59 protein-coding genes and 2 riboswitches (2 of these 61 running past the window's edge) are annotated in these 55,694 nt (G+C 55.7%); of the genes, 31 read left to right on the forward strand and 28 right to left on the reverse strand.

The window, feature by feature from the left end:
• A protein-coding gene (locus Q0746_RS12440) for an alpha/beta fold hydrolase (protein WP_298260711.1) crosses the window boundary here: on the forward strand, nt 1-267 show its end. The gene continues 540 nt to the left of window position 1, outside the view; only the last 267 of its 807 coding nucleotides appear in the window; the start codon falls outside the window, past its left edge; it ends in the stop codon at nt 265-267.
• A gap of 4 nt (nt 268-271) precedes the next feature.
• Here the strand turns inward: Q0746_RS12440 and Q0746_RS12445 are convergent, their stop codons facing one another.
• The 3 genes from Q0746_RS12445 to Q0746_RS12455 are packed head-to-tail and all read right to left on the reverse strand — an operon-like array spanning nt 272 to nt 2,090.
• A complete protein-coding gene (locus Q0746_RS12445) occupies nt 272-1,345 on the reverse strand; it encodes a 5-(carboxyamino)imidazole ribonucleotide synthase (RefSeq protein ID WP_298260713.1) in 1,074 nt (357 codons plus the stop codon).
• Nucleotides 1,338-1,832, reverse strand: a complete 495-nt coding sequence (gene purE / locus Q0746_RS12450) for a 5-(carboxyamino)imidazole ribonucleotide mutase (RefSeq protein WP_298260715.1) — start codon at nt 1,830-1,832, stop codon at nt 1,338-1,340. The genes Q0746_RS12445 and purE overlap by 8 nt, the downstream gene beginning before the upstream one ends.
• Before the next feature lie 57 nt (nt 1,833-1,889).
• Nucleotides 1,890-2,090, reverse strand: a complete 201-nt coding sequence (locus tag Q0746_RS12455; RefSeq protein WP_298261273.1) for a DUF465 domain-containing protein — start codon at nt 2,088-2,090, stop codon at nt 1,890-1,892.
• A gap of 188 nt (nt 2,091-2,278) precedes the next feature.
• On the opposite strand from Q0746_RS12455, the gene Q0746_RS12460 reads away from it, so the two are divergent.
• Genes Q0746_RS12460 through Q0746_RS12470 form a run of 3 tightly spaced genes read left to right on the forward strand, consistent with a single transcriptional unit; the run spans nt 2,279 to nt 3,796 of the window.
• Entirely contained in the window at nt 2,279-2,689 is a 411-nt protein-coding gene (locus Q0746_RS12460) for an Hsp20 family protein (RefSeq protein WP_298260717.1), read from the forward strand.
• Between the two features lie 4 nt (nt 2,690-2,693).
• Nucleotides 2,694-2,924, forward strand: a complete 231-nt coding sequence (locus Q0746_RS12465) for a DUF1150 family protein (protein ID WP_298260719.1) — start codon at nt 2,694-2,696, stop codon at nt 2,922-2,924.
• Entirely contained in the window at nt 2,921-3,796 is an 876-nt protein-coding gene (locus Q0746_RS12470) for a PhzF family phenazine biosynthesis protein (protein ID WP_298260721.1), read from the forward strand. Before Q0746_RS12465 ends, Q0746_RS12470 begins: the two co-directional genes overlap by 4 nt.
• Here Q0746_RS12470 and Q0746_RS12475 read toward each other — a convergent pair.
• The 3 genes from Q0746_RS12475 to trxB all read right to left on the reverse strand — a co-directional run bounded on the left by Q0746_RS12475 (nt 3,793) and on the right by trxB (nt 7,653).
• Nucleotides 3,793-4,341, reverse strand: a complete 549-nt coding sequence (locus tag Q0746_RS12475; protein ID WP_298260723.1) for a pyridoxamine 5'-phosphate oxidase family protein — start codon at nt 4,339-4,341, stop codon at nt 3,793-3,795. The two genes, Q0746_RS12470 and Q0746_RS12475, sit on opposite strands and share 4 nt — an antisense overlap.
• Before the next feature lie 111 nt (nt 4,342-4,452).
• The gene (locus tag Q0746_RS12480) at nt 4,453-6,513 is read right to left on the reverse strand and encodes a bifunctional sulfate adenylyltransferase/adenylylsulfate kinase (protein ID WP_298260725.1); all 2,061 of its coding nucleotides are present in this window, start codon (nt 6,511-6,513) and stop codon (nt 4,453-4,455) included.
• Between the two features lie 198 nt (nt 6,514-6,711).
• A complete protein-coding gene (gene trxB, locus Q0746_RS12485; protein ID WP_298260727.1) occupies nt 6,712-7,653 on the reverse strand; it encodes a thioredoxin-disulfide reductase in 942 nt (313 codons plus the stop codon).
• Between the two features lie 172 nt (nt 7,654-7,825).
• On the opposite strand from trxB, the gene Q0746_RS12490 reads away from it, so the two are divergent.
• Nucleotides 7,826-8,326: an Lrp/AsnC family transcriptional regulator gene (locus Q0746_RS12490; RefSeq protein WP_298260729.1), complete on the forward strand. Its 501-nt coding sequence runs from the start codon at nt 7,826-7,828 to the stop codon at nt 8,324-8,326.
• Here the strand turns inward: Q0746_RS12490 and Q0746_RS12495 are convergent.
• Complete coding sequence (locus Q0746_RS12495; protein WP_298260731.1) at nt 8,323-9,111, reverse strand: Hint domain-containing protein; 789 nt, start codon at nt 9,109-9,111, stop codon at nt 8,323-8,325. The two genes, Q0746_RS12490 and Q0746_RS12495, sit on opposite strands and share 4 nt — an antisense overlap.
• Nucleotides 9,112-9,433: 322 nt before the next feature.
• Here Q0746_RS12495 and Q0746_RS12500 point away from each other — a divergent pair, with 322 nt between their 5' ends.
• Both Q0746_RS12500 and Q0746_RS12505 read left to right on the forward strand, forming a co-directional pair.
• Entirely contained in the window at nt 9,434-10,168 is a 735-nt protein-coding gene (locus tag Q0746_RS12500) for a sulfotransferase (protein ID WP_298260733.1), read from the forward strand.
• A 62-nt stretch (nt 10,169-10,230) separates the two neighbouring features.
• Nucleotides 10,231-11,898, forward strand: a complete 1,668-nt coding sequence (locus Q0746_RS12505) for a tetratricopeptide repeat-containing sulfotransferase family protein (RefSeq protein WP_298260735.1) — start codon at nt 10,231-10,233, stop codon at nt 11,896-11,898.
• Between the two features lie 63 nt (nt 11,899-11,961).
• Here the strand turns inward: Q0746_RS12505 and Q0746_RS12510 are convergent, their stop codons facing one another.
• The 4 genes from Q0746_RS12510 to lgt form a co-directional block, all read right to left on the reverse strand.
• Nucleotides 11,962-12,159, reverse strand: coding sequence for a hypothetical protein (locus tag Q0746_RS12510; RefSeq protein WP_298260737.1), 198 nt, complete (start codon nt 12,157-12,159; stop codon nt 11,962-11,964).
• 328 nt (nt 12,160-12,487) lie between these two features.
• Nucleotides 12,488-13,240 (reverse strand): peptidoglycan editing factor PgeF, encoded by a 753-nt coding sequence (pgeF, locus tag Q0746_RS12515; RefSeq protein ID WP_298260739.1) that lies wholly within the window; start codon nt 13,238-13,240, stop codon nt 12,488-12,490.
• The gene (locus Q0746_RS12520; RefSeq protein WP_298260741.1) at nt 13,237-14,298 is read right to left on the reverse strand and encodes an SAM-dependent methyltransferase; all 1,062 of its coding nucleotides are present in this window, start codon (nt 14,296-14,298) and stop codon (nt 13,237-13,239) included. The genes pgeF and Q0746_RS12520 overlap by 4 nt, the downstream gene beginning before the upstream one ends.
• Nucleotides 14,295-15,179 (reverse strand): prolipoprotein diacylglyceryl transferase, encoded by an 885-nt coding sequence (gene lgt, locus Q0746_RS12525; protein WP_298260743.1) that lies wholly within the window; start codon nt 15,177-15,179, stop codon nt 14,295-14,297. The genes Q0746_RS12520 and lgt overlap by 4 nt, the downstream gene beginning before the upstream one ends.
• Nucleotides 15,180-15,271: 92 nt before the next feature.
• Between lgt and Q0746_RS12530 the strand changes: the two genes are divergently transcribed.
• Complete coding sequence (locus tag Q0746_RS12530) at nt 15,272-15,535, forward strand: accessory factor UbiK family protein (RefSeq protein WP_298260745.1); 264 nt, start codon at nt 15,272-15,274, stop codon at nt 15,533-15,535.
• Between the two features lie 62 nt (nt 15,536-15,597).
• On the opposite strand, the gene Q0746_RS12535 is transcribed toward Q0746_RS12530, so the two are convergent.
• Nucleotides 15,598-16,758, reverse strand: a complete 1,161-nt coding sequence (locus tag Q0746_RS12535) for an iron-containing alcohol dehydrogenase (RefSeq protein WP_298260747.1) — start codon at nt 16,756-16,758, stop codon at nt 15,598-15,600.
• Nucleotides 16,759-16,880: 122 nt separating this feature from the next.
• On the opposite strand from Q0746_RS12535, the gene Q0746_RS12540 reads away from it, so the two are divergent.
• The 3 genes from Q0746_RS12540 to Q0746_RS12550 are packed head-to-tail and all read left to right on the forward strand — an operon-like array spanning nt 16,881 to nt 20,552.
• Complete coding sequence (locus Q0746_RS12540) at nt 16,881-17,669, forward strand: transporter substrate-binding domain-containing protein (protein WP_298260749.1); 789 nt, start codon at nt 16,881-16,883, stop codon at nt 17,667-17,669.
• Nucleotides 17,670-17,676: 7 nt separating this feature from the next.
• Nucleotides 17,677-18,474: an amino acid ABC transporter permease gene (locus Q0746_RS12545; protein WP_298260751.1), complete on the forward strand. Its 798-nt coding sequence runs from the start codon at nt 17,677-17,679 to the stop codon at nt 18,472-18,474.
• Between the two features lie 50 nt (nt 18,475-18,524).
• A complete protein-coding gene (locus Q0746_RS12550) occupies nt 18,525-20,552 on the forward strand; it encodes a M3 family metallopeptidase (RefSeq protein WP_298260753.1) in 2,028 nt (675 codons plus the stop codon).
• A 90-nt stretch (nt 20,553-20,642) separates the two neighbouring features.
• On the opposite strand, the gene Q0746_RS12555 is transcribed toward Q0746_RS12550, so the two are convergent.
• The 4 genes from Q0746_RS12555 to Q0746_RS12570 form a co-directional block, all read right to left on the reverse strand.
• Nucleotides 20,643-21,104, reverse strand: a complete 462-nt coding sequence (locus Q0746_RS12555) for an SH3 domain-containing protein (protein ID WP_298261275.1) — start codon at nt 21,102-21,104, stop codon at nt 20,643-20,645.
• Between the two features lie 226 nt (nt 21,105-21,330).
• Nucleotides 21,331-22,041, reverse strand: coding sequence for a hypothetical protein (locus Q0746_RS12560; RefSeq protein WP_298260755.1), 711 nt, complete (start codon nt 22,039-22,041; stop codon nt 21,331-21,333).
• A 76-nt stretch (nt 22,042-22,117) separates the two neighbouring features.
• Entirely contained in the window at nt 22,118-24,148 is a 2,031-nt protein-coding gene (gene paaZ / locus Q0746_RS12565) for a phenylacetic acid degradation bifunctional protein PaaZ (protein ID WP_298260757.1), read from the reverse strand.
• A 4-nt stretch (nt 24,149-24,152) separates the two neighbouring features.
• On the reverse strand, nt 24,153-26,168 hold the full coding sequence (locus tag Q0746_RS12570; protein WP_298260759.1) for an FAD-dependent oxidoreductase: 2,016 nt from the start codon (nt 26,166-26,168) through the stop codon (nt 24,153-24,155).
• A gap of 105 nt (nt 26,169-26,273) precedes the next feature.
• Between Q0746_RS12570 and paaG the strand changes: the two genes are divergently transcribed.
• From paaG to Q0746_RS12605, 7 genes are all read left to right on the forward strand, one after another.
• Nucleotides 26,274-27,059, forward strand: coding sequence for a 2-(1,2-epoxy-1,2-dihydrophenyl)acetyl-CoA isomerase PaaG (gene paaG / locus Q0746_RS12575; protein WP_298260761.1), 786 nt, complete (start codon nt 26,274-26,276; stop codon nt 27,057-27,059).
• Nucleotides 27,060-27,061: 2 nt separating this feature from the next.
• Nucleotides 27,062-27,487: a hydroxyphenylacetyl-CoA thioesterase PaaI gene (gene paaI / locus Q0746_RS12580; protein ID WP_298260763.1), complete on the forward strand. Its 426-nt coding sequence runs from the start codon at nt 27,062-27,064 to the stop codon at nt 27,485-27,487.
• Nucleotides 27,488-27,490: 3 nt separating this feature from the next.
• On the forward strand, nt 27,491-28,801 hold the full coding sequence (paaK, locus tag Q0746_RS12585; protein ID WP_298260765.1) for a phenylacetate--CoA ligase PaaK: 1,311 nt from the start codon (nt 27,491-27,493) through the stop codon (nt 28,799-28,801).
• Nucleotides 28,802-28,805: 4 nt separating this feature from the next.
• Nucleotides 28,806-29,402 carry a TetR/AcrR family transcriptional regulator gene (locus Q0746_RS12590; RefSeq protein WP_298260767.1) on the forward strand — a complete coding sequence of 199 codons (597 nt, stop codon included), beginning with the start codon at nt 28,806-28,808 and terminating at the stop codon, nt 29,400-29,402.
• 106 nt (nt 29,403-29,508) lie between these two features.
• A complete protein-coding gene (locus tag Q0746_RS12595) occupies nt 29,509-30,525 on the forward strand; it encodes a TRAP transporter substrate-binding protein (RefSeq protein WP_298260769.1) in 1,017 nt (338 codons plus the stop codon).
• A complete protein-coding gene (locus Q0746_RS12600; protein ID WP_298260771.1) occupies nt 30,526-31,026 on the forward strand; it encodes a TRAP transporter small permease in 501 nt (166 codons plus the stop codon). It begins immediately after the preceding gene.
• A complete protein-coding gene (locus Q0746_RS12605; protein ID WP_298260773.1) occupies nt 31,023-32,357 on the forward strand; it encodes a TRAP transporter large permease in 1,335 nt (444 codons plus the stop codon). The genes Q0746_RS12600 and Q0746_RS12605 overlap by 4 nt, the downstream gene beginning before the upstream one ends.
• Nucleotides 32,358-32,487: 130 nt before the next feature.
• On the opposite strand, the gene Q0746_RS12610 is transcribed toward Q0746_RS12605, so the two are convergent.
• The 7 genes from Q0746_RS12610 to Q0746_RS12640 form a co-directional block, all read right to left on the reverse strand.
• Complete coding sequence (locus tag Q0746_RS12610) at nt 32,488-33,558, reverse strand: ferredoxin--NADP reductase (RefSeq protein WP_298260775.1); 1,071 nt, start codon at nt 33,556-33,558, stop codon at nt 32,488-32,490.
• Nucleotides 33,559-33,568: 10 nt separating this feature from the next.
• A complete protein-coding gene (gene paaD, locus Q0746_RS12615) occupies nt 33,569-34,039 on the reverse strand; it encodes a 1,2-phenylacetyl-CoA epoxidase subunit PaaD (RefSeq protein ID WP_298260777.1) in 471 nt (156 codons plus the stop codon).
• Nucleotides 34,040-34,792: a 1,2-phenylacetyl-CoA epoxidase subunit PaaC gene (paaC, locus tag Q0746_RS12620; protein WP_298260779.1), complete on the reverse strand. Its 753-nt coding sequence runs from the start codon at nt 34,790-34,792 to the stop codon at nt 34,040-34,042.
• Nucleotides 34,792-35,076, reverse strand: a complete 285-nt coding sequence (paaB, locus tag Q0746_RS12625) for a 1,2-phenylacetyl-CoA epoxidase subunit PaaB (RefSeq protein WP_298260781.1) — start codon at nt 35,074-35,076, stop codon at nt 34,792-34,794. The genes paaC and paaB overlap by 1 nt, the downstream gene beginning before the upstream one ends.
• 4 nt (nt 35,077-35,080) lie before the next feature.
• Nucleotides 35,081-36,058 carry a 1,2-phenylacetyl-CoA epoxidase subunit PaaA gene (gene paaA / locus Q0746_RS12630; protein WP_298260783.1) on the reverse strand — a complete coding sequence of 326 codons (978 nt, stop codon included), beginning with the start codon at nt 36,056-36,058 and terminating at the stop codon, nt 35,081-35,083.
• 10 nt (nt 36,059-36,068) lie between these two features.
• Nucleotides 36,069-37,265: a 3-oxoadipyl-CoA thiolase gene (pcaF, locus tag Q0746_RS12635; RefSeq protein WP_298260785.1), complete on the reverse strand. Its 1,197-nt coding sequence runs from the start codon at nt 37,263-37,265 to the stop codon at nt 36,069-36,071.
• A gap of 218 nt (nt 37,266-37,483) precedes the next feature.
• Complete coding sequence (locus Q0746_RS12640) at nt 37,484-38,092, reverse strand: TetR/AcrR family transcriptional regulator (protein WP_298260787.1); 609 nt, start codon at nt 38,090-38,092, stop codon at nt 37,484-37,486.
• Between the two features lie 83 nt (nt 38,093-38,175).
• Between Q0746_RS12640 and Q0746_RS12645 the strand changes: the two genes are divergently transcribed.
• The 6 genes from Q0746_RS12645 to Q0746_RS12670 all read left to right on the forward strand — a co-directional run bounded on the left by Q0746_RS12645 (nt 38,176) and on the right by Q0746_RS12670 (nt 42,708).
• Entirely contained in the window at nt 38,176-38,955 is a 780-nt protein-coding gene (locus Q0746_RS12645; RefSeq protein WP_298260789.1) for an HD domain-containing protein, read from the forward strand.
• Nucleotides 38,955-40,208, forward strand: coding sequence for a multidrug effflux MFS transporter (locus Q0746_RS12650; RefSeq protein ID WP_298260791.1), 1,254 nt, complete (start codon nt 38,955-38,957; stop codon nt 40,206-40,208). The genes Q0746_RS12645 and Q0746_RS12650 overlap by 1 nt, the downstream gene beginning before the upstream one ends.
• A complete protein-coding gene (locus tag Q0746_RS12655; protein ID WP_298260793.1) occupies nt 40,208-40,507 on the forward strand; it encodes a DUF3817 domain-containing protein in 300 nt (99 codons plus the stop codon). The genes Q0746_RS12650 and Q0746_RS12655 overlap by 1 nt, the downstream gene beginning before the upstream one ends.
• Complete coding sequence (locus tag Q0746_RS12660; protein WP_298260795.1) at nt 40,497-40,895, forward strand: CopD family protein; 399 nt, start codon at nt 40,497-40,499, stop codon at nt 40,893-40,895. The genes Q0746_RS12655 and Q0746_RS12660 overlap by 11 nt, the downstream gene beginning before the upstream one ends.
• A 271-nt stretch (nt 40,896-41,166) precedes the next feature.
• A complete protein-coding gene (locus Q0746_RS12665; RefSeq protein WP_298260797.1) occupies nt 41,167-41,742 on the forward strand; it encodes a TetR/AcrR family transcriptional regulator in 576 nt (191 codons plus the stop codon).
• A gap of 42 nt (nt 41,743-41,784) precedes the next feature.
• Complete coding sequence (locus Q0746_RS12670; protein ID WP_298260799.1) at nt 41,785-42,708, forward strand: hypothetical protein; 924 nt, start codon at nt 41,785-41,787, stop codon at nt 42,706-42,708.
• 162 nt (nt 42,709-42,870) lie between these two features.
• Here the strand turns inward: Q0746_RS12670 and Q0746_RS12675 are convergent, their stop codons facing one another.
• Entirely contained in the window at nt 42,871-43,698 is an 828-nt protein-coding gene (locus Q0746_RS12675) for a 3-keto-5-aminohexanoate cleavage protein (protein ID WP_298260801.1), read from the reverse strand.
• A 412-nt stretch (nt 43,699-44,110) separates the two neighbouring features.
• Between Q0746_RS12675 and Q0746_RS12680 the strand changes: the two genes are divergently transcribed.
• Nucleotides 44,111-44,590, forward strand: a complete 480-nt coding sequence (locus tag Q0746_RS12680) for a GNAT family N-acetyltransferase (protein WP_298260803.1) — start codon at nt 44,111-44,113, stop codon at nt 44,588-44,590.
• Between the two features lie 69 nt (nt 44,591-44,659).
• On the opposite strand, the gene Q0746_RS12685 is transcribed toward Q0746_RS12680, so the two are convergent.
• The 4 genes from Q0746_RS12685 to Q0746_RS12700 are packed head-to-tail and all read right to left on the reverse strand — an operon-like array spanning nt 44,660 to nt 49,819.
• Nucleotides 44,660-46,348, reverse strand: coding sequence for an ABC transporter ATP-binding protein (locus Q0746_RS12685; RefSeq protein WP_298260805.1), 1,689 nt, complete (start codon nt 46,346-46,348; stop codon nt 44,660-44,662).
• Entirely contained in the window at nt 46,349-47,242 is an 894-nt protein-coding gene (locus tag Q0746_RS12690; RefSeq protein WP_298260806.1) for an ABC transporter permease, read from the reverse strand.
• Nucleotides 47,243-47,250: 8 nt separating this feature from the next.
• On the reverse strand, nt 47,251-48,225 hold the full coding sequence (locus Q0746_RS12695; RefSeq protein ID WP_298260808.1) for an ABC transporter permease: 975 nt from the start codon (nt 48,223-48,225) through the stop codon (nt 47,251-47,253).
• Between the two features lie 22 nt (nt 48,226-48,247).
• On the reverse strand, nt 48,248-49,819 hold the full coding sequence (locus tag Q0746_RS12700) for an ABC transporter substrate-binding protein (protein ID WP_298260811.1): 1,572 nt from the start codon (nt 49,817-49,819) through the stop codon (nt 48,248-48,250).
• 273 nt (nt 49,820-50,092) lie between these two features.
• A riboswitch (TPP riboswitch) is annotated at nt 50,093-50,213 on the forward strand.
• A gap of 106 nt (nt 50,214-50,319) precedes the next feature.
• On the opposite strand from Q0746_RS12700, the gene thiC reads away from it, so the two are divergent.
• From thiC to Q0746_RS12730, 6 genes are read left to right on the forward strand one after another with little or no spacing between them, the layout of a single operon-like run.
• On the forward strand, nt 50,320-52,119 hold the full coding sequence (thiC, locus tag Q0746_RS12705) for a phosphomethylpyrimidine synthase ThiC (protein ID WP_298260813.1): 1,800 nt from the start codon (nt 50,320-50,322) through the stop codon (nt 52,117-52,119).
• A complete protein-coding gene (locus tag Q0746_RS12710; protein WP_298260815.1) occupies nt 52,116-53,090 on the forward strand; it encodes an FAD-dependent oxidoreductase in 975 nt (324 codons plus the stop codon). Before thiC ends, Q0746_RS12710 begins: the two co-directional genes overlap by 4 nt.
• Entirely contained in the window at nt 53,053-53,250 is a 198-nt protein-coding gene (gene thiS / locus Q0746_RS12715) for a sulfur carrier protein ThiS (protein WP_298260817.1), read from the forward strand. Before Q0746_RS12710 ends, thiS begins: the two co-directional genes overlap by 38 nt.
• A gap of 1 nt (nt 53,251) precedes the next feature.
• The gene (locus Q0746_RS12720; protein WP_298260819.1) at nt 53,252-54,019 is read left to right on the forward strand and encodes a thiazole synthase; all 768 of its coding nucleotides are present in this window, start codon (nt 53,252-53,254) and stop codon (nt 54,017-54,019) included.
• A complete protein-coding gene (locus Q0746_RS12725) occupies nt 54,019-54,612 on the forward strand; it encodes a thiamine phosphate synthase (protein WP_298260821.1) in 594 nt (197 codons plus the stop codon). Before Q0746_RS12720 ends, Q0746_RS12725 begins: the two co-directional genes overlap by 1 nt.
• Nucleotides 54,609-55,586, forward strand: coding sequence for a ThiF family adenylyltransferase (locus Q0746_RS12730; protein ID WP_298260823.1), 978 nt, complete (start codon nt 54,609-54,611; stop codon nt 55,584-55,586). The genes Q0746_RS12725 and Q0746_RS12730 overlap by 4 nt, the downstream gene beginning before the upstream one ends.
• A gap of 30 nt (nt 55,587-55,616) precedes the next feature.
• Nucleotides 55,617-55,694, forward strand: a riboswitch (TPP riboswitch); it runs 12 nt beyond the window's last position.

The raw sequence follows: 55,694 nt of genomic DNA on the forward strand, positions 1-55,694 counted from the left end.
GGGAAAGTCTCGGTAGAGCGAACCAAAGTGGACGGGATGACTGACCACCTGGCGCTACCGGTGACCCATACCTTCATGATGAACGCCCCCTTGGTCGTAGCGCAGACCATGGAGTTTTTAGAGCAAGGCGCATTCGACCACGAACTGACATTGACGGAGGTCGCGGCTCAAGTCGCCGATGTCGCAGGGGAGGCGGTCTCGGAGGCCGCAGCCGAAGTCAGTGAAGCGGTCGGAGAAACTGTCGAGCAAGCTCTAAGCAGCGACTGACGGATCAGCCCTTTGGGGTGATCCGGTTCAGGTGCCCCATTTTTCGGCCTGCTTTGGCGTCCAGTTTGCCATACAGATGCAGGGCCACGTTTGGCTCGGTTGCAAGAGAAGGCACCTTGTCCATATCCGCCCCGATCAGATTTTCCATGACTACGTTTGAATGGCGGCTGCCATCCCCCAGCGGCCAACCTGCGACTGCGCGGATGTGTTGCTCAAATTGGTCGATCACACAGCCGTTCTGGGTCCAGTGACCTGAATTATGCACGCGTGGCGCGATCTCGTTGACGATAAGGCCCGCCGGAGTCACGAAAAGCTCTACGCCCAGCACGCCGATGTAATCCAGCGCATTGAGAACGCGGCCAGCCATCAGTACCGCGTCCAACCCAAGTGACGCGGGAATGGCGGCGGGAACCGTGGTGGTGTCGAGAATGCCGTCGCGGTGAACGTTCTGACCTGGGTCAAAACAGGCAACTTGGCCGTCTGCCGAACGCGCAGCGATGATCGAAATCTCGCAGGTGAAATCGACGAAGCCTTCAAGCACGGCCTTCGCCCCGTCCATGGCGTTGAACGCGGCTTCGGCGTCGCTGGCTTGGCGCAGGCGAGCTTGCCCTTTGCCGTCGTATCCCAACGTGCGTGTCTTTAGGATGGAGGGCGCGCCGACTTCGGCGACAGCTTTGTGCATGTCCTCCAAGGTTTCAACCGGTGCAAACGGGGCCACAGACAGACCAAGGTCTTGCAAAAAGGCCTTCTCGTTCATGCGGTCTTGGCTGATGGTTAAGGCGCGGCGGTTCGGCCGGACGTCCCGCAGAGTTTCCAGCAAGTCCAAGGCCGAGGCAGGAATATTCTCGAATTCATAGGTGATAACATCGACGCTTTCGCCGAACGCGCGCAGGGCAGAAGTGTCGTCATAAGACGCTTGGATATGGCGGTCTGCAACATGAGAGGCAGGGCAGTTCGCGCTTGGCTCAAACACGCAAGTCTTGAACCCCAGTCGAGAGGCGGCAACAGACAGCATACGCCCCAATTGGCCGCCCCCCAGAATGCCGATGGTCGCATTGGTTGGCAGCGGATTAGACATCTGTGGGCTCCTGCGGGATCGAAGCCGCGAGGTCGGCGCGCCATGTGTCCAGTCGCACAGCCAATTCCGCGTCTTGCAACGCCAAGATGCCTGCCGCCATGAGGCCCGCATTGGCCGCACCAGCGGCACCGATTGCCATGGTCGCAACAGGGAAACCCTTCGGCATCTGCACGATCGAGTAGAGGCTATCGACGCCGGACAAAGCTTTGGTTTGAACCGGCACGCCAACTACAGGCACGCGGGTTTTGGAGGCCATCATTCCAGGCAGATGGGCCGCGCCGCCTGCACCGGCGATAATCACCTGAAGCCCGCGATCTGCAGCGGTTTTGCCGTAGTCCCAAAGGCGATCTGGGGTGCGATGGGCGGATACGATCTTGGCCTCATAGGCAATGCCAAGAGCGTCGAGAATATCGGCGGCTTCTTTCATCGTGGGCCAGTCGGACTGGCTGCCCATAATAATACCTACGGGGACAGATGGATTGCTCATGATAGGGCCGCTTTCAGGATACTGAATTGAAGTCGTCCTTATAGCGGCTCGGAACGATCACGCAATAATATCTGGGACAAGCTGGTCTTCAAGGGCGGTAATACGGTCCTTGAGGGACAGTTTTTGCTTTTTCAGGCGACGTAAGGTCAGCTGATCAGGCGCGGCCTTCTCTTGCAAGGCGGCGATGGCTTCGTCCAAATCACGGTGCTCGCGCTTGAGGACTTCAAGCTTGACGCGAAGAACATCGTTCTTGGACATGTTTTCAGATGACTTCACGGGGATAGGCTCTTTCCTGCGGGTGGCTGTAATGTGGGGGGGCGAATGCGTTCTGTCTAGTGATTCACTGATCTTGCCCTTGATTCATTTCTCCTCACCCCCCATTTTCTAAGGACGGCTGCCTTCGGGGGCCAAATTTGCAAAGTCGCTAGAACCAACAGGACTGTGCCATGACAAAACTTACCTTGGGGTCACACCCCTTCTTGCTGGGGTTCGACCAGTTGGAGCGATTGGTGGAACGCACCGCCAAATCCGAAAACGGGTATCCGCCGTTTAACATCGAACAATCCGCCAAGAACGCGTATCGCATCACGCTGGCCGTGGCCGGTTTTGGTGAAGACGACTTGTCGATAACGGTCGAGGATCGCCAGCTGATCGTGCGCGGCAAGCAAGCCGATCCTGATGAGGACCGTATATTCTTGCATCGTGGCATCGCTGCGCGCCAATTCCAAAAGGCCTTCGTGCTGGCGGACGGGGTGGAAGTTGCAGGGGCGGAAACCGAAAACGGCTTGCTGCATGTCGACCTGAGGCGCGCGGTGCCCGATACGATTGTGCAAACAATTAAGATCAACAAAGGATAAACTCATGGACACACCTGTAGATCTGAAAACCTTGGGCGGGGACGCCCGTATCGCCTATGTCCGCGCCGTTGATGCAACTGAGTTGCCAGAAGACCTGCGCCAAGAATTGGGCGGCATTGATCAGCTTTATGCGGTGCATGGGGCCGACGGGGAGCGGCTGGCTTTGGTGAAGGACCGAGAAATGGCTTTCATGCTGGCGCGCCAAAATGACTATGCACCTGTGACAGTACATTGAGCGGGTTCGCATTTGACTGGGTTGATGCCTTTACGAATGACGCATTCGGGGGCAACGGCTGCGCGGTGGTGTATGACGATGGGAACCTGCCCGTTGAGACATGTTTGAAGTTCACAAAAGAGACCGGTCTGGTGGAATGCACCTTCATTGGCCCTTCGGATGTGGCCGACATGAAAGTACGCTATTTCTTCCCCACACATGAAATACCCTTCGCAGGGCATCCGACGATCGCTTCGGTGCATTCGGCCTTGTCGCGCGGGCTGATTTCGGGGCCGAATCTGACATTGGAGACCGGCGCTGGGATCATCGCTGTTGAGGTTTCTGACGACGGCTGGATCACAATGACCCAAAACGCACCAATCTTTGGAGATGAGGTGCCGGCTGAGAAAGTAGCCAGATGCGTTGGGTTGACCAAAGAGGATATCGTGGGGCAGCCGCAGATCGTGTCGACTGGGTTGCCATTCGTGATCACGGTCTTGCGCGATCATGATGCGCTGAGGCGTGCCCAGATCGATGTCGCGGAACTCAGGGAATTTCAAAAGACCGTGCGGCTAGATGGCGCTCCGGTCATGGAGCCCTATCTGGTGGCTTTAGGTGGGGCAACTGATGCGGGGGCCACATTTGGCCGCCTTTTGCTATTGCCGCCTAGCCCCGCAGAGGATCCGTTTACGGGGTCGGCCACCGGCTGTGCTGCGGCGTATTTGTGGCGTCATGGGATGATCGAGGCCCCGAATTACATTGCGCAGCAAGGCCATGATATGGGGCGGCCAGGCAATGCGCGCGTCGAGCTATTAGGCCCACGCGACGCGATTGCGGGCGTGAAAGTCTCCGGTCAGGGGCGCATTGTGATGTCAGGCGAGATGCGGCCCTAGTCTTCAAAAAGGCCGGTGTCGAAGCCATCAATTGTGGTGGTATTCTTCTTGCGCCAGTAAGCGTCCACGCCCTCAGGGCCCATATCGGCGTAATATGGCAGCAGCTCATCGTCGACGCGATCTTCTTGAAACGGCATCAGGGGGACACCTGTGCCGCATGAGGTCTGAAGACGGTCAATTTTGAATTCGAAAATTTGCCGTGACCCTGCCATTTCGGGAAATGCTTCGGCCGCTGCATCCCACTGTGCATCACGCGGATGCAAGGTGTTGACCGTGCCGTACAGCCGCAGAATTAGGGCGTCGCCCTCAAAGGCACAAAACATCAATGTCATGCGGTTTTGGCGCTGCACATGCCCCGCGGTTTCATTGCCGCTGCCCGTAAGGTTGAGCCACATAATGCGGGTGTCGTCCAAGATGCGCAGGCTGTCAGCCCCTTTGGGCGATAGATTAACAGTGCCAGTTTCTGCGGCCGTCGCAACAAAGAAGACTTTTTGTCGTTCGATGAAGCTGCGCAGACTGCCGTTGAGCTTGGTTCCATGTGCCATAGGTGATGCTCCTGTCTGCATGAGAACGTAAGTGGAACATTTAATTGGGTCAACAAAAAAGGCCTTCCCGTTGAAGGAAGGCCTTACTGTCGTTCTTTTTTGGGGAGGTGATTAGCCTTTGATCAGGCCCATCGACTCCAGTTTCAAAATCACCTGATGTGCGCAGTTGTCGACTTCAACATTCTCGGTTTCGACCGACAGCTCTGGGTTCTCGGGGACGTCATAGGGATCAGAAATCCCTGTGAATTCTTTGATCTTTCCTTCCCGAGCAAGCTTGTAGAGGCCCTTGCGGTCGCGACGCTCGCATTCCTCGATGCTGGTCGCAACATGGACTTCGATGAAGGCCCCAAAGGCTTCGATGTCCTCGCGTACTGCGCGACGCGTGGTGGCGTAGGGGGCAATCGGTGCACAGATGGCGATGCCACCGTTTTTGGTGATCTCGGAAGCCACGTAGCCGATACGACGGATGTTGAGGTCGCGGTGCTCTTTTGAGAAGCCCAGCTCGGAGCTGAGATTCTTACGCACGATGTCACCATCCAGCAAAGTAACCGGACGCCCGCCCATTTCCATCAATTTCACCATCAAGGCGTTCGCAATTGTGGATTTGCCAGAGCCGGAAAAACCAGTGAAGAACACCGTAAAGCCTTGGTTTGCACGCGGAGGACGTGACTTGCGCAGTTCTGTGACCACTTGCGGGAAGGAGAACCATTCAGGGATTTCCAAGCCTTCGGCCAAACGGCGGCGCAACTCGGTGCCAGAAATATTCAGGACAGTAACGTTTTCGCGGTCTTTGATCTCATCCGCGGGTTCGTATTGGGCCCGCTCTTGCACATAGACCATGTGCTTGAAGTCGACCATTTCGATGCCCATTTCTTCTTGGTGCTCGCGGAACAAATCCTGTGCATCATACGGCCCGTAGAAGTCCTCTCCCGCAGAGTTGGAGCCAGGGCCGGCATGATCACGACCCACGATGAAGTGCGTGCAGCCGTGGTTCTTACGGATCAGGCCGTGCCAAACAGCCTCGCGTGGGCCTGCCATGCGCATGGCCAAGTTTAACAGGCTCATGGACGTGGTGGAGGAGGGGTATTGGTCCAACACCGCCTCGTAGCAGCGCACCCGTGTGAAGTGATCGATGTCGCCCGGTTTGGTCATGCCCACAACTGGGTGGATCAATAGGTTGGCCTGCGCTTCTTTGGCGGCGCGGAACGTCAGTTCTTGGTGCGCGCGGTGCAATGGGTTGCGGGTCTGGAAGGCCACAACTTTGCGCCAGCCCATTTTGCGGAAGTAGGCGCGCATCTCGTTTGGTGTGTCGCGACGGGCGCGGAAATCATAATGCACCGGCTGCTGAATGCCGGTAATCGGGCCGCCAAGGTAGATTTTGCCCGCTTGGTTGTGCAGGTAGTTCACCGCAGGGTGGGCGGTGTCATCCGCGCCGAAGACTTTTTCAGCCTCAAGGGCTTTGTTCGGCTCCCATTTGTCGGTCACAGACATCATCGCCAAAATCACGCCTTCTTGGTCGCGCAAGGCAATGTCTTGGCCGACTTCGATGGACTGTGCGAATTCGTCACCCACGTCCAAGGTGATTGGCATTGGCCAAAGCTCACCCGTGGTCAGGCGCATGGTTTCAACGACGCTGTCGTAGTCGGCCTCGGACAGGAACCCTTTGAGGGGGTTGAAGCCGCCGTTCATCAACAGTTCTAGGTCGCAGATTTGGCGTGGGGTCAGGTCCCAAGATGTCAGTTCTGCGGCTTCCAGCTTCATTTTCTGGGCGCTGTCGTATGACACATAGAGTTCTGGGATTGGCGTTAAGGCGTTGTTCATTAGTCTTGTCCTGTCACTGAGTGGGGAGAGGCTTGCGTGAGTGCCGGTTAATTCGGCGTGAAGAGCGTCGTATTCTTCGAACTTTCGTTTGAGAAACGCGTTGGTGAGTTGGTTTTTTGTGGAGCCGCCGCGCGCCGTTAAGGCGTATTCAAAGCGTTGGCGTTTGTCTGGCCCTGCGCGGTTGCTGATCTTGACCAAACCGGCCTCGGTCGCCGCGCGCAAAAGGGAGTTGAGCCGCCCAAGCGACACCCCCAAAGCGGTGGCGGTCGCCCGTTGCGACGCCTCTGGCGTCAGATCCAGCTGGCGCAAAAGCCGGAAAAGCAGGTCTTCATTGTCCAAAGCGGGTTTCATCGGCGAGGTCGTATTTTTGGTTCAGGTGTGTTCACGGGTGAACGCATCGCAGATTTCACGACAAAAACAAGAGGGGATTTGCGGGGAAAGCAATGCAGCATTTGTCGAAGCAAAATAGCCACAGTCAAAAAGAGCGCCTGCCGATGTCTCGGAGGCGCTCTTGAAACCATGTGGTGCAGGCCGAAGGATTTCGGTGGATTAGTCTTCTTCGGACAAGAAGCGCTCGGCCTCAAGTGCTGCCATACAGCCCATGCCAGCACTTGTGACGGCTTGCCGATACTTGTGATCGGTCAAATCGCCAGCAGCAAAAATACCTGGGATTGAGGTTTCAGTGCTGTCGGGTTTGGTCACTACATATCCGCCCATATGAGTTTCCAGCACGTCTTTGACCAACTCGTTTGAAGGGGCGTGGCCAATGGCCACGAAGACGCCTTTGCACGGGATATCGGTGATTTCGCCGGTTTTCGTGTGCTTTACCTTAATCCCCTCGACGCTGAGAGGGGCCTCGGTGCCTGTGACTTCGACCAGCTCGTGGAACCACAAAGGCTCAATCTTCGGGTTCTTTTCCAAGCGATCGATGAGGATCTTCTCGGCCCGCAACTCATCGCGGCGATGGACCAATGTCACCTTGGAGGCGAACTTAGTCAGGAACAGCGCTTCCTCAACGGCTGTGTTGCCCCCACCGATGACGACGATTTCTTGGTTCCGGTAGAAGAAACCGTCGCATGTGGCACATGCGGACACGCCGAAGCCTTTGAATTTCTCTTCGGTCTCCAGACCCAACCATTTGGCGCGCGCGCCGGTGGCCAAAATCACCGCGTCGGCGGTGTAGATGGTGCCGCTGTCGCCTTTCGCCTTGAACGGGCGGGATGTGGTGTCGAGGTCAGTGATAATATCGCCGATAATCTCGCAGCCCATGGCCTTTGCATGATCTTGCATGCGCACCATCAAGTCTGGGCCTTGCACCTCGGTGTCACCCGGCCAGTTTTCAACTTCGGTGGTGGTGGTCAATTGGCCGCCAGGCTCGATGCCTTGCACCAAGATCGGGTCGAGCAAGGCCCGCGAGGCGTAGACGCCAGCGGTATACCCTGCGGGGCCCGAGCCGATGATCAAAACTTTGGTGTGGCGCGTGTCTGACATAGCGGATTCCCATCGGCGATTTTTGAAGTCCGACACATATAATTGCGCTGTGGCCCAAGCGAAAGGGGGCAGCGAACAATTTGCAGATCATTTGAAATATTGCGCAAGCTTGAAATATTATTGCGCATTAGGTGCCTCTGGCGTAAGACGTTTGGAAGTTAAGGAGTCCGCAATGGCCATGTCAAAACTCGACGAGATCGACCGCAAAATTCTTTCTGAGTTACAAACTGACGGGCGAATGACCAACGTAGAGCTGGCGAAACGCGTGGGTATTTCTGCGCCGCCGTGTTTGCGCCGTGTGCGGACACTCGAAGAATCGGGCTACATTCGGGGGTATCATGCCGATGTGGAGGGCAGGGCGCTTGGCTTCGAGGTGAAGGTCTTCGCGATGGTGGGGCTGCAAAGTCAGGCCGAAGCCGATCTATCTGCCTTTGAAGCGCGATGCGCAGAATGGCCCTTGGTCCGCGAGTGCCACATGTTGAATGGTGAAGTCGACTTTATCTTGAAATGCGTGGCCCCCGACCTAAGCGGCTTCCAGCGGTTTTTGACCGAAGAGCTGACTTCGGCCGAAAACGTGGCAAGTGTGAAGACGTCGCTGGTGATCCGCGTGGCCAAAGACGACCCCGGTGTTCCGTTTGAAGTCGTCGAAGAACGGCTGTCCCAGATAGACTAGGACCCGTCGCGGATTGCGTGCATTTCAAACGCGGTCATGCGGTTTGTCGTCTGCGGGCCAAAAAATTCCAACCCGCGGGCTTGTGGAAACAGGCGCAGCAATGCCTCGCGCATTTCGTCGTCGATCAAGGCGGCTGTATGCGGGCCGGGGTGAAAGCTTTCGACCTCCAACCCGTTTACCTTGATTGTCGCTTGCCTGTCGAAGCCAAGGTTAAACATTGAAATCGGGGAGGCGGGCTGCACGGAAAAAATCGATGTCCCATCATCGAATGCGCGGATCGGTGCAAAGGCCTTCTCGGTGCCGAAGAGAGTTCGGCATTTCGAATGGGTAAACAGAAGATGGGCGCGCTGGGCTAGAAGCAAATCTTGCGACGGTTTGGCAAGGCCGAAGGCTTCCGAAGTCACTCGATACAAGGCGCCACGATCTGCCGTTTGGGCTTCGCGCAAAGACATCTCGTAAGAGCCCACCCATTGCAACGGAATGGCCCCATGCTCGGATGTGGTGATCATCGTACCAGGGGTGAGATCTTCGACGGCGACGGGGCCATTGCTTGTCGCGATCAATGCCCCGCGTGCCATATTCGCGCAGGCGCATTCTACCACTGGAAGCGAGGGGGCGATGACGGTGTCGTAGCGGGCCTCACCTTTAGGGCTCAGCCATGCGATGTCATAGGGGCGAGATAAGGCACGCATTCGGGCGCGTGCCGGAGAGCGGTATACTGTGGACCGAGCTGCGCCAACTTCAAAAGCTGTCAGATTTGTGTGGGCGTCAGGGGAATAGGCCATGCGTCGTCCCTTTCAGGTCTATGCGTGACTGCGTCGGTCCCCACCGGCGCGCAGAAGTGCGTGTTTAAGATGTGTAAACAATACAAAGAAATATGTTCTTAAGTCAATAAATGGCACTTATTCGGCGCGTTTCTGAAGACAATGCAGTCTGGTTCACAGTACCGTTTCTGGCTTTTCCAGAATGCGCCAATCTTTCGCGTCGTGCTTGAGCAATGGACAGTTTCGAATCGCTCTGTCACAGTCATTTCACCCTCGAATGTGTCGGTGAATGAGGCGAATGGTGCAGGTAACAAGTAAAGATCCCACGTTGAAAGTTGTCTCGATGACGCGCTTCCACTTTGTGGCGGGATTGCCGAAGTCAGGGGCGCGGCAGTTCACAAAGCTGCTGGGGCAAAACCCGAAGTTTTGCGTCTCAAGCGATAGCCCCGCCGAGCGGCTGGTGGATGCGGTGTGCAATGGCGCGGATACGTCGGGGCAGCCATTCTCGGACATCGACGCGCGAACACATGCAGCCCTGCTCCGAAGCACGTTGGATGCGGCCCATCACGCCAGAGGCATCGACGCCGTGGTCGTTGACAACAACCCTAAATGGCTGTCGCATATCACGACATTGGGGGCAATTTTTCCGCTGTCGCGCTTTGTCATACTGGTACGAGAGCCAGAACGGATCGCTGCAGAAATCGCCGAAGACGCGGGAGAGGCGCAATCACCAACTTCATTGATGTCCCTCACGGGCGAAATTGGCCGCCCCATTTTGCAGTTGCAAAGCGCCCTGGACGGACCGGCCGCCGCGCGCATGTTACTGATCGATTATGACCGCATGCTGCAGGACGCCGAACAAGTGTTTCAGGCGACTTACAGTTTTTTACGGGAGCCGATGTTTAAGCATGATTTCCGCACGCTTGCTGGGACTGCAAAGGCCGCGGTGATGCCCGCGGCGAAGCAAGCAAGGCGGTTCTGGCTTCCTGGGGGGCAGGCCGCGGCAAGATCCCAAATTCCTGCGCAACCTATTTGGCGGCGAAATCAAAGCTCTGCGGCGACGATGTTGCTGTCCTAGTCTGGTGAACAAGGGGCGCTGATGATAGATGTTTCCCTGATTTGGCATAGGGTACGTGACTGATGGCAACTTTGAGCAATCAACAAATAAAGCAGCTTTTTGCCAAAGCGCGCCAAGCCCAAGATCGTGGCCGATTGCATGAGGCTGAAAAAGGGTACACGCAACTGGTGAAAGCGGCCCCGCAATTGGCGGAAGTCCGGTTTAACCTCGCGGAGGTTTTCGTGCGCCTCGGCAAAGCCGCGGAGGCGGCGGCACAATTTGAAGCCGCATTGAAGCTGCGCCCGAACGAGCCTGCGATTTGGACAAGCTATCTGAACATGGCCCGCCAACATCCCAACCCCAAGAACTTTGACGTTTTGCTAGATCGCGCAAAGCCGGTGTTGGGCAAGACACCAACATTTGCATATTTTAAAGGCCTTGCGGCCCTGCGCGACTCGCGATGGGATGACGCGGCAGATTTGTTTAATTCGGCTATTTCAAATGGGTTTCGACAAGCGCGCGTCTATGCTGAATACGGCAACGCGCTGGCAGAGTTGAAAAACTACACCGATGCACTGGCCCAATTTGACAAAGCTCTTTCGTTAACTCCTTTGAACGATATGATTTTGTTCAGAAAATCCAGCTTGCTGCAAACCATGGGCCGGATTGAGGAGGCCCGCGCGACTGTTCAAAAGGCGATCGAAATCGCGCCGAACTCCGGTCGGCATTACACCTTATATGCGTCGCAAACAAAGATGACAGCCGACGATGCAAATATCCCGAAAATGAAGACGGCCCTAAAGTCAAAACGTTTGGGAGATGAGGAGCTCCCGATGCTGGCATTTTCCTTGGCAAAAGGAATGGAGGACAGCGGACAATTTGGCGAAGTATTTACCTATTTGGATCAGGCCAACCATGCCGTCGCGCGTGTGTTTCCCTATGATGCAGCGGCGGTGAAGCAGCGGATTGAAGATGTTCAGGATTTGTATGAGCAGATCAAAGAGTGTCGTGGCCCAGTCAGTGACGCCGCGCCGATATTTGTGACCGGAGCGCCGCGTTCGGGGACGACGTTGGTGGAACAAATTCTTGCGTCACATTCCAGCGTCGAAGGCGGCGGGGAGTTGGGACTCATCCAACCCCAAATTAGCGATCTGTTGGTCAGTCCGAAAGGGGGAGGCAAACTGGATGGGAATGCTTTGTTGGCCGAATGCGTTGAGGCCGCAAAAGAGTTCCAATCACAGCTGCAGAACCTGTTTCCGGACGCCACGCATGTCACGGATAAATCGATCTCTAGCTTTTCATTAATCGGGTTTCTTGCCAAAGCGATGCCAAATGCGCGCTTTGTCGTGGTACGACGCGACCCGCGTGACAATGCCTTATCGCTATACAAGAACCAGTTTCGCGCTGGGTTGCATCGCTATTCCAACAAGCTAGAGGACATTGCGGTGTTTCTTCGCCAGTTTGAGGAGATGGTAGAGTTTTGGCGCGGGCAGTGCCCCGATGCTTTCCACGAAATACGCTATGAAGAATTGATCGCGGAGCCCGAGGCCCAGTCGCGTGCTCTTGTCGATGCTGTCGGGCTTGAGTGGGAAGACGCCTGCCTGTCCTTTTACGAGACCAAGCGCGAGGTGCGCACTTTATCTGCAACTCAGGTGCGCCAGCCGATGTATTCTTCGTCAGTCGGCGCTTGGAAGAAGTTTGAGGCGAATATGCAGCCATTTCTGAAAGCCTATGGCCCTATTGAGGAATAGTGCCGTTCAAGTTTGGCTGCGTGATCTAGGTGTATTGCATCCAAATGGCGATGATACACGCGGTTAGCGAGACATCCCCGCCACACGCAGGTCACCCATGTCATCGGACAGAGGAGTCGAAAGGATTTTCGCAAGGCCAGGTGCTTCATGTGCCAAGCGAGATTGCCAGTTCGGCTCTACACCACGTGCCCAAGGCATGGTCACATCCGTGCGCGCACTTTCTTCAAGAACCCAAGTCATCCAGCGGTTACTTTTACCCATTGTGTTTCTCCCAACTTATGGTGTCGGAGCGGTGCTGCGTGATCGCTGCGTTGTGGCCCCGTTCGTAAAATTCGTGTCCCGCTTGGGGACAGGTACAATCCACCACGGCAATGGGGCAGGGGCATGTCGTCGTTCAAACTTTCTTAAATTTCTTTGTAGATAATTGTGGCGAAGGACGACGACGATGCAAAGGAACGTGAACGCCAGTAATTCAAGGATATTTGAGTGTATAAGCTGCATAACGTCATCATTAGCAGCGGAAGTTTAAGGCCTGATTAAGGCGGGCGAAGGCCCTGCAATTGTCACAGTCAGCGAAACAAAGCAGCTTTTACAGTCGAACTGTCGCGATCAACCGTCCGTAATCGGCCTGTGATTGATGCACGCTGCGCCTGTAGGAATAAAAGCGCGACGGGTCAGAATAAGTGCAGTGGCGCGTCCATTCCGCGGCTATCCCCGCAGATCGCAGCCGGTGAAGGCCATATGCAGGCAGGTCGAACTGCATTTTGTCCCCTTCGCCGCTTGCGAAAAAGCGGGCGTTCTCGGGGTCCTCGTCATAGAACCGCTCAAAGTATTCCGGCCCAACCTCATAGGCTGCTTGGCTGATGCAGGGCCCAATCACGGCTTGGATGCTGTCGCGCGTGGCCCCAAGTGCGATCATGGCTTCGATTGTGTTCTCCAAAACGCCTGAAACGGCTCCGCCCCAACCAGCATGCGCCGCGCCGATGACGCCGGCGTTTGGATCAGAAAACAAAACCGGTTGGCAATCAGCGGTTAGGATGCCCAACGCCAAACCCGGGGTCGCGGTGACCATTGCATCTGCTTTCGGCTTTTCTGGCAGCGGGGCATCAACGACAACAACATCGGCGGAATGGCACTGGTGAACAGAAATCAGGTGGCTTGGCTCTACCTGCATGGCTTGGGCCACGCGCGTGCGATTGACCAATACTGCTTCGGATTGATCGGACGATCCTTGGCCGCAGTTTAGTCCCTCGAAAATCCCCGAAGAGGCCCCGCCTTTACGCGTGAAAAACCCATGCCGAACGCTGCCCAATACATCTGATGTAAGAATTTCCAATGTCATGATGAACTCGCCATATCAAAGCCAGGAGGGTGGGATGCGCCCCGCGGAGTGAGTGCAATTGCTTTGAACAGCGTCCCCATTTCCTCCGGATGCGTCAAGCGCCGATGCGCGGCAACATGCTGATCCAGCGCCGCGCCGTGCAAATTTTGTGCCAAGGCCTGTGCGCGTTGGGTGATGCCGAGGTGCTCTAGCAAAACGCCTTGCGGGGTCATGCGGCTAACTTGGCAGGTGGCGGCGGCCGAGAGCGCCTCAAAGTCGACATGCGCCGTCAAATCAGCCTGCCCAGGGGCCGCAAGCGGCGACACTGGTGCATGGTTTTCCAGCGCTTGAAATGTATCTCCCAAAGATCGCCAATCGCCATAGTCGACGATAATCCCTGCGCCGCCCTGCGAGACCCGTGCTGAAATCTCTGCCATCACTGGCGCGGCGTATGGGCAAAGCTCCACCACATCGCCGGCGCCCGTATCCGCAAGCCGGTGGGAGAGGGCATCGATGCGGGTGTCCTCGGTCAGGCCAAAGGATAACGCGTCACCTTGCAATCCAATGCGACGCTCGTTCCAGCCGTGTGTGCCACGGATAAACTGGCGGATAGGCAGGGCATCGAAGAACTCATTCGCAAGCAGCAACACTGGGCCGTCCGGTAGTGCCGCCGTAGAATCAACCCAAGTGACATCTGCCCCGACAAGTGTTTGAGACTGGACTTCGCGTAAATGGGCGCTGGCCTCGACCAAGACCACTTTGCGCGGGAAGTCGGGGATGCGTGCCGTCGCGCGCAGCACGTCTTTCATCAAGGTGCCGCGTCCGGGGCCAAGCTCTGCCAAATAGGCGTCGGGCTGCCCTTGATCCATCCATGCTTGCGCAAGGCTCAAGCCCAATAGCTCACCGAACATCTGGCTGACTTCGGGAGCAGTGACAAAGTCGCCGGAGGCTCCAAACGGGTCACGCGTTGCATAATAGCCGTGGTCGGGATGTAGCAAACAGGCCTGCATATAATCGGCCAACGTCATTGGGCCATCCGTCGCGATTTGCCGCGTTAGAAGGTCTCCAAGGGCCGTCATGCACGTTTGGCCCGCGCGATGAGGGCGAGGCCCAATAGGATCATCGGGATTGACAGGATTTGCCCCATGGTCAGCCCGTATCCCCCCATGTGCCACGCCAAGCCCAGTGGATTTCCCTCGCTCACAAACAGGGCATCCGGCTGGCGGAAAAACTCCACAAATCCACGGGCAATTCCGTACCCTGCGAGAAAGACGCCGATCATCGCGCCAGAGCGCATCAGCCAACCGCGACGATACGCGAGCCACAACATAAGTAATCCAAGCACCAGCCCCTCAAGACCTGCCTCATAAAGCTGTGAAGGGTGACGGGTGCAAATGCCCTCTACATTGGGGCAGTTTTGTGCGGCTTGACCAGGAAAGGCAAAGGCCCACGGCACATCAGTCGGGCGCCCCCACAGCTCGGCGTTGATGAAATTGGCGAGGCGCCCCAACATCAGTCCAGCCGGTGCCGAGACCGCCACAGCGTCCCCCACTTGCAAGGTAGGAAGCTTGTACTTCCAGCAATACGCCAGACCTGCGGCGACAACGCCGAGGAAGCCGCCATGGAAGGACATGCCGCCCTCCCAAACCTTTAAGATGTCGACGGGGTTGGATAGGAAATAGCTGGGCTGGTAGAACAAAACATAGCCCAATCGCCCGCCCAACACGACGCCAAGTATGGCCCAAGTCAACAGGTCTTCGGGCTGCTCCTTTGTCATGGGCGCGCCGCGATCGCCCCACAGCAAAGGGCGTTTCATCAAGTCGACCACAATGCGCCAAGCAATGACCAGCCCGACGATATACGCCAGCGCGTACCATCGCAGCGCAAAGGAGAAACTTCCCAACTCAAGTGTGAAAATTTCGGGACTGATGTCGGGAAAGGGCAGGGCAAATATTGTCATGGCCGTTTCGTGCGCTGAGGCTGCGACGAAGTCAACCTTGTGCATGGACGCAACCCAACCCATATAGGGGCAAGTGACGAAGGAGTGACGCCATGCAGACCCGCAACAAATTTTTCGATGATATGTCGCAACTGATGACCAACGCGATGGGCGTGGCGCAGGGTGCGAAAGGCGAAGCAGACAATGCCTTTAAGGGGATGCTGGACCGTTGGCTGGCGGATCGTGATTTCGTCACGCGTGACGAGTTTGAAGCTGTGCGGTTGATGGCTCAAAAAGCCCGCGAAGAGAATGAGGCCTTGAAGGCCCGCCTTGATGCGTTGGAGCCGAAGAAAAAGACAGCAGCCAAGAAGTCTTAGGCTGCGACCTGTTTTCTTGGGAATCGCAGGTGCTTTTCAGGGCGCTGAAAACTGGTGATTCCTTACCACAAATCTTGATACAGCCGCACAATGTCGTCTTGCGTGGGGATGCGCGGGTTGTTTTGTGGTGACCCCGAAGCCAAGGCCTGCTGGGCCATAGTCGGCAGCAGCGCGAAATAGCGGTCTTTGTTCAACCCCTGCGCGGAAGGGGCGGGAACCTTGAGATCATCATTGAGGCGTCGCAACCCTTCGACCAGTTTCCCGCAGGCCAATTGGTCGCTGTCGCCAGTGGTCGCCATCTCCATGACGCGGGCACAATCGGCATAGCGGTCTTGAGCGTGGTCAACTGAAAACGCCGTGACGTCTGGCAAAAGCATGGCATTGGACAACCCGTGTGCCACGTGAAAATGCGCGCCGATGGGGCGACTCATACCGTGCACCAAGGCCACTGACGCGTTTGAAAACGCCATTCCCGCCTGAGACGCCGCCAGCATCAGCCCTTCTCGTGCTTCTGTATTGGTGCCGTCCAAGCAGGCCGCCCGCACGTGTTTTGCAATGAGTGGCATTGCACTAAGAGCGAAGGCATCCGTATAGGAAAAAGCCTTGCGCGACACATATGCCTCCATCGCGTGGGTCAAGCTGTCGATCGCCGTATCAGCGGTTATGCGCCACGGTTTGGTGGTTGTGAATTCCCAATCGATGAGGGCGGCAGTTGCCACGGCCGCCAGACCTGACAGGTTGTATTTTTCGGTCTTTGCGGTGTCAGTGATCACGCACCACCGCGTCAACTCGGACCCTGTCCCCCCAGTGGTCGGGATCAAAATCAGCGGCGGGCCACATTTGTCGATCTGTGTTGGAGCCTTGTAGTCGCGCACATGACCAGAGTTCACCGACATGAAAGAAATCGCCTTGGCCGTATCCATCGACGAGCCGCCGCCCAACCCGATGACACAGTCGTAGTCCTCTGCGTCGAAAGCGGCCAACCCTGCATCAAGGCAGATGTCTGTTGGGTCCTCAACCACCCCGTCGAAAAGTCCGTAGTGGATCCCCGCAGTGTCCAAAACGCGCGTTACTTTGGCGACATGGCCCAGTTTGACCAAGTTTTCATCCGTTACAATCAGCGGGTGCGACAGCCGGAGCTGCTCCAGAACTTGGGCGACCTCCGCGGAAACACCGCCACCGATACGAATAATGCGTGGGGATTGAACGCGCCCGATGGTCATCCTGCTCTCCTTAATGAATTCGAAAAGGGTGCCTTGATGTGGCTGAACATGCAAGCAACCTTGCCTTTTCCTAGCTGCGTCACTTAGGCTCCTGAGGTCCAAACAATCAGGGAATCTGATCCATGCTTCGTTTCGCTGCTGCGGCACTTGCCGCCTTCACTGCCACTGCTGCCTGTGCCGATGGGCATTTGCCCGACTTAGAGGGCAAAGAAATCGTTGTGGTCACCGAGAACGCCTATCCGCCGCTACAGTTCATTGAGCCTGGCACTGGCAACCCCATTGGTTGGGAATATGATGCGGTGGCCGAAATCGCCAAACGTATCAATGCGACGGTAGTCTACGAAAACACCAGCTGGGATGCGATGATTCCTGCCGTGTCGCAAGGGCAGTACGACTTCGGGATGACCGGCATTACGATCCGCGACGACCGCAAGGAGCAGGTTGATTTCTCGGATAAATACATGACTTCCGAGATGATCATGATGGTGCGCGGGGATGAAGATCGCTTCACCGATGCCAAGTCGTTCGCAGCCGATGAAGATCTGTTGATGGCCGCGCAACCGGGCACGACCCCGTTCTATGTAGGTGTCTATGACGTGTTGGACGGAAACGAGGAGAACGCCCGTATCATCAAGTTTGAGACCTTCGGGGCAGGGGTTCAGGCCTTGCGAACCGGCGATGTGGACTTGGTGCTGACCGATAGCACGGCTGGCAACGGATATGTGTCCGCTTCCGAGGGCAAACTTAAAATTATTGGCGAAAAGCTGGGAACCGAAGACTTCGGTTTCATCTTCCCGAAGGGCTCCGAGCTGGTTGCACCAATCAACGCGGCCATTGCGGATATGGCCAAGGACGGTACGTTGGACGCGCTCAATAAGAAGTGGTTCTTGGACTACAAACTCGGCGGCTAAATTTTAGGTGCTAGGTCCCTCAAAACAGTCTGAAGACTTTCCCTATTGGCTGGTGCTTTTGGGGGGCGTTGTTGTCTATCTTGGGTATCAAGTCGTTGCCGATGATTTGTATTCGCAAGTGTTGGGCACTTTGTCGAAAGGCGTCACCATCACCGTGATGGTGACCCTTGTTGGGTTCTGCACCGCGTCTGTTCTGGGCTTGGGGCTGGCGTTGATGTCATTTTCGCGCAGCATCATCATACGCCAAATTGCGCGCTTCTATGTTGAAGTCGTGCGCGGCATCCCGATTATTGTACTGCTTCTCTATGTGGCTTTTGTTGTGGCTCCGGCTGTTGTGGGGCTGGCCAATTGGGCCTTGCAACCCTTTGACGCAGAGCTCATCCGCACCCGTCAATTTCCCCTGTTGTGGCGTGCGACACTGGCTTTGGCCATCGGGTACTCTGCCTTTATCGCGGAAGTATTCCGCGCGGGGCTGAGTTCGGTGGATCGTGGCCAGATCGAAGCAGGGCACACTTTGGGGCTGACCCGTTGGCAGCGCTTCCGCTACATTGTTTTTCCACAAGCAATTCGTACAATTTTGCCGCCATTAGGGAATGATTTCGTCGCGATGGTTAAGGATTCCAGCCTCGTGTCAGTCCTAGGCGTGGGGGACATCACGCAACTTGGAAAAGTCACGGCGGCTGGAAACTTTCGGTACTTTGAGACCTACAATGTTGTGGCGTTGATCTACCTGACATTGACGGTTTCGCTTTCGCTGGCCTTACGTAGATTTGAACGCCACATGCGACATCCAGATCTCGATTGATTGCATCCGGCTGACAAGAGAATAGGTTAGGCGCAAAGGAGATCTTGCCCATGACCAACCCCCTGCTTTCGAATTGGACCACACCGTTTGGCCTGCCACCTTTTGCGGATATGTCCGACGACGACTTCGCGCCTGGGTTTGAGGCGTCCCTGACGCAGGCCCGCGCAGAGCTGGCTGCAATTGTGGACAATCTTGATGAGCCGACATTCGCCAACACGATTGATGCGCTGGAATTGATGGGGCACGGGATGCACAAAGTCTTGGCACCATTCTACACTTTGGCGGGCGTCGACAGCACTCCTGCCCGTGAGGCGTTGCAGCGCGAGTTTTCCCCGAAACTGGCCGCTTGGGGCTCTGAGGTGTCGATGAACCCGAAGTTGTTCGCGCGCGTCGAAACGATTTGGAAGATGCGTGACGAACTGGATTTAACCGCAGAACAGATGCGCGTGCTAGAGTTGACCCGACGCGATTTTGTGCGTGCAGGTGCGCAGCTGAAAGGCGCAGAGTTTGACCGCTTGAAAGAGGTCAAGGAACGCCTCGCGGTGATCGGGACCCAGTTTACCCAAAATCTGCTTGCAGATGAGCGCGACTGGTCGATGGCGCTGAGTGAGACGGATCTTGAAGGGTTGCCGGATTTCGTGGTCGCCACCGCCCGCGCCGCAGCTGAGGCCGCTGGCAAGGACGGATATTTGCTGACCTTGTCGCGATCCTTGATTGTACCGTTCTTGCAGTTCTCCCCACGTCGCGATCTGCGCGAAGTGGCCTATGAGGCATGGGTGGCACGCGGCGCGAACGGCGGTGAAACCGACAACCGCGACATCGCCGCCGAGACTTTGCAACTGCGTCACGAACGCGCCAACTTGTTGGGCTACAAAGACTTTGCCCGTTTTAAGCTGGAAACCGAAATGGCCAAGACGCCAGAAGCGGTGCGTGATTTGCTGATGCAAGTTTGGAAACCTGCCAAAGCGCAAGCCGATATCGATGCGCAGAAGTTGACGGAATTGATGCATGCAGATGGCATCAATGGTCACCTAGAGGCGTGGGATTGGAGATATTATTCCGAGAAGCGCCGCGCAGCAGAACACGACTTGGACGAAGCAGAATTGAAGCCCTACCTGCAACTCGACCGGATGATTGAGGCGGCATTTGATTGCGCCAGCAGATTGTTCGGACTGGAATTCGCCCCGATCTCTGTCGATCTTCACCATGCAGACGCCCGCGCATGGGAGGTCACACGCGATGGGGAACATGTGGCCGTCTTTATCGGGGATTATTTCGCACGAGGGGGCAAACGTTCTGGGGCGTGGTGCTCGGCGATGAGGGCGCAACAAAGGCTGCGAGCCGACATCCGTCCACATGTCATCAACGTGTGTAATTTTGCCAAACCGGCGACGGGAAGCCCCGCGTTGCTCAGTTACGATGACGCGCGGACCTTGTTCCACGAATTCGGTCATGCTTTGCACCAAATGCTATCGAATGTAACTTATGAGTCGATCTCCGGCACCTCTGTGGCCCGTGATTTTGTTGAGTTGCCGAGCCAACTTTACGAGCATTGGCTGGAGGTTCCCGAAGTCTTGCAAAAATTCGCAACCCACGCTGAGACGGGCGAGCCGATGCCTGCTGATATGTTGCAACGCATGTTGGATGCGGGAACCTATGATCAGGGCTTTGCGACCGTGGAATATGTTGCCTCGGCAATGGTCGATCTTGAGTTCCATTCAGGCGAAGCGGTCACGGACCCGATGGCGAAACAGGCGCAAGTACTGGACAACTTGGGGATGCCCTCTGCGATCCGTATGCGCCATGCCACCCCTCACTTCGCCCATGTGTTTGCGGGCGATGGTTACTCCTCGGCCTACTACAGTTACATGTGGTCGGAAGTCATGGATGCCGATGCATTTGCCGCGTTTGAGGAGGCTGGGGGGGCATTTGACCCTGCAATGGCGCGCAAGCTGGAAGATCACATCCTGTCCGTGGGCGGGCTGCGCGAAGCGGACGAACTGTATATTGAGTTCCGCGGGCGATTGCCAGGCGTGGAGGCTTTGCTTGAGGGGCGAGGGTTGGACAAGGTCGCGTAAAGGGGCCTTATCCAGATCACGCCTATGGGGTAGCTTTTTGCGGCAGTTCAACGAGGCGCTGCCGCAAAAACATTACAGTGATTGGGCGGATTATTCGCGGATTTCCCCAGGGAGCAGTCCCCAAAGCTTTTCGCGCGGCATCCAACCTTTCGTGCCTTCTAGTGTGACGCGGCACCAATATTGATCGCATTTTCCCAAACGGGCGACGACACCCATCTCGGCATGGGCCACAATGTGCGACCCAGTGTCGGCGATTTTATAGATCGGGGTCAGGTCTTCTTCGATCAACCCAAAACGGGACCCTGAAAGCAACGTGTAATGCACCCATCCTCCGGCCCCGTCGCGGTCAACGACACGCCGCCAATGACCGTGCTCGGCTACGATTTGCAAAGGCATGTTGCGGTGCTTGAACACCCAGTCGATGCGATGTGTCAAAGATGGCCCACGCCGCACATTCCCTTCGGACGCTTTGAGCGACACAAAACGAGGCAGCGGCAGGTTGGTGACGGGCCCGCGATCGGCCGCCACAGCGAACAGGGGAGCCCAAAGCATACAAGCAGATATCGCAACAATCTTGAATACGCGTAACATTGACCGTCCTGTTTGCACCGATGCACATGATCTACATAGGGGCGGTACTTGCCTTAGCCCCTTTGGCGCGATCTTGTCACTTTGGGGCTGGGAATTCCACTCAAGGATGCGTGCAAATGCCAAACCAGAAGTTGAGTGTTGTCGTGACGCGACGGTTGCCTGAACTCCTAGCACCTTACATTCCAGCTTAAGTGTGACTTAGGTATCCGGTTATGACGGCGTGGCATCTGGCAAGCCCTCCATGGGGATGTAGGCTGATGTGCGCCCAACTTCCCGGGCGTAAGGCCAATCTTCGCCAATGGTGAAGGGTCAATAGACGTAGGCATTTTGCATCCATGCAAGAAATATCTTGATCCGCCATGGCCACTTTTTGCAAAACGGCGGTCAGGGATTCCACGTTCTGTAACAGGCGCGGGGGAACGAGTTGCTCCACGATCCACAGGGGCAGGTCAGCGCCCGTCGTGTTCAGCGCGAGCGTCTCGGGGCCTTCGGGTATCATCCCAGTTGGAACGAGCATTACATCCTTGGAGATGGGAACTGCCTCGGCGACTGCGAGGTCCTCGCGGGTCAAAACAAACTGCCAGCCTTCGGGGAATTTCACGTCTTGCCGATACACATCCTTTGCCGCGACACGGGTTTCGCTTCGCCCATGTGGAGAGAGGCGGTAGACGGCTTCTCGCCCCTGCCTGTCGGCGATGATCCAGCCGTTGATCTTCAGCCGATGCAACGCGACACGAATGGCTTCAGGCTTAATACCCAGATGCCCCAGAGGTTCCCGAATTTGGCTTCCGGTCATCTGCTCGCCGTCAAAATCCCCGAACAGAGTGGCGATCACGGACCATGTCTTCAGCGTCTCAAGATCGAGCAGGTCTTTGATGAGAGGGTGAAGCGGCTGCACAGGTGGTTCCAATATGTTAGTGTCTTTTCAGGACACTAACATAGGGGTTCCTGCGCTGCCCATGCCCTAGCGTCGCTCAATAGGCATTCATGGTCAAAAGTTCGTACTCTGCGACCAATTCGTCGGATTGGTTCGTCAAAGTTACATGCCATCGGACTTCTCCGTATTCATCATTCCGCGGGGTTTTATGTTTGACGCTCAGCCTCACTTTAATCGCATCACCGGCTTCAACGGGCTTCATGAAGCGCAACTTGTCCAAGCCTGTGTTGGCCAGCACTGGGCCTTCGTTTGGCTCCACAAAGAGGCCTGCGGCGAAGCTGAGCAGAAGGTATCCATGTGCCACTCGGCCCGGGAAGAACGGATTACGCTTCGCCGCATCTTCGTCCATATGAGCATAGAAAGTATCGCCGGTGAATTCAGCGAACTGTTCAATGTCAGCAAGGCTGATTGTGCGTTCTTTGGTTTTGAACGTCTCGCCGATCATCAAGTCGTGGAAACTACGGGTGAAAGGATGGTTGGCGTGGTCTAGCTCTGTTGCTCCGGGCACCCAGCGGTTGCCGATCGCAGTTAAAATCTCTGGGCTGCCCTGAATGGCCGTCCGCTGCATGTAATGCATAACACCACGCACACCGCCCATTTCCTCGCCGCCGCCTGCACGACCCGGGCCGCCATGTACCATATGAGGCAGAGGTGATCCGTGCCCTGTACTTTCCTTCATGCTGTCGCGGTTGTTGAAGTAAAGCCGGCCATGGAAGGCACCGGCACCCAAAGCAACTGTACGCGCGACCTGAGGATCATGGGTGATTACCGAGGCAACCAAGCTGCCCTGTCCCTTGTTTGCAAGGGCCACGGCGTGCTCGATGTCGCTGTAGGGCATAACAGTGGAGACCGGACCAAAGGCTTCCACTTCATGAACATGGACAGCGGTGTCAGGCGTCGCGCAATGGAACAGCATCGGGGGCACGAACGCACCGTTTTGCGCATTGGCCCCATGAATTTCGAAGTTGTCAGGGTCGCCGAATACCCGCTCGGCTTCCTTTCCAATCGTGGCTGCTTTCTCCAACACATCCAAGCGTTGGCTGGAGGAAACGAGCGCCCCCATGCGCGTCGCATCATCGTTAGGATCGCCAATGGTAACTTTGGACAGGCTGGTCTGAAGGGCCTCAAGAACAGCTGTGACATGAGCGTCCGGCGCGAAAATGCGACGGATGGCGGTACATTTTTGACCGGCCTTCGTGGTCATTTCGCGCGTGACCTCTTTGACGAAGAGGTCAAACTCAGGTGTCCCCGGGGCTGCATCTGGTCCGAGGATCGACGCGTTGAGGCTGTCTTGCTCGGCCACGAAGCGGATCGAGTTGGACAGAATATGGGGTTGGGATCGTAGTTTTAGGGCCGTATCTGCGGATCCTGTGAAGCTCACGACATCCTGATTGGTTAAGCGGTCCAGCATATCGCCCAACCCGCCTGCAACCATTTGCAATGCGCCATTGGGAAGAAGGCCGCTGTTGATCATGATCTGAACCGCGAGCTCGGTCACATAGCAGCTTGCGGTTGCCGGTTTGACGATGGCGGGGACGCCAGCCAACAAAGTTGGGGCCAACTTTTCCAACATCCCCCAAACAGGGAAGTTGAACGCATTGATATGAACAGCAACCCCCTGCATGGACGTACAAATGTGCTGACCTAGGAACGACCCTTTGCGAGAAAGCTGCTCCACTTCACCGTCTAGATAGACAACATCGTCGGGCATTTCGCGCCGGCCTTTGGAGGCGAAGACCAGCATTGTGCCAATTCCACCGTCAATGTCGATCAAATGGTCTTTCTGAATAGCCCCAGTTGCGAAGGAAATGTCATAAAGCTTTTGCTTATGTTCGCTGAGATGCAAGGCCAGCGCTTTGATCATCTTGGCGCGCTGGTGGAATGTCATGGCCCGCAGCGCTGGCCCACCGGTGGTGCGCGCATGATCTAGCATCGCGTCGACGTCCAAAGACGCATTTCCTGCCTGAGCAATAACTTCGCCGGTTACGGCAGAGCGGATTTCACGGGCACTGCCATCTCCGTCAATCCAGCGTCCGGCGGCGAAGCTTCTTACGTCTTGTATTGTCATGATGTCACCTTTGGTCAAAGCTTGTGTTTGAATATTTTGAAGCACGGATCCACGAGCCTGGGCTGGCCTGATCCATAGTGTTGAGGGTCGCGATCAACGCATCTGGCCCAACCATTGTGGCCCAATGCATCGGGCCGCCGCGCCATCGCGGAAAGCCGTAGCCAGAAGTTTTGACGACATCCACGTCAGCGGCACTGTCGGCAATGCCTTCCTCCACAATTCGCGCACCTTCATTGGCCATCGCGGTCAGGAGTTGTGTTTGAATGTCTTCTGCTGTGAACTTGGTTTGGGACAACCCAGTCTTTGCGCGGTAGTCAAAGATGATCTCTTCAACCTGTGGATCACACTGCGGGGCCTTTGAACCGGCCGAGTAGCTGTACCATCCCATACCACTACGCCGCCCCAAACGCCCTTTTGCACACAGGCGATCTGATATGGTAACATAGCGTTCGTTTGGATCACGATTGACGTCCTGACGACGGCGATTGGCTTCGGCAATTTGAAGTCCTGACTGATCCTGTGCCTCGAACGGACCCATCGCCATGCCAAATGCTCGCATCGCCGCGTCTACTTCATATGGAAGGGCGCCATCTGCCAATAGATACTCTGCTGCGCGCCTATAGGCCGCAAGAATGCGGTTCCCGATGAACCCATCGCACACCCCCGCCAGAACAGGTGTTTTCCGCAAGCCTTTTGCAAAGGCAAAGCCCGAGGCCAAGGCGGACATGCCGGTACTTTGGGTGCGAATGACCTCAACGAGCTTCATGATATGAGCAGGGGAAAAGAAATGCAGGCCAAGACACCGCTCGGGGTTTGGGACGCCAGCAAAGATGTCGTTGGGATCAAGGTAGGACGTGTTGGTCGCGAGCAACGCATCTGGACGCATGACGCGGGATAGTTCGTTGAACACATCCTGTTTCGCCGCGAGGTCCTCAAAAACAGCTTCAATGGCTAAGTCCACATGAGCGATGTCGGCATAAATATCCGACGCATGAAACGCCTTCAGTCGACCTTGAAATTGTTCCTCACTAATTTTCCCTCGCTCAAGCGCGCCTTGGAGAAGGCCGCGCACGGTGTCTGTCGCCTTTGCTGCGGCTTCGACATCACGTTCAACGATATGGACGCTGTGGCCTGCATTCAGGCAGGCGGAAGCAATGCCACAGCCCATGAGCCCACCACCCACAATGGCAACCGATGCAACGGGTTGCGGAGTAGTGCCGCGCAAAGCCTCCGGTCGACTTGACGCGCGTTCAGCGAAGAATATGTGCCGCAAAGCTTTGCTTTCGTCGGACTGCCGAAGGGCAAGATGCAATGTGCGTTCTTTGGGTTGGGAGGTTTTGTAAGGGGCAGCAGCCCATTGAAGCGCCGTAAAGTTGTGAAGCGGCGCTATGCGCCCTTTGGCGGACCGCCGGACCGTCTCACCAAGCGTGTCCATGATTTGGCTCGGCGGGACATCTCGCGTGGACACCGGTACAAACGGGCGGTCGATGAAGGTCGCTACTTGCGATCTGGGGTCGTCCGAAACCGCATCAATTGCACCAAGCTCCAGAAGTTCTTGCGCCGATGCCAGCTGTCCAAGGCATGCCATTTTTACGGCCGCTTCCCAGCCAAGCAGACGTGGAGCGCGCTGTGTTCCGCCTGCGCCGGGTATCAAGCCGACGTTCACTTCCGGAAGGCCGAATTTGGTGCCGGGTTTCGCAATTCTGTACGCACAGGCCATCGCAATTTCTAAGCCTCCGCCAAGTACCGAGCCATGGAGGATTGCGAGGAACGGCACCGGACTGTTTTCAATGGCGTTTACCACATCCGGAAGGTGAGGGGCGGCAGGGGGCGCATCAAACTCGGACATGTCTCCGCCGGCGACGAAGGTTTTCCCTGCGCATTGCAAGACAGCCAGCTTGCAGCCTTGGATGTCATTGATGGCTTGGAGCAGTTCGCTGCGAACGGCAGTGGACGTCGCGTTAACCGGTGGATTGTCAATCGTAACCCACGCAATTCGGTCGATGATTTCAGTTTTCACACAAGGACGCATGCGACACCGGCTCCTACAATTTGAATTGACCAACCGGTCGGTTTATGATTATTCAGATAAATCGGTGAACGAGTAAATGCAAGGGAGCAAAGAGTGTCTGATACGATTTTAGCTCAAGATCACGGTCATTGGGTTGAGGTGACGCTGCATCGCCCAGACAAGCTGAACAGCTTCAATGATGAAATGCATCTTGCCCTGCGCTCTGCTTTGGAGGCCGCAATCAAGGGTAAAAAGCGGGCGATTCTGCTGACAGGTGCGGGGCGTGGATTTTGCGCTGGGCAGGACTTGGGCGATCGGGATCCTGCTCAAATGGATGGTCCCCCGGATCTGGGGCAAACTTTGACGAAGTTCTATAATCCCTTGGTTCAGTTGATCCGTGACGCGGAACTTCCTGTTATCTGTGCAGTAAACGGCGTGGCGGCTGGTGCGGGCGCAAACTTGGCGTTGGCATGTGATATCGTTCTCGCATCCGATGAGGCAAAGTTCATTCAATCCTTTGCCAGCGTTGGGCTGGTGCCGGACGCCGGTGGGACTTGGAATTTGACGCGACTGTTGGGGCCTGCGCGGGCGAAGGCGCTCGCCATGACTGGAGCGCCGGTCTCTGCTGCGCAAGCTGCTGAGTTTGGGATGATTTGGAAAACCTGCGCCGCGCCAGAGCTAATGGACGAGGCGCGTGCGCTTGCAGAAAAGCTGGCGTCTGGCCCGACCATTGGCTTGGCACATGCCAAAAAAGCCATTCATGCCGCGTCCATCAATTCCCTTGAAGAACAGCTGGAATTGGAAGCGACGTACCAAAAGATTTGTGGGGAAACCTCTGACTATGCAGAAGGAGTTTCCGCTTTCTTGCAGAAACGTCGACCTGCATTCAAAGGCGAATGATGATGACACCCAAAACTCGGGCAGAAAAATCCGCGGCGACGATGTGGTCGGAAGATCGTGCCAGTATGTGGCTGGGGATGGCCTTGGAGCAAATAGACGAAGGGAGCGCCGTTCTTTCTCTTGTCGTTGCAAAGCATCATTGCAATGGGATGGGGAACTGTCATGGCGGAATAATCTTCGCTTTGGCCGATAGCGCATTTGCCTTTGCCTGCAACAGTCGAAATCAAAAGACGGTGGCCCAACATAACTCGATAACCTACATCGCACCGGCGACGGTTGGAGATAGGCTAATTGCAACCGCACAAGAGGTGAGCTTGCGCGGTCGAAGCGGTATCTATGATGTCAGCGTTCAAACCGAAGATGGCACGACGATTGCCGAATTTAGAGGCGGGTCGCGCACCGTGCCTGGCAGACTTTTTGAGGAATAACACATGAAAGACCTGACACCTTCCCGTGAAAGCCTCGATCCGATCGAAATCGCATCAATTGATGAAATTCGTGAGCTGCAACTTAGTCGCATGCAGTGGTCACTTCGTCATGCTTACGAAAACGTTCCTATGTATCGTGAACGGTTTGATGCAGCTGGGGTGCACCCAGAGGATCTCTTGACGCTGGCAGATTTGGCGAAATTTCCGTTTACCTACAAAAATGACCTCCGTGACAACTACCCGTTTGGACTTTTTGCGGTTCCCCGTGAACAAATTGTGCGCCTTCACGGCTCTTCCGGGACGACTGGTAAGCCGACGGTTGTAGGCTACACGCAAAATGATATCGATATGTGGGCCGATCTGGTTGCGCGTTCGATGCGCGCGAGCGGCACACGACCGGGAGATATTGCCCATATTGCCTACGGGTACGGGCTTTTTACGGGCGGATTGGGGGCGCATTACGGCGCAGAACGTTTGGGCTGCACTGTTGTCCCCGTCTCTGGTGGGATGACCGAGCGCCAAGTGACCCTGATTGAGGACTTTAAGCCCAAAACGATCATGGTAACACCGTCCTATATGCTGAACATCTTGGAACAGTATCGAAAGGCAGGCATTGATCCGCGGGACTCTTCTTTAGAGGTCGGAATTTTCGGAGCTGAACCATGGACAAATGCAATGCGAGCAGAAGTCGAGGATGCATTTGATATGCACGCAGTCGATATTTATGGTCTGTCAGAGATCCTAGGGCCAGGTGTGGCGAACGAATGTGTAGAGACCAAAGATGGGCTGCACATCTGGGAAGACCATTTTTATCCAGAGATCATTGACCCTGAAACGGGTGAGGTTTTGCCTGAGGGAGAGTTGGGAGAGCTGGTATTCACCACAATCACGAAAGAAGGCTTGCCGATGGTGCGATATCGCACCCGTGATCTTACGCGGCTTTTGCCAGGGACCGCGCGGTCGATGCGCCGAATGGAGAAAATTACTGGTCGCTCGGATGACATGATTATCCTGAGGGGCGTCAACGTCTTTCCAACACAAATCGAAGAACAGGTTTTGACGATCCCGAAACTTGCGCCGCACTTCCAGATCGTTCTTTCCAGTGATGGGCGCATGGATACTTTGTCAGTTCTTGCCGAAGCGATGCCAGATGCCTCCGGTGAAGCAGAGCGCACGGCCTTGGCCTCTCTTCTTACGAAGAAGATCAAGGATGTTGTTGGCGTCTCGACTAAGGTAATCGTCGGCGAACCAAACACGGTTGAACGCAGTCAGGGCAAAGCCCGCCGCGTTCTCGATAATCGCCGTAAGGAGTAGACGAATGGTACGAACCCGAGCAAAAGATCATGATGACAAGCGCCAGCATATTCTAAGCGTGGCTGCTGAGGTCTATGCTCGAGAAGGAATTGCTCGCGCTTCGATGAACGAAGTTGCGCGCGCTTGCGGTATCTCGAAGGCAAACATCTACCACTATTACGCCAGCAAGGATGATCTGGTTTTTGACATTCTTGATACCTATCTGTCGCAGCTTCGAGAGTTGGTAACTTCTGTTGATTGCACACAGAAAAGCCCTTCTGAGAAGCTGCATGCGATAACCCGTGCGTTTCTTCTGGCGTACGAAGGGATGGATAACGAACACAAAATTCAAAGTGAGGGCTTGCCTTTGCTAACCGCTGACAAGCAAAATGTTTTGAAAGGGTATCAGCGGGATTTGGTCGAAGTGGTGTCTCAGTCACTTCGGGAGTGCGCACCTGAAGCCCTAGCGCAAAGCCCATCCAAATGTCGCGAAATGACGATGTCGGTATTTGGTATGATGAACTGGTTTTACATGTGGAGCCCGGGCGCCACGCGCGAGAAACGTGTCGAATACGCGAAAACGATTGCAGATTTGACGCTTTACGGGCTGACTAAACCGTAGCCAATGAGGCTAGGAGCGAGCCTGAGTTAATAATCGACTGACCGGTCGGTTTGTGTATATTGTCAAAGATGGTAGGACGAATCGTTCTACATTAAGGGAGGAAAACATGAATACTAAGTCAATGCTATTTTCAGCTGCCGCTTTGACGCTGCTGAGTGCAACTACGGCCTTCGCTGAAAAAGAGATGGTCATCTCATCTTGGCTACCACCAACCCATATTATGAACGAACTGGTTTGGCCTGAGTTTATCAACCGTGTTGAAGAGGCGACCGAAGGGCGCGTTACCGGCAAGGTAGAGTACCAACTCGCCTCACCTCCATCACAAGCCGATCTTGTCGAAGATGGCGGGGCAGATGCTGCGTGGATCTTCCACGGCTATAACCCTGGTCGCTTTGTCACAACCAAACTTATTGAGATCCCAGGGTTGGACGGCAACTCCGCAGCTGCTTCGGCCGCACATTGGCGTGCGCACCAAGAGGTATTGGGTGCCGCGAATGAATACGACGGCATCGTACCGGTCGCTATGATGGTTCACGCCCCCGGCATGTTGCATCTTTCTAAAGAAATTTCGTCTCTTGAAGACGTCGAAGGTCTGAAAATCCGCTCCGGCGGCGGCGTTATGGGGGATGTACTTGCAGGCCTTGGTATGGCCGGCGTTCAGGTGTCCGCACCTAAGGTATATGAAACGGTCTCCAACGGAGTGGCTGACGGCACGTTCTTCCCAGGAGATACAATTTCCATTCTTCGACTGACTGAAGTTCTGCCATATTCGTATCGCGTTGATGGTGGGTTCTACCGAGGTTCTTTTTCGATCGTTATGAATGAGGAGTTCCTCGATTCAGTTGGTGAAGAAGATGCAGCGGCCATCCAAGCTGTTCTTGGTGAAGACTTCTCTGCATATGCGGGTGCCGCATGGGACACAGGCAACGAGCGCGGCGTGAAAGCACAGACTGAAACCGGTCAGGTGGTTGATCTCGAAGGCGATGCAGCTGCCAAGTTTGAAGTGCTTGTTCCTGAAATTCAGAAATCCGTGATTGCAGAAGTAGCGGCCAAAGGCGTCGATGCAGATGCGGCCCTGACGATCATCCGTGACACGATGACTGAATACAGCAGCAAAAACTAAATGAAACATACTCTTGATCGGGCAAGCCATTGGCTTGCCCGTATATGTTTGGTCCTCAGTGCAACTTGTCTGATGCTGCTTATGCTTTTGACAGTTGCTGAGGTCGTCGCGCGCTACGGCTTCAACGCGCCCATTTTTGGGCGTCAGGATCTGGCGCAAATCCTTCTCGCGTGTTCGATCTTCTTTGCGGTGCCGGTGGTGACAATACGTGGCCAGCAGATCGACGTTGATCTGCTCGACGGATTGTTCTCGGAACGCGCCGCGTTCTGGCGGGATCGCGCTATCGAGGCGCTGATGGCTGGTACGTTTTTGGTGATGGGCGTCTGGTTGGCCGAACGGGCCGAAAAGGCGTTTAGCCGAGGCTCGACGAGTGAGCTTCTGTTTCTCCCCAAATCCCCACTCATCTGGTTTGTGGCGGCAACGGTGTTCGTGACCGGAGTTCTCGTTGCTCTGCGCTGTCTATACCTCACATTCCTCTCTAAGAAAGAACAAGACACATGACGATCGCGTTGATTGCCTTTGCTATCGTTATCGCACTGGTTTTGGTGCGGGTGCCTATTGGTATCGCTATGGGGGCCGTTGGAACCATCGGGTTCGTCTACCTACGCGATGGGCGCTGGTCTGCGGGGCTTGGTCCGGCGGCTGATTCCATTCTTGATGTGACGCAGAATGATGCACTGTCCGTTATTCCGCTGTTTATTTTAATGGGAATGATTATCGCACAAAGCGGGATGGCGCATGATTTGTATCGCGCAGCCTACGCCGCCGTCGGGCGCCTTCCAGGTGGGCTGGCGATGGCGACTATTCTTGCATGTGGCGGGTTTTCTGCAGTGTCTGGCTCCTCTTTGGCGACAGCTGCGACCATGTCCAAGGTTGCGTTGCCTTCGATGCGAAAATTTGGGTACCACGATAGCCTGTCCACAGCGTCGGTGGCCGCGGGCGGGACGTTGGGCATTTTGATTCCGCCAAGCATCATTTTGATCATCTACGGATTTCTGACCGGTCAATCGATTGGGAAGCTGTTTCTAGCCGGTATCTTGCCCGGGCTGATGGGCATTTTGTTGTATCTTGGTGCCGTAGCATTTGTTGTTTGGCGTAAACCCGAAGCTGGCCCCGCCGGAGACCCTATGTCTGGCGCAGAGGCCCGCGCATGCATTTTGCGGGTGATCCCAATCCTAGTTCTATTCGTCATTATTATCGGTGGTATTTACGGGCAGGTGTTTACCGCAGACGAGGCCGCTGGCGTTGGTGCATTCGGGGCCATATTGATTTCGATGCTAATTGGGCGGTTTTCTTGGAGCGGGTTGATCGACGCGTTGTCGCAAACTGTGCGCACCTCGGTCGGCCTCTTTGTGTTGTTGATTGGCGCTGACATCTTCAACCGGCTGATCACACGCGCCGGCCTAACCGACGATCTATTGAGCTATCTGCAAGGCGCAGGGCTTGAACCCTTTGCGGTGCTGGGGCTGATTGTTTTGATCTATCTGGTTCTGGGGGCTGTCTTCGAAAGCCTCTCGATGATCACTCTCACGGTGCCGGTATTTGCACCGCTGATCGCGTCTTTGGGGTTCTTTGAGGGAGACGTAAACGGGGAAATGGCCCTGATTTGGTTCGGGATCATTGTTGTGGTCGTGACCGAAATTTCGTTGATAACACCCCCGATAGGATTGAATGTGTTTGTGTTGCGATCTGTTGTGACGGATGTGTCCGCGGCGACAATTTTCAAAGGCGTCACACCTTTCTGGATCGCAGACATCATCCGTCTGATCCTGTTGATTGCCTTGCCGCTGTTTGCACTCATGCTGCCTTTGGGTGTGTGGGGGTTCGGCTAGTAGGGAAATGAAAAACCGCCCGTTCCATATGGATCGGGCGGTTTCGCAATTTCGTTGAAAGCTTGTTTTCTGATTTGCCGGTAGCTGTCAGGCGGTGCAAACCGCGGCAGATACGGGGGGAGGGAGGGCTTTAATGCCCTGCCTCATCATAATCCCAGACAACTTTCTCGCCCGAGACCGGATAGCATTGGCACGTCAGCACAAATCCGGCTTCGACCTCGTAATCCTCTAGAGCGTGATTTTTGACCATCTCGACTTCGCCTTCAAGAACCTTGGCCTTACACGTTGAGCAAACCCCCGCCTTACAAGCGAACGGTGCATCCAGATTGTTGGCCAATGCGGCTTCTAGCAGGCTGGTTTCAGGGGGGATGACAAGGGAGCGCGCTTCGCCTCCGATGGTCACGCGCCCGTCAACACCATCTTCCATATCCGTGTTGTCAGCGATCTTCTGCGGCAACCGGCCGGGTTGTGACGATGCGAACAGCTCGAAGCGGATCTGGTCTTTGGTGAGGCCATGATCCTGCAACGATTGTGAAATGGTCAGCATCATCGGCTCAGGGCCGCAGATAAAGGCAGAGTCCACCGACGCGATGTCGACCCATGTTTGAAAGAGGGTGGCACATTTTTCGCTGTCCAAGCGGCCTCGAAACAAATCAATTTCTTGGCCGTCACCTTCAATGATGTGGATCAGGTTTAGTCTGCCAAGATACTGGTTTTTCAGGTCTTCCAGCTCCTCGCGAAACATGATCGTACTGGGGCTGCGATTGGCATAGACGAGTGTGAAGCGTGCTTCGGGCTCGTTGGCCAAGCCAGTGCGCAGAATTGACAATACTGGGGTGATCCCAGAGCCGCCCGCGAAGGCAAGGTAATGTGGTGCGTCCCCATGGGCTTTCGCGAAGAAGTTCCCCATCGGAGGCATCGCTTCCAGAGTATCGCCGACTGACAGCTCAGTATTGGCCCATGTGGAAAACGCACCGCCGGACACCCGTTTGATGCCGACTTTTAGCTCTTCATCTTGTTGACCAGTGCAGATCGAATACGATCTGCGAAGCTCTTGATCCCCAAAATTTTGACGGAAGGTCAGATACTGACCTTGGGTGAACGCAAAGACGTTATCATCTTTGGGGCGCAGCGTTACGACGACAGCGTCACGGATGGTCTTTTCGATCTGAGTAACTGTGAGTGGGTGGAATTGGGCCATGTTCATCGCCTTAAATGCATTTGAAGTAGTCGAAAGGTTCAAGGCAGTCCGTGCAACGCCATTGCGCCTTGCATGGGGTTGAGCCAAATTGGCTGACCCGCTCAACGGCTTTAGACTGGCAGCGCGGACAACACGCCGGTCCTCCGGCTTTCTGGGGGGCTGCAATGCCATAGTCTGCCAGACGCGCAAGGCCCTTTTCCGAGAGCCAATCTGTTGTCCACGGGGGGGCAATCTGGGTCTTTAGATGGACATCCGTAATCCCATGTTTGGCCAATCCCGTTTCTATATCCATAGCAATGACAGCCATGGCAGGACATCCGGAGTAAGTCGGGGTGATCGTCACTTCGACTGATTTACCCGTGATTTCTACCGAGCGCACAACTCCGAGGTCCACGATCGAAATCACTGGGATTTCTGGGTCGGGGACGCTTTCAAGGTAGGTCCAAATCTGGGCTTCCGAAATGTCGCTCACGGCAGTCATCTACCAAACCGCACCGGGGTAGGAGCGCTGCAAAGTCTGCATTACCGCCAACATATGCCCCAGATGTTCGGTGTGTCGGGAGCCATTGCACCCGCCGGAATGCGCGAAACTCGTGTCAGGCCGGCTAAGGCAGGCGGCGGACAAAGTTTGCTCGATTTGCGTATCCCAAACGCTGCGCATCGATGCTGGCACTGGGGCCACGCCTGCGTCTTGCATTGCCTGATCAGTTGCGTCCTGACCAAACAGCTCGCCTGCGTAGGGCCACAAATAGTCGAGGGCGTCTTGCATCCGACGATTGCTTTCGTCTGTGCCATCCCCCAAGGCGATCACGGTCTCTGAGGAGCGTTCCAAATGGTAGGTCGCCTCCTTGAGAGATTTCGCAGCGATCCCTGCCACGCGTTCGTCGCTTGAGGCGCTAAGCGCCGTAAGCCAAGGAACTTGAAACGCGTCAAATAGGAACTGGCGCATCAATGTGCGTCCAAAGTCGTTGTTCGGAACTTCCAGCATCAAAGCGTTTCGGAAGTCATAAACATCGCGCAGATAGGCCAGATCATTGGCGCTGCGCCCTTTGCCTTCGACCTCGGCCGCATAGCCCAGCCAAAGCTGTGTTTGTCCGATCAGATCGAGTGCGGTGTTGGCAAGTGCTATGTCTTCTTCCAACGCGGGGGCGACCCCACACCATTCGGAGGTGCGATGCCCCAGAACCAATGCGTTGTCACCTTGGCGCAGGAGAAACTCAAACAGGTGATCCATTACATTTTACCTACGTCGTCAGGGATGTCGTAGAATGTGGGGTGCCGATACACTTTTCCCCGCGAAGGATCGTACATGGGCCCCTTCGCCGACGGGCTGGAGGCGGTTATCTTTTCGGCCTCTACGACCCAAATGCTGACGCCTTCGTTGCGCCGCGTGTAGACGTCTCGCGCATTTTTCATGGCGTGCTCGGCGTCAGCTGCATGTAGCGAGCCTACGTGCCGATGGCTCATTCCGTGTTGTCCTCGGATGAAGATTTCCCAAAGGGGCCATTCATTACTCATGTGATTACTCCGCCGCCAGTTTTCGTGCGGCTTTCTTTTCCGCGTGTTCAATCATTGCTTCGCGCACCCATGCGCCGTCATCCCAAGCCTTTTGCCGCATGTTGATGCGATCAACGTTGCAGGGCCCGTTTCCAGAGATGACGTCGAAAAACTCGTCCCAATTCGGCTCGGTGAAGTCATATTCCTTGGTGTCCTCATTCCACGTCAGTTTTTCGTCGGGAATGGTCAGGCCAAGGTATTCGGCTTGAGGAACCGTTTCGTCGACGAACTTCTGTCGCAGTTCGTCATTGGTGTTCATCTTGATTTTCCAAGCCATGGATTGCGATGAATGCACACTGTCTTTATCCGAGGGGCCAAACATCATCAGGGCCGGAAACCAAAAACGGTTCAACGCATCTTGCGCCATGCGTTTTTGATCTGCTGTGCCGTTGGCCATGGCCATCATCACATGAAAACCCTGCCGCTGGTGAAAGCTCTCTTCCTTGCACACGCGGACCATTGCGCGGGCATAGGGGCCATAGGACGTGCGTTGCAGCGGGACTTGGTTCATGATTGCCGCCCCGTCGACCAGCCAGCCAACCGCGCCCATGTCCGCCCAAGTCAGGGTCGGATAATTGAATATCGAAGAGTATTTCATCTGCCCATTCAGCAGCATCTCGGTCAGCTCATCGCGCGACACTCCAAGTGTTTCGGCAGCGCAATATAGGTACAGCCCATGACCGGCTTCATCTTGCACCTTGGCAAGAAGGTTGGCCTTCCGCTCTAGGGTCGGGGCGCGAGTGATCCAGTTGCCCTCGGGCAGTTGCCCGACAATTTCCGAGTGGGCATGCTGGCCGATCTGCCGGATCAGGGTCTTGCGATAGCCTTCCGGCATCCAATCTTTGGGCTCAATTTTTTCATCCGCATCAACGCGAGCTTGAAAAGCTGCGAGCTGCTCCGGATCGTCCTTTGTGGCCTCTGATTTTACCATCTGTGCATACATAGCGTTGCTCCTATGTCCGTTCCAAGATCAATGCCGTGCCTTGGCCAACACCTACGCACATCGTGCAAAGGGCGTAGCGCCCGCCGGTGCGTTTCAGCTGATAGGCCGCGGCCATGACCAAGCGCGCGCCCGACATGCCCAAAGGATGACCAAGGGCAATCGCCCCACCATTCGGGTTCACATGTGCAGCGTCATCAGGAAGGCCCAGTTGACGCAAAACGGCGATGCCTTGGCTTGCGAAGGCTTCGTTCAGTTCGATGACGTCCATCTGATCCAATGTAAGCCCTGTTTGCGCGAGAACCTTTTTCACCGCTGGCACAGGCCCAATTCCCATAACACGAGGGGCGACCCCCGCAGCAGCCATCCCTACAACGCGGGCGAGGGGGGCGGATGTCTTGGCGGCCGCTTCATTGCCAAGAAGCAATGCTGCAGCGCCGTCATTCACCCCGGACGCATTGCCCGCAGTCACAGTTTTCTCGGGGCCATTCACACCCTTAAGTTTGCTAAGCTTCGCGGCATCTACGCTGGGGCGTGGGTGCTCGTCGGCTTCAAACACGATCGGGTCACCCTTGCGCTGCGGAATGCTGACTGTCATCAACTCATCCGCAAAAACGCCTGCCGCGAAGGCCGCAGCATAGCGGGCTTGAGAGCGAGCCGCGAAGGCATCTTGGTCTTCCCGTGACACCGAAAACTCTTCTGCAACGTTGTCGGCTGTTTCGGGCATGGAATCTGTCCCAAAGGCGGCTTTCATCTTCGAGTTCACGAAGCGCCAGCCGATTGTCGTGTCAAAAATTTCCGCTGCGCGTGAGAAAGCAGCGCTGGCCTTTGGCATGACAAACGGGGCGCGGCTCATGCTTTCCACGCCACCGGCGATCGCCAAGCCGTAGTCGTTTGCTTTAATCCCGCGTGCCGCCATTCCTACAGCGTCCATGCCGGAGGCGCACAAGCGATTGATTGTTGTTCCTGGAACTGTTTCCGGCAAGCCAGCCAACAATGCGGCCATGCGGGCGACATTTCGATTGTCTTCGCCAGCTTGGTTCGCAGACCCAAAGATCACGTCATCCACGGCGCCGAAGTCAACAACTGGATTGCGTTGCATCAGTTCGGCAATTGGCAAAGCGGCAAGGTCATCTGCGCGCACAGAAGAAAGCGATCCTCCATAACGGCCAATCGGAGTTCTTACTGCATCAAGTATATAGGCGGTCATGGTGTGCTCTTCTTGCTTCGTCAGGTATCTATAACATGTTACATAAATTATTTGAATACACAATATTGTAACAATACTGTTTTCAACAAAGCTGACATTGCGATCGGCCCTCGCCCAAATCGTATTGTGCGGAAGGGGTGCAAAGCAAAAACCGTTTTGCCGAAGGCGGGATGGCAGGGGCGCCCGCCTTTACCCAACTTAACCTGTCTAAAGGAATCTTAAGACGTGAGCAGTTGCTTGATCGTGCGTTCAGCAAGTTTGCGCAGGTCTGTTGGCTCTTCGCCGGATCGCGCTCGAATCGCTAAGCTATGCCCCAAGGCCACCAACAGCTCTGACAAAGCCGTGGTATTGCCATGGTTCTGCAGCTGCCCTGACGCAACCGCACGCTCAAGTGCGAACTCTATGTCCTCTTGCATGTTCATGTAGGCCTGCTTGATTAATGCACCGATGTCTTTCTCGGTGGTCGCTTCGATCAGACCCACAGAAAACACGAAGCACCCAGTTTGCTGGTTGGTGCCGCCGGTATAGATTTCAATCAGACGCTCGAAAAAGGTGTTTAGGACGATGCTGGGGGGCGCTGGTTGCTTCAGAATTTCGGACAGTTCTTTCGACAACCTTTCTGCAAATCGGGTTTGGGTCAGCAGAAACATGGCCTGCTTGTCGCCAAAGGCCGCATATAGGCTAGGTCGCTTCATCCCCGCCGCCTCCGAAATCATATCCAGCGAGGTCGCAGCAAACCCGTGCTTCCAAAAAACCTGAGTGATCTGATCTAGTGCTGTGTCGCGGTCATAATGCCTTGGGCGGCCGCGCGGTGTTGAATGCGTCATATTGTACTGCTTCGCATATTAAGCTTGCTGTCGCAATTTATATTCGAAATAGTACAATAATAGTGGACGCAGTTGGAGCCGAGATGTCGCGAGAAAAAATGGGAACCCTTCGGTGGGGAGACGCCAGCAATGGCAAGCTGTCTCGCGGGAATACTCTAGCGCTTGTCCGCAATCTGGCATTTGTGCAGGCGCGGGAAGTTGCGGACGCTGTCCGGCAAAGGTTTGGACTTCTATCGGTTTCGGATTTGTCGCTGGACGCGATGCATGCTCCGACGACGCCTTTGGCTCAGGATGCATTGGAACACGCGCAAGAAACTCATTCTCAAGCTTTGTTGTTCCATTCTTGGCGAACCTACTATCTTGGACGGTTCATCGCAGAACAGCGTGGAATAGAATACAACAATGAAGTGTTCTTTGCCGCCGCAATTTTGCATGATCTTGGCCTCACCCGCGATAACGCAACACCATTGTCGGCATGCTGCTTTGCGGTTCAGGGGGCTCGGCAGGCAAAGAGCTTCCTTGATCTATGCGGGCACGGCGGGACTGCAAACGACAAAATTTCAGAGGCAATCGCACTTCACTTGAACATTCACGTCAGTAGCAGGGTGCATGGGGCAGAGGCATTCATGCTCGCACGCGGCGCGACCTGCGACTTGTTTGGCTTCGGTCGTCGGCGGGTCAAGAAAACCAATCTAATAGACCTGTTCGATCGGTTCCCGCGCGAAGGCGTCATGGACGCGCTGCAATTTGAAACTGCCGATCACCTCGAAGGGTCTCGCGCAGATTTCCTGACAGGTCTGTCGGGCGGAAAGGCCCCTAAGACACCTTTCTTCGACACGCTAAAGCCGAAAGGCTCAATGTAATGCACAGCAAGGCGCCAAGTCATCCCCGAGGCGCGGAAGCGTCTGCCAAGCATCAGGTGACCTACATCTTCGTGCTGGGCGCGGTCTTTATGTTGTCCCCCTTTGCCATAGATATGTACCTGCCCGCGCTGCCGACCATTGCAACAAGCTTGGGCACCGGCATCGACGAATTGGAAATGAGCGTGTCCATCTTCTTGGTGGCCGTCGCTGTTGGGCAGTTGGTGCTCGGTCCAATTAGTGACGCTGTTGGTCGGTTGCGGGTGCTGTTCGGCGGATTGGCCGTGTTTTTGGTGGCGAGCCTTATGATCGCGCAGGCTGAAACTTTGATGGCGTTCTACACTTGGAGATTCGTGCAGGCCGTGGGGGCGGCAGCAGGTGTTGGGATTATCCCGATGGTGCAAGATAGGTTTGGGGAAGAAAAATCCTCGAAGGTGATTTCATATTTAATGATCACAACGATTGTTGGAGCAGTGATTGCTCCGCTGGCAGGGGGGGTGACGCTTTCCTATATAGGGTGGCCCGCAATTTTTGTGGTTCTGGCCCTTTTGGGTGGGGCCGCAATTCTTGCTATGGCGGTCTTTATTCGGGAGCCGGATTTTACGCCACGTAAAATTTCGCTTGGGCAGATTGGATCTGGCTATGCCAGTGTTCTGTCAAATAGGCGAATAATGAGCGCCCTGTTGACCGGCGCGTTTGCCATCGGCGGGTTGTTTGCTTTCGTTGCCGGATCCCCTTTTGTCTACATCAAGTATTTCGGTGTGGCCCCAGAGCAGTACGGCTTCTTGATGGGTTTGAATGCCATCGCGATGATCCTTGCCAATGTGGTCAATGCCGAACTTCTGGGGGCGCAAAAGAGCCAGTCCAAGGCCTTGGCTGGGGCGGTACTGCTTGCGGCGTCAGGACTAATTGCTTGCGTCGTCGCGGTTGCTGATGGGGGGCTGATCCTTCTTTTGTGCGCCATCGTGATATTTGCTGGTGCGCTGGAATTCGTCGCCACCAACGCAATCGTCACGGCGATGACGGTGATGCCGTCGCAAAATGGCACTGTCTCGGCGATCAGCGGTGCAGCTGGGTTTGCCTTGGGTGGGGTGTCCAGTGCGATTGTCGGCTACCTTCCGTCTGTTGATGCACTGCCCATGACCGCCGCGATGGCTGTCTGCGGGGTGATGGCGTCTGTCTGCGCGATCAGCTTAGGTCGGACCGAACCGCGTGGGCCCATGCCCGATGCCGGTCGAAAGCGGGGGGTGAACTAGTGCAAACTTTGCGATTTTTTGCCGTGGCAGAGGGCGTCACGCTGCTCGTGTTGCTGTTGATCGCGATGCCTCTCAAATACATGGCAGGTCTCCCTGAGGTCGTCTCCGTTATGGGGGCGGTGCATGGCATTACCTTTTTGGTGTTCATGTGGATTGTCATACGAAGCTGGGCCGAAGGGGGGCTTGATGGGCTGGGCGCCGTTCGGCTGGGTGTTGGCGCTATGATCCCCTTTGGAGGGATTTTCAATGAACGCTGGTTGAAGAACGACAAAAGAAAGGTAACCCCACGTGATCTATGAGGCGCTAAAGGCTGCGCATATCATCTTCATGGTGGTTTGGATGTCAGGCATGATGCTGCTCGCTTGGCTCTTGAGCCATCCCGCGACTGACACCGCCGCGGCTTTGCGTAGATATGACCGAATGGTGACCGCACCGGCTATGGCTCTGACTTGGCTGTGTGGGGTCGGGCTAGCCGTCTATGCAAGCTGGTTCGGCGTGGGCTGGCTTTGGGGTAAGTTGATCCTCGTCGTGGTTTTATCAGCTTTGCACGGGGTGCTTTCAGGGCGCCTTCGGCGCTCTCTTCTTGTCGACGGTGCAGCGCCTCAACCCTTGAAGTTAGAGTATCTTGCATTGGTTATTGCCTTGCTGGGCGCCGTCATCTTTTTGGTGGTCACCAAGCCGTTCTAGATACTTGCCACGCAGTAGTTTTGCTTCCCATAAGATGCCACACGAACATCAAAAGGCTGAGCACATGCCCAAACCACCTGCACCAAGACGCGCTCAGACGTAGGTGTGCTGGGCAAAATCGCAGGTATTTGTGGCGGCGAAACGCGAGACTAATGATCACCGGTTTCGCGGTATTGTTGATGTTCTGATGGCATGCGACGCCTCCTCTTCGGGCTGAGCTTTGACCTCTCGTCGTTGATATGCGACTGAATGAAGATCGGAGGAATGGAATATGGCGCGCCAGAAGTCAGGCGACAAAGAGAATGTCATCAGACGGGCAGTTGTCGCAGAAGTGGCAGCCGTCGGGTCCACGGCGGTTTCTGTGAACAACGTGGCAAAGCGTTCAGGCTTGGCCGTCGGCACGCTGTATCGATACTTCGAAAACAAAGATGCGCTTCTTCGGGCGACCTATCTCGCAGTTAAATCCGAAATCCATCAGATGATGATCTTGGCGGCGCGCGATCAAAACACGTCAAAAACCAAAATCCGAGCAATGTGGTTCGGGTTGCTGGAATATGCACATCAACAACCGCATGACTTCATTTTTGCCGAAGTCATTTTGAACGCGGTGCTCCTAACAGATGAAGAACGCGCTTTGGTGCAATCGATGTCGGACGAAGCATCTGCCATTGTTGCAGGCGCTGTCGTGGATGGCACCATTCGGGCGGGCTCGGCCGGTGCAATCAACACGCTTCTTATCGCGCCAGCTTTGCAGATAGGTCGTCAGTCAGCTCTAAGCGGTCGTCCGCTGGATCTTGATCACGCTGAAGAAGTATTCGCTTTGTGCTGGCGAGCCGTTTCGACTTGAGGCATAAAATGAGCAACTATTCATTTTAGAAGGACTAGAACCATGTTTTTGTCGAGACAACTTATCGCGGCTGGTTTGCTTATTGGCTCTGTGACGCAAGGAATGGCGCAAGTCACGCAGGACGAAATTCGCAACGGGTTTCGTGAACATGCGGTCATGGCGCAGTTTCACCGCTGGTATCAGCTCTATGAGCGCCCCGCAGGCGGCATCGACAATGCCTTGGATATTCTGACGTCCGACGTCGTCATCTCTTCTGGTTTGGGGACCGCAAATGGTCATGATGAATATGCGTCCCGTGTCGCGCAACTTCCCGACACATGGCGCAACGCGCATTTCCTAAAATCTGCTCAGATCACCCACGGCGACGATGGCGCAATGAACCTCAGTGCGCAGGTTACCTATCAAAACGAAGGTTTGCTGCCTGATGGTGCGGTGCGCGAGGCAGAGTTAACCTACACCGTCTCACTGGCGCAGGGCGAGGGGTTGCTGCCGTTGCTCTCCAATGTGAAAATTGAGCAGAACAGCGAATCTCAAGCGGATGTTTTTGAAGATGCCTATGCTGAAAACCGGATGCGCAGCCTTGTGCATTATTGGTTGGCATTGATCGAAGATCCGGCCCGCAACGCAGCCCCAGTACAAGAGATTTTGGCGGAGGAGTTTTCGCTGAATTTTTCAAGCGGGGCGATTACCGATTTTGCCGGATTTGAAGCTTGGCTCGCTGGACCTGGATCGCAGGTTTCCGCAAGCACGCATATCCTCAGCAACTTTTCTGCGCAGGACTTAGGTGACGATCAATATTCCTTGTCAGTTGACTTCGACTGGGCGGGTATTACGCCTGATGGCGTGGAATTGGTCGCAAAGACCCGCCACAACTGGACTGCAACCAATGATGTGACCGAACGGTTCGCCCGAATTAAAACAGTTGATGTCGAAGTTCTGGAACCTTTCCGTCCCCGCGAAAATTAAGCGAAAACTATGATTTGATCTTCCAGAGCAGCGAAATGTTGCTCTGGGAGAGGCCACTGGGATTGTGCGCCCTCGGGTTCTTATTCTCGGCCCCAACATGATCGCCTAGAAGTAGAACGCGGTCTGAACTCCAGACAATTTTCTGTGGTACGTCCATTTCCCCTACGCCAGCCCCAAGATGCGGCGCGCTTCGCTTGGTGTCGCAACCGCGCGCTGATTGCGGGCGCAAATATCTACGACGGTTTTAACCAAGGCTGCGTTGGAAGGGGCGAGGGTCCTCTTATCAAGGCGGATGTTGTCCTCAAGACCTGTGCGGGTGTGACCACCTGAGGACACTGACCATTCGTTCAAGATAGCTTGATTTGCACCGATCCCTGCAGCGCACCATGGCGCGTCTTCTCCAAACAACCGTTTGACGGTGCGAACGTAGAACTCAAAGACGTCGCGGTCCGCTGGCATCGCATTTTTGACACCCATAACAAATTGAACATACGGCCTGTCTTTGATCTGGCCGCGTTTGTACATCTCGGCTGCTTGCAGGATATGGGACAGATCGAAGGCCTCGATTTCTGGCTTGATTCCGTAGTTCAACATTTCGCCCGCGAGCCAATCCACCAGATCAGGCGGGTTCTCATAAACCCGTGTGGGAAAATTGTTGGAGCCGACCGACAATGACGCCATGTCGGGGCGCAAATGCAGCATCCCCCCACGCATCGCCCCTGCACCAGATCGCCCTCCTGTTGAGAACTGAATAATCATCCCGGGACAGTGTTTCTCCAGCCCAGCCTTGAGCACCGCGAAGGTTTCGGGGTCGCTGGAGGGGCTTTCATCAGCGTTGCGCACATGGGCGTGAACCATGCTTGCTCCGGCCTCGAAGGCTGCATGAGTGCTTTCGATTTGCTCGCTGACGGTGATCGGGACGGCGGGATTATCCGCCTTTCGCGCTACGCTGCCCGTGATTGCTACACAAATGATGCAAGGGGGCGTCATTGGTCTGGGGCCACGGTGAGAACAGGCAAAACTTGCCGGTACTTTTGGCCCTTGCTGATCTTGCCAAAGTTAGCTGGGGTAAGGCGATATGCACTCAAATGTCCGTATCCCTTCATCAAAGGTTTGAAATGCAAGCGGGTGGGGCCGCAAGCCAAAGATCTAAGGAGCCAAAATTTTACTCCACCCCACGATACTGGCCCCATCTTCGCCGCAACTCACTTCGTCTCGCAAGTAAAACTTGGCAAAGAGCCGCAGGGGGGAGGCAACCATTGTCCTGCAGCAGAGCGATGCGAAAACAGCTCTGTTGAGAAAGTTGATTGAGGGCGATGTCGACTTGAAAGGCATTATCTGTTGATAATTCGGCATAAGTAATTGCCGGTTATAACCGGTGCATTTTTCGACTGGACCCCCATTGAAACACGAGATCAAATTTACCCGTCTGACCCAAATTGATCCGGCCGAGATTTTGTCTCATATGTCGGACCCTCGTGTCGCAGAACATATGCCTTTGTTGACTTTCGACTGGGACGCCGACGCTGTGGCTAAGTTTGTGGAGACCAAAGAGCAGCACTGGAGGCGCGACGGGCTTGGCCATTGGGCCATATTGGTAAACGGGATATACGTCGGCTGGGGCGGGTTCCAAAAAGAGGGGGGCGATTGGGATTATGGATTGGTTCTCAGGCCAGACTCATTTGGGCATGGGATACGAATTACCAAGCAGGCGATAGAATTTGCCTGTGCAGACGAACGCCTCCCATATGTAACGTTTCTTTTGCCGCCCTCGCGCCAAAATCTGGGGGCACTCAAGCGATTTGGGGCGAATTTTGTCGGAGAAATCGATTATGACGGGGCAAAGTTTCTCAAGTTCATGCTGAAAACGGATGGGTCGTAAGGCGTGTGCTATTGCCTGCCCAACGCCCCGTCACTGTTATGCGGCGGTCCGAATCCACGGGCGCAGGCTTCAGGTCTCGACTGCCCATGACGTTGGCATAACCGGTGTCAGGCTCAGCAATGATTTCGTGTATGCAGCTTGCGGTGCCGTATAGACCGAATGCGTTTCTCCCACTTCTTCAATCTTGCCATTCCGAAGGACGGCCGTGTCATCAGCCATTTGGCGCACAACGGCGAGATTGTGACTGATGAACAGGATTGTTAGGCCAAATTTGTTTTGCAGATCTTTCAGAAGGTTCAAAATTTCCGCCTGAATGGACACATCCAACGCGGAAGTCGGCTCATCACAAATCAAAAATCTCGGGCGGGCCAATAGAGCGCGAGCGACAGCAATGCGCTGGCGCTGGCCACCGGAAAACTGATGTGGGTACTTGGTAATCGCGTCCGGTTGCATTCCCACTAATGACAGCATCGAGGCCGCTAGTTTTTCCCGCTCGTCCGCGTCTTTTACAAAGCCGTAAAACCATAAGGGTTCCGCCAAGATATCCCCGATCCGGTGGCGGGAATTCAAGCTGGAATACGGGTCTTGGAATACCATTTGAACAAGCTGGCGCGACGGGTGAAGGCGACTGCGGGACTTGCCAAAGGGCAAGGCAGTGTCGCCCAACATCATTGTACCGCTTGACGGTGTCACAAGTCCGGTGATCGCCTTGGCCAATGTGGATTTTCCCGATCCGCTTTCTCCAACCAGCCCCATGATTGATCCAGGTTTGATATCCAGCGTGACATCATCCAGTGCCACATAGGGCGCAGGTTTGCGAAACAACGATGTGCGCGGCCCTGAAAACTGCACCGACAGATTGCGCAACGACAGCCCTGTGGGCGCTTGCTGTTGCCCTTCAAGAAGCCAGTTTTCTGCGAGCTCCCCGAGGCTGGAAGACGCATCATTAGCCTCCGGAACACGAAAGCGTTCCAATTTGCGGTCCAGCGGCGGAACTGCGTCCATTAGGGCCTGTGTATAAGGGTGTTCGGGCGCGCCCAATACTTGCGCCGTGTCGCCTGTTTCCATAACGCGCCCTTTGCGCATTACCGTGACACGGTCAGCCACTTGCGCAATCACGCCGATGTCATGCGTGATCAACATGAACGAAATCTGGCGCTCTTTTGCGAGCCGTTGGATCAAGCTTAGAACCTGCGATTGAACGGCCACATCAAGGGCTGTCGTTGGCTCATCCGCAATGATCAATTCTGGGTCGGTGCTGATGGCCAACGCAATGACAACCCGCTGACGCATGCCACCGGAAAACTGATGCGGGTAGGCCTTGATCCGTGTCGCGGCGTCTTTGATCCCGATTTCCTCAAGCAGATCGACCGCGCGTTGTCGGGCCGCGGCTTCTGTGACGTCAGAATGCGCCTGAATGGTTTCGATCAGTTGGTCCTCGATGGTCATCAACGGGTTCAGGCTGGTTTGCGGGTCTTGGAAAATCATTGAGATACGATCGCCGCGCACCTTATGGGCCTGCTCTGGCGTCAAGGTGCGCAAATCCGTCTCCCCCAACCTCAAGGAGCCCTTTGCGACATAGCCCGGAGACTGCAGCAGGCCGATTACAGCCGCCCCGACGGTCGATTTTCCAGCACCGCTTTCCCCGACCAACCCATGAATTTCACCGGGTTTGATTTCCATGTCCACGTCCTCGATGGCGGTGAAGTCGCCAAACCGAGAGGGAAATTTTACTGCAAGATCCTTGATCGTCAGCATCTAGCGTAACCTCGGGTTGAATATGTCTCGCAGAAAGTCCCCAAGGATGTTGATCGACACCACCAGCGCGACGAGAAACAGCGTCGGTATCCACAAAATCCACCATTCACCGGACAGCAGAAACTGCATGCCAATGCGGATAAGCGTGCCAAGGCTGGGGCTGTCGGCGGGCAGGCCGATGCCAAGGAATGACAATGTTGCTTCGAGCAAAATGGCCGATGCAAGATCCACCGTCAGGATCACCAAAAGCGGCCCAAGTATGTTGGGGAGTATATGTACGAACATCACGCGTGTCGGGCGTTGGCCCATCATGATCGCGGCCTGTACGTATTCCTTGTTCATCTGCACAAAGGTTGACGCGCGGGCCGTGCGGGCAAAATTCACCCAAAGCGACAGCGCAATCGCCAAGGTCAGCACAGCAACCCGCAGGTCTTGCTGGATGGCTGCGGGCAAAATCCCGCGTGCAATTCCATCAATAAGCAAGGCCGTCAGGATCGCGGGCAGCGCAAGCTGCACATCCGCGATACGCATCACCACCGCATCAAAGCGACCACCATAATACCCCGCGGCAAGGCCAAGCCCCACACCAAGGATCGCGGCAATCGTCAGGGCCGACAAACCAATAACCAGCGATAGCCGCGCACCATAAAGAATAGACGAAATCATATCGCGACCCTGATCGTCCGTCCCCAGCAGGTATTTTGGGTTCGAGCCGTCCTGCCATGCGGGGGGAAGAAGCCCGTCAAACAAGCTAAAAGAGGACAAGTCATAAGGGTTCACCAACGCGACCCATGGAGCGAAAACCGCACCCAAAAAGATCAGCACCGCTACCATTGCCGCGACAATGGCTGCAGGGGAATGAACGAACAGCCAAAGCCCTTCATATTTTTTCAACAGGGCGATCATGACACGTCACTGATCCGCAAACGAGGATCGATAGCCACGTAAAGCAGGTCCACAACAAGGTTCACCAGCACAAAGAAGAACGCGATTACAACAAGGTAGACCCCCATCACCGGAATATCGACAAAGCGTATGGATTCAAGGAACAACAACCCCATGCCCGGCCATTGGAAGACGCTCTCGGTGACAATCGAAAAGGCGATCACACCGCCAAACTGCAGCCCGATTATCGTGATCACGGGCACCATGGTATTGGCTAACGCATGCTTGTAGTGCAACCGCCCCATGGGCACGCCGCGCGCCATGGCAAACCGGATGTAGTCGGACCGCATTACCTCCATCATTTCGGCGCGGACAAGCCGCATGGTCAAAGTGAGCTGATAAACACCAAGGGTAATCGCCGGCAGCAACAATGCCCGCCACCCGTCAATAGTGAACAAGGAACTTTCCCAGCTGCCAATCTGAACTGTGCCCCCTCGTCCAAAGGTGGGCAACCAGCCCAACTGCACCCCGAATATGAAGATCAACATTATCCCAATCACAAATGTGGGGATCGACACCCCCACAAGGGTGGTCATCAATATCGTCTGGGTCAGCACGCCCCGAGGTTTTAGCGCAGTATAAACACCGGCAGGCACCCCCACGACAAGAGAGATGATCAACGCCACCACACCCAATTCCAAGGTTGCCGGAATCCGGTCGGCAATCATATCCGCCACTGGTTGGCGGGTGCGGTAGGAGAACCCGAAATCACCTTTCAGCATATCCCCCGTGAAACGCATAAACTGCGAAACAAAGGGGTCGTTCAATCCCAGTTCTTCCCTTAGCCGTTCCTGATCCGCGACAGAGGTTTCGACCCCCGTCATCTGGGTGATTGGATCGCCAACGAACCGGAATAGTGAAAAGGCCAAAAAGGCGACGGCCAGCATCACAAAGACGGATTGAACCATCCGCTTGAGAATGAAATAGACCATCGCCCTTTGCCCTAACTCCGGATCAGTTCACCGTCACCCAACGCAACATGAAGAAATTATCCGCACGTTGTGTCAATTCGACGTTGTCCTTTGCGGCCCAGATCAGGGGCTGAGTATACAGCGGGATATAGGCAACTTCGTCTTGCGTGATTGCGATGATTTCGTCGATCATCGACTGGCGCGCGGCCGGATCGATTTCTTGCTGAACCATCGGCAGCAACTCATCCACTCGCGCGTTGGAGTAGTTGCCAAAGTTCCAAGACCCCAGTTTGCGGGAGTCGTCTTGGCTGTGCATCAAGAACCGGATCGGGTGCTCCATGTCGAATGTGCCCGGGGACCAGCCCAAAAGGTACATATCGAAGTCATCCTCGCGCAGTTGCGGCCAGTAATCGCGGACTGGGCCGGTGCTTAGCTCTGCATTTAGGCCGACGGCTGCAAACATCGAGGCCGCTGCACGACATAAGGCTTCGTCGTTGATGTAGCGGTCGTTGGTGCATTTCAACCCGAAAGAGAACCCGTCAGGATACCCCGCTTCTGCGAGCAGTTCTTTGGCCCGATCTGGGTTGTAGTCGGGGCGGTTTTGGTTGGCTTCCGAAAAGCCCGAAATGCCCGCAGGTACCAATTGGCTTGCCGGCTCGATTTTGCCTCGGAACAGCACGCGGTCAATTGACGCTATGTCCAAGGCATGGGCAGCGGCCAGTCGCACGCGAGGGTCGGTGAAGGGGTTGGCATCTGTCACGTCAGACGAGTACAGCAATGTATCATGTTCATGGCCAAAGCCGAACATGATGACGCGGGTCTCTTCGCCCTCCAGCACTTTGAAGCCGTCTCGGCTTTCAACCTGAGCGACGTCTTGCAAAGGGATCGGTTGGATGAAGTCGATCTCGCCGGATAGAAGTGCTGCGAGGCCGGTGGCGGAGTTTCCGATTGGGGTGAAAACCGCCTCGGTGATGTTATGGCTGGCGTCGTCCCACCAAGCTCCATTTGGCGCCAGTGTTGTGCGCACTCCGGGGTCGCGATCAGCTAGGGTGAAGGGGCCGGTGCCGTTCACATTCATGGTTGCGAAATTCTCGGCGTCGCGCGCAGGGAGGGCGGCGTCATTGGCCTCGGCCCAATCTTTATCGAGGATCATGAAGTTCGCGATTGAATCGGGGAACAGCGGGTTGGGTGCCGAGGTGACAAAATCGACAGTGAATTCGTCGACGACACGCATGTCTGTCACAGGCGCAAACCACGAGCGCACATCGGCCGCTTCATCAGAGGCCCGCTGATAGGAAAACAACACATCTTCGGAGGTGAAGGCGGCCCCGTTTTGGAAGGTCACCCCTTCGCGCAACTTGAATCGCCATCCGTTTTCACCTTCAAGCGGCTCCCAAGAGGTTGCCAAGGACGGTTCGATCGACATGTCTTGCCCGCGACGAACAAGTCCCTCGTAGATGTTGTTCAGGAATGACAGTACCGGCGCGGAATTTACCGCATGCGGGTCCATGGTTTGTGGATCGGTCGTGGAGGCCCAGCGAAATGTTTCGGCGGAGGCTGCCAAAGCTGACATGCTCAGCGCGCCTCCAAGTACGGCTAGTTTCAAAGGTAACATTGTTCTCTCCGTTGATATCGGGGCAGCCCCGTTTGTAAGTGTAGTCAAGCACGCCGATCAGAGACGAGCAATAGCGGATGGATGCAAAGGCCGCGTGGCTTGGCGTCAAGAAAACGGAGGATATCTTGCCTTGGCTGGTCTTGCCCCTTCGCGGTCACCGGATAAGCCGCAGTACAGGTTTCATGTGATTTCAAAGCGCGCCTGACGACAAAGCCGAGGGCAAAATTTTACGTCACAAGACGGCTTGTCAGGCCCAAATTCGCATCCTATAGGGGAACTACGCAGGGGAGTCCCGCCAATGGGACTGAGAGGCTGACAGGGTGAAAACCCGGTGACGCGACCCTTTGAACCTGACCCAGTTGACACTGGCGTAGGAAGCAAAAGGTTGCACTGTCGGGTGATCCGTCTTGCGCAACTGGACAAGCAGGCACCACGCGCCTGCGCATCCTCCCCAAACTCAATTGGTGTCTTTTTAGGACTTGAGCTTGAGGAGCACCAACATGAACATCCCCACCCCTAAAATCACCACAGACGCATTGCCTGCATCGCGCAAAATTTATGTCGATGGGACGTTGTTCCCTGATGTGCGTGTGCCAATGCGCGAAATCTCGGTGCATCCAACCGCAGGTGAGCCGCCCTTGCCTGTCTATGACAGCTCTGGCCCCTATACGGATGGTGACGTGCAAACGGATGTAAAACAGGGCCTCGCGACGCTGCGCCGCGCTTGGATCGAGGCCAGAGGTGACGTCGAAGCCTATGACGGGCGGGAGATCATTCCTGCGGACAACGGATTTGTGCAAGGGGACCACCTAACCCCAAGCTTCCCGATTAAGACACGGCCACTGCGTGCAAAAGGGAACCGTGCGGTGACCCAGCTTGCCTATGCCCGCGCGGGTGTCATTACCCCAGAAATGGAGTTCATTGCGATCCGCGAAAACCAGCTGCGCGAGCTGGCACCCTGCCACCGTGATGGCAACGATTGGGGGGCAAATATTCCCGATTACGTGACACCGGAATTCGTGCGTGACGAAGTCGCCGCAGGCCGCGCCATTATCCCCGCAAACATCAATCACCCAGAATCAGAACCTATGATCATCGGGCGCAACTTTCTGGTGAAGATTAACGCCAATATGGGAACCTCGGCGGTCACATCGTCCATGGAAGAAGAAGTCGACAAAATGGTTTGGGCGATCCGTTGGGGGGCGGACACCGTGATGGATTTGTCCACAGGGCGCAACATTCACAACACCCGCGAATGGATTGTGCGTAACAGCCCAGTGCCCATCGGGACGGTGCCTTTGTATCAGGCGCTGGAAAAGGTGAACGGCATCGCAGAAGACCTGACTTGGGACGTCTTTCGCGACACGTTGATCGAGCAGGCCGAGCAGGGGGTCGACTACTTTACGATCCACGCAGGCGTTCGGCTGCATATGGTGCCAATGACGGTGAACCGCGTCACGGGGATCGTGTCGCGCGGCGGCTCGATCATGGCTCAATGGTGTTTGCACCATCATAAGGAAAGCTTCCTATACGAGCACTTTGAAGAAATTTGCGACATTTGCCGTACCTATGATGTGTCATTCTCGCTTGGCGATGGGCTACGCCCCGGCTCCATTGCGGATGCCAATGATGAAGCGCAATTTGCCGAGTTGGAGACATTGGGAGAGCTGACCAAGATTGCATGGGCCAAAGATTGTCAGGTCATGATCGAAGGTCCGGGTCATGTTGCAATGCACAAGATCAAAGAAAACATGGACAAGCAGCTGGCATGTTGTGACGAGGCACCTTTCTACACGCTCGGGCCACTGACCACGGATATCGCACCCGGATATGACCACATCACCAGCGGCATCGGAGCAGCGATGATCGGCTGGTTCGGCTGCGCGATGCTGTGCTATGTGACGCCCAAGGAACACCTCGGCTTGCCGGATCGTGATGATGTGAAAACCGGCGTGATCACCTATAAGATTGCCGCCCATGCCGCCGATTTGGCGAAGGGGCTGCCAGGGGCACAACGGCGCGACGATGCGCTATCACGTGCTCGGTTCGAATTTCGTTGGGAAGATCAGTTCAACCTGTCACTCGACCCAGATACCGCGCGTGACTTTCACGACCAGACTTTGCCGAAGGAAGCCCATAAGGTCGCGCATTTCTGCTCAATGTGCGGGCCGAAATTTTGCTCGATGCGCATTTCACATGACATCCGGTCCATCGCGCAAAAGGAAGGGTTTGAGGCCATGTCCGCCAAGTTCCGCGAAGGTGGGGAGTTGTATGTTCCGGTGAAGGACAACAACGGGTGATCACCATAGCAGGGGCGGGTCTTGCGGGTCTGTCATCAGCGTTGGAACTCGCGCGGCGCGGTGCCGCCGTGCGGGTTTTCGAAGCCAACCCTTCGATTGGGGCCGGTAGCGTATCGCGCTTTGCAGGTGGGATGCTTGCGCCTTGGTGCGAACGCGAAAGCGCCGACGAGGCTGTTGTTACCCTCGGGGCGCAAGCGGCCGATTGGTGGGGGCGGATCACCCAAGTGAGCCGTCTGGGCACATTGGTCGTAGCCCCCACCCGCGATAGCGCGGAGTTGACCCGCTTTTCGCGCCGCACCTCGGCGCATCGTGCGGTAGATCAGGCCGAAATTACCACGTTGGAGCCCGCGCTGGCGGGGAGGTTCTCCCACGGCTTGCTGTATGAGCAAGAGGCGCATTTGAACCCGCGCATGGCCCTGCTGGATCTGGCCAAGGCCGTCAAAGATCTGGGGGTTGAAATTGTGCTGGGAACCAAGGCACCGGCGCAGGTGGATTTGGATTGCACAGGTGCGTCGGCCAGCGTGACTGATCTGCGGTTTGTGCGGGGCGAAATGGCGATCTTGTCTTGCCCTGAGGTCGCAATCAACCGCACCGTGAGACTGCTTCACCCCCGCATTCCGCTGTATGTGGTTCCCCGCGGGGAAGGGGTCTACATGATCGGGGCGACAATGGTCGAAAGCACATCAACGCGCCCCCCAACTTTGCGATCCTTGTCAGAACTGTTCAACGCGGCCTTTACCCTAAACCCTGCGTTCGCCGAGGCAGCGGTCATTGAAACGGGTGCGGGTTTGCGGCCTGCCTTCCCTGATAACCTGCCGCGTTTGGTCAAAAATGACGGAAGGCTTCATTTTAACGGGTTGTATCGTCACGGGTTTCTCTTGGCGCCAGCGCTGGCCGTCCAAGCCGCTCAACTCATTCTTTCGGAGACATCTCATGCAAATCATCGTCAATCAAATACCGCAAACCATTAATGCCAGCTCACTTGCCGACACTTTGATCGAGCTTGGGTTCACAGGGCCGGCCATCGCCACCGCGATCAACGGTCAGTTTGTTCCGCGAGACGCACGCGCCGATGTGACTTTGGCACATGGGGACCGGCTGGAAGTTCTGGCCCCAATGCAAGGAGGATAGAATGCAATTTTATGGGGTGGACGTATCGTCACGTCTCTTGCTTGGTACGGCACAATATCCTTCGCCTGCGGTACTGTCAGAGGCGATCGTTGAAAGCCGTTGCGACGTTGTAACCGTAAGCCTTCGCCGTGAAACCTCTGACGGGACAGGGGCGGGGTTTTGGGACCTGCTGCGCGAAGCGGGCAAGCGCATTTTGCCGAACACGGCCGGATGCCATTCGGTGGCAGAGGCGGTGACGACTGCTCAGATGGCCCGAGAGATTTTCGAAACGAACTGGATCAAACTGGAGGTCATAGGCCACGCAGATACGCTGGCCCCTGATGTCTTCGCGTTGGTTGAAGCGGCACGGGTTTTGTCGGCGGAGGGATTTCAAGTGTTTCCCTACACGACGGATGATCTGATCGTCGGGGAAAAGCTGCTGGATGCGGGCTGTGAAGTCTTGATGCCTTGGGGCGCCCCCATCGGGTCCGGTCAAGGTTTGCGCAATCCGGATGCGCTTCGCGCCATGCGCGCCCATTTCCCCAATGTGCCTTTGATCGTGGATGCGGGGATTGGTCGGCCGTCGGATGCGGTGCAGGCGATGGAATTGGGAATGGACGCGGTTTTGCTGAACACAGCTGTGGCCAAATCAGGTGACCCTGTTTTGATGGCTCGTGCGATGGCTTTGGCCTTGGACGCAGGGCGCGCTGGGCTGGTGGCAGACCCGATGGACCGCCGCGATATGGCGGTGCCGTCGACGCCGACACTTGGTATGGCGGAGCTGGGATGATGGAAAAATTCTATCTGATTGTAAGTGATGTGGCCGAGCTTCGATCTTTGGTGCCTGTTGGGGTGCGGTTGGTGCAGCTGCGGATCAAGGACCGAGATGCGCCCGAAATTCGCCGGCAAATCGAAGAAGCCCGTGCCATCTGTGACGCGCATAATGCGCAACTTGTGGTGAATGACTATTGGGAAATTGCGATCGATTTGGGGTGTGATTTCGTTCACTTAGGGCAAGAGGACATGGATCAAGCCGATTTTGAAGCCTTGCGTCATGCGCATGTGCGGTTTGGCCTCTCGACCCACGACGGGGCCGAGTTGGATCGCGCTTTGTCTTACAATCCGGCCTATGTGGCTCTTGGGCCTGTGTATCCGACGCTGCTGAAAAAGATGAAATGGCGACCACAGGGGTTGGAGAAAGTCTCCCGTTGGAAGACGGCCGTGGGGGACACCCCGCTTGTGGCGATTGGCGGGCTAACCCCAGATCGGCTGGCGGGGGTGTTTGCAGCCGGTGCCGACAGTGCCGCGGTTGTAACGGACATTCAGCAGGCCGATGATCCGATTGCGCAAACCCGCGCTTGGATCACAGCATGTGCGCCATGAGCCGCTACGCGCGGCAAATTCAGTTACCTGATGTTGGTCTGGACGGGCAGGATAAGTTCTCGCGCGCGAAGGTGGCTGTGATCGGGGCTGGCGGGCTTGGATCACCGGTGTTGTTGTACCTCGCGGGGGCTGGTGTGGGGCATTTGACCGTGCTTGACGCGGATCACGTCTCTCAAAGCAATTTGCATCGCCAACCGCTGTACCGGATGTCCGATATTGACCGCCCCAAAGTTGCCGTCGCCGCCGAAGCCATCGCGGCACTGAACCCCGAGGTGACCGTTGACGCACGACAGTGTTCCTTGACGCCAGATGTCGCCACGCAAATTGTGGCAGACGCGGATGTGGTCATTGATGCCGCAGACAGCTTTGCCGTGACGTACTGTTTGTCGGATGCCTGCTATGCCGCGCAAACGCCGCTCATTTCGGCCAGCGTTCTGGGGCAGGCGGGATATGTCGGAGGCTACTGCGCTTGCGCGCCATCCTTGCGGGCGGTGTTTCCGGACCTGCCACAAACGGGTGCCACATGTGCGTCGGCAGGGGTCTTGGGGCCGGTTGTTGGGGTTGTGGGATCATTGCAGGCGCAAATGGCGCTGCGCGTGCTGCTTGGATGCGACCCTTCCCCGCTTGGGCGGATGGTGACGGTTGATCTTGAAAGCTTCGTTTTCGGGGGCTTCGATTTTCATGGAAGCCCTGAGCCGAACGATGGCTTTTCGTTTATATCCAAAGGGATGCTCCGAGAAGGGGATCTGGTTTTTGAACTTCGTGATGCGGATGAGGCGCCGGAGCCGCTTGTGGCTTCGGCAAGATACATGTCCCAAGACGATTTGGCCCACTTTGACCCGATACCCGACAGGCGCATTGTGTTGTGTTGCCAGTCGGGGCTGCGCGCATGGCAGGCTGCGTCAGTTCTACGGGCACGCGGAGCGCGCTCCCTCGCGGTCATGGCAGCGACGCTTTGTGCGGACGCCCCCTGAGGTTGACGCGTATCTGTGCCTTACCTAACTCAATCATATCGGGGGCGCCTAACGGCTGAGAAGGCCCCATTGAACCTGAACCAGATAATGCTGGCGGAGGGAGGGCAA

This window comes from uncultured Litoreibacter sp., assembly GCF_947487515.1.
Lineage (GTDB): Bacteria > Pseudomonadota > Alphaproteobacteria > Rhodobacterales > Rhodobacteraceae > Litoreibacter.

Bases quoted from the DNA above. Each gene is read 5' to 3' on its own strand.
- paaB (WP_298260781.1), bottom strand. From the start codon at position 35,076: ATGAGTAATGAATGGCCCCTTTGGGAAATCTTCATCCGAGGACAACAC.
- Q0746_RS12445 (WP_298260713.1), bottom strand. From the start codon at position 1,345: ATGTCTAATCCGCTGCCAACCAATGCGACCATCGGCATTCTGGGGGGC.
- pgeF (WP_298260739.1), bottom strand. From the start codon at position 13,240: ATGACATTGGAAATTCTTACATCAGATGTATTGGGCAGCGTTCGGCAT.
- Q0746_RS12505 (WP_298260735.1), top strand. From the start codon at position 10,231: ATGGCAACTTTGAGCAATCAACAAATAAAGCAGCTTTTTGCCAAAGCG.
- Q0746_RS12685 (WP_298260805.1), bottom strand. From the start codon at position 46,348: ATGCTGACGATCAAGGATCTTGCAGTAAAATTTCCCTCTCGGTTTGGC.
- Q0746_RS12550 (WP_298260753.1), top strand. From the start codon at position 18,525: ATGACCAACCCCCTGCTTTCGAATTGGACCACACCGTTTGGCCTGCCA.
- Q0746_RS12725 (WP_298260821.1), top strand. From the start codon at position 54,019: ATGGAAAAATTCTATCTGATTGTAAGTGATGTGGCCGAGCTTCGATCT.
- Q0746_RS12600 (WP_298260771.1), top strand. From the start codon at position 30,526: ATGAAACATACTCTTGATCGGGCAAGCCATTGGCTTGCCCGTATATGT.
- trxB (WP_298260727.1), bottom strand. From the start codon at position 7,653: ATGTCAGACACGCGCCACACCAAAGTTTTGATCATCGGCTCGGGCCCC.
- Q0746_RS12610 (WP_298260775.1), bottom strand. From the start codon at position 33,558: ATGGCCCAATTCCACCCACTCACAGTTACTCAGATCGAAAAGACCATC.
- paaK (WP_298260765.1), top strand. From the start codon at position 27,491: ATGAAAGACCTGACACCTTCCCGTGAAAGCCTCGATCCGATCGAAATC.
- Q0746_RS12695 (WP_298260808.1), bottom strand. From the start codon at position 48,225: ATGGTCTATTTCATTCTCAAGCGGATGGTTCAATCCGTCTTTGTGATG.
- Q0746_RS12670 (WP_298260799.1), top strand. From the start codon at position 41,785: ATGTTTTTGTCGAGACAACTTATCGCGGCTGGTTTGCTTATTGGCTCT.
- paaZ (WP_298260757.1), bottom strand. From the start codon at position 24,148: ATGACAATACAAGACGTAAGAAGCTTCGCCGCCGGACGCTGGATTGAC.
- Q0746_RS12465 (WP_298260719.1), top strand. From the start codon at position 2,694: ATGGACACACCTGTAGATCTGAAAACCTTGGGCGGGGACGCCCGTATC.
- purE (WP_298260715.1), bottom strand. From the start codon at position 1,832: ATGAGCAATCCATCTGTCCCCGTAGGTATTATTATGGGCAGCCAGTCC.
- Q0746_RS12720 (WP_298260819.1), top strand. From the start codon at position 53,252: ATGCAATTTTATGGGGTGGACGTATCGTCACGTCTCTTGCTTGGTACG.
- Q0746_RS12510 (WP_298260737.1), bottom strand. From the start codon at position 12,159: ATGGGTAAAAGTAACCGCTGGATGACTTGGGTTCTTGAAGAAAGTGCG.
- Q0746_RS12640 (WP_298260787.1), bottom strand. From the start codon at position 38,092: ATGACGCATTCAACACCGCGCGGCCGCCCAAGGCATTATGACCGCGAC.
- lgt (WP_298260743.1), bottom strand. From the start codon at position 15,179: ATGACAATATTTGCCCTGCCCTTTCCCGACATCAGTCCCGAAATTTTC.
- Q0746_RS12535 (WP_298260747.1), bottom strand. From the start codon at position 16,758: ATGACCATCGGGCGCGTTCAATCCCCACGCATTATTCGTATCGGTGGC.
- Q0746_RS12730 (WP_298260823.1), top strand. From the start codon at position 54,609: ATGAGCCGCTACGCGCGGCAAATTCAGTTACCTGATGTTGGTCTGGAC.
- thiS (WP_298260817.1), top strand. From the start codon at position 53,053: ATGCAAATCATCGTCAATCAAATACCGCAAACCATTAATGCCAGCTCA.
- pcaF (WP_298260785.1), bottom strand. From the start codon at position 37,265: ATGACCGCCTATATACTTGATGCAGTAAGAACTCCGATTGGCCGTTAT.
- Q0746_RS12555 (WP_298261275.1), bottom strand. From the start codon at position 21,104: ATGCTTTGGGCTCCCCTGTTCGCTGTGGCGGCCGATCGCGGGCCCGTC.
- Q0746_RS12650 (WP_298260791.1), top strand. From the start codon at position 38,955: ATGCACAGCAAGGCGCCAAGTCATCCCCGAGGCGCGGAAGCGTCTGCC.
- paaC (WP_298260779.1), bottom strand. From the start codon at position 34,792: ATGGATCACCTGTTTGAGTTTCTCCTGCGCCAAGGTGACAACGCATTG.
- Q0746_RS12605 (WP_298260773.1), top strand. From the start codon at position 31,023: ATGACGATCGCGTTGATTGCCTTTGCTATCGTTATCGCACTGGTTTTG.
- Q0746_RS12645 (WP_298260789.1), top strand. From the start codon at position 38,176: ATGTCGCGAGAAAAAATGGGAACCCTTCGGTGGGGAGACGCCAGCAAT.
- Q0746_RS12495 (WP_298260731.1), bottom strand. From the start codon at position 9,111: ATGGCCTATTCCCCTGACGCCCACACAAATCTGACAGCTTTTGAAGTT.
- paaA (WP_298260783.1), bottom strand. From the start codon at position 36,058: ATGTATGCACAGATGGTAAAATCAGAGGCCACAAAGGACGATCCGGAG.
- Q0746_RS12490 (WP_298260729.1), top strand. From the start codon at position 7,826: ATGGCCATGTCAAAACTCGACGAGATCGACCGCAAAATTCTTTCTGAG.
- Q0746_RS12500 (WP_298260733.1), top strand. From the start codon at position 9,434: ATGACGCGCTTCCACTTTGTGGCGGGATTGCCGAAGTCAGGGGCGCGG.
- Q0746_RS12455 (WP_298261273.1), bottom strand. From the start codon at position 2,090: ATGTCCAAGAACGATGTTCTTCGCGTCAAGCTTGAAGTCCTCAAGCGC.
- Q0746_RS12520 (WP_298260741.1), bottom strand. From the start codon at position 14,298: ATGACGGCCCTTGGAGACCTTCTAACGCGGCAAATCGCGACGGATGGC.
- Q0746_RS12540 (WP_298260749.1), top strand. From the start codon at position 16,881: ATGCTTCGTTTCGCTGCTGCGGCACTTGCCGCCTTCACTGCCACTGCT.
- Q0746_RS12480 (WP_298260725.1), bottom strand. From the start codon at position 6,513: ATGAAACCCGCTTTGGACAATGAAGACCTGCTTTTCCGGCTTTTGCGC.
- Q0746_RS12460 (WP_298260717.1), top strand. From the start codon at position 2,279: ATGACAAAACTTACCTTGGGGTCACACCCCTTCTTGCTGGGGTTCGAC.
- Q0746_RS12675 (WP_298260801.1), bottom strand. From the start codon at position 43,698: ATGACGCCCCCTTGCATCATTTGTGTAGCAATCACGGGCAGCGTAGCG.
- paaD (WP_298260777.1), bottom strand. From the start codon at position 34,039: ATGACTGCCGTGAGCGACATTTCGGAAGCCCAGATTTGGACCTACCTT.
- Q0746_RS12530 (WP_298260745.1), top strand. From the start codon at position 15,272: ATGCAGACCCGCAACAAATTTTTCGATGATATGTCGCAACTGATGACC.
- Q0746_RS12595 (WP_298260769.1), top strand. From the start codon at position 29,509: ATGAATACTAAGTCAATGCTATTTTCAGCTGCCGCTTTGACGCTGCTG.
- paaI (WP_298260763.1), top strand. From the start codon at position 27,062: ATGACACCCAAAACTCGGGCAGAAAAATCCGCGGCGACGATGTGGTCG.
- thiC (WP_298260813.1), top strand. From the start codon at position 50,320: ATGAACATCCCCACCCCTAAAATCACCACAGACGCATTGCCTGCATCG.
- Q0746_RS12665 (WP_298260797.1), top strand. From the start codon at position 41,167: ATGGCGCGCCAGAAGTCAGGCGACAAAGAGAATGTCATCAGACGGGCA.
- Q0746_RS12700 (WP_298260811.1), bottom strand. From the start codon at position 49,819: ATGTTACCTTTGAAACTAGCCGTACTTGGAGGCGCGCTGAGCATGTCA.
- Q0746_RS12475 (WP_298260723.1), bottom strand. From the start codon at position 4,341: ATGGCACATGGAACCAAGCTCAACGGCAGTCTGCGCAGCTTCATCGAA.
- Q0746_RS12590 (WP_298260767.1), top strand. From the start codon at position 28,806: ATGGTACGAACCCGAGCAAAAGATCATGATGACAAGCGCCAGCATATT.